Raw genomic sequence first — 57,671 nt, 5'->3', positions numbered from 1 at the left:
CCAATGCCGGACGAATGACCTGTGCCAGGTGCTGGGCGCGCGCAGCGAATACCAGCAGCAGCTCAGTGTCGGCTGCCATGGTTTCATCGCTGGGAGCCAGCAACAGTTCGCGCACTTTTTCGGCCAGCGGCGTACCACCAGGCTCCCGGGTCAATACCACATCCAGGCCCTGCTCGCGCAAGCGCGCGGCCAGGTAGTCACGATTGGTGCTCTTGCCCGCGCCTTCGGGGCCTTCCAGCGTAATAAACAAGCCGCTCACAGGCAGTCCTTAATGTTGTTCGTCAGGCGTCGGCCGTTCGGCCGCTTGCGCGCCACCGGCAGGGGCGTCTTGCACAGGGGGCTCATCCGCCGCAGGCACCTCGGGCTGGGCGTCTTCAGCAGCCGGTTGTGCCTCTTGCTGCGGGGCGGGGCTGGAGCGGTAGTCTGCACGGCGCTTGAGCTGGAACTCGCGCACCGCCGAGTTGTGGTCATCGAGGTCGTCGGAGAACACGTGGCTACCGTCGCCACGGGCGACGAAGTACAGGCTGGTACCGTTCGACGGGTTGAGCGCCGCATGAATCGCTTCGCGACCGACCATGGCAATCGGGGTCGGCGGCAACCCTGTGATGGTATAGGTGTTGTAGGGCGTCGGTTCGCGCAGGTCGGCGCGGGTAATCTTGCCGTTGTAACGCTCACCCATGCCGTAGATCACCGTCGGGTCGGTCTGCAGCATCATGCCCAGGCGCAGGCGCCGCACGAACACGCCGGCTATCTGCCCACGTTCCTGAGGGATACCGGTTTCCTTTTCCACCAGCGAAGCCATGATCAGCGCCTGGTACGGGTCGCGGTATGGCAGGTCGGTGGTGCGCTCGGCCCATTCCTTGGCCAGCACTTCGTCCAGACGCATGTAGGCCTGTTGCAGCAACTCGACATCGCTCATGCCACGCACGAAGCGGTACGTGTCCGGGAAGAAGCGCCCTTCCGGGAACACGCCGGTATGGCCGAGCTTGTCCATCACTTCGGAGTCCGACAGGCCGTCCAGGGTGTGCTTGATCTTTTCATGCTTGGCCACGGCCGAGCGTACCTGGCGGAAGGTCCAGCCTTCGACCAGCGTGAGGTTGTACTGCACCACATCAGCACGTCGCCAGGCATCGAACAGCTGCCCGACGGTCATGCCCGGGGTGAGGCGGTACTCGCCGGTGTGCAGGGGGGTGCCGGCCATGTTGAAGCGCCAGTACAAGCGCAGCCACACGGCGTCTTCGAGCAACCCTTCGCTCTGCATGCGATAGAACATGCGGTTGGGGGTGGTGCCATTGGGTACATCGAGCAGGCGCTCCTGCGTGATGTGCAAGGGCTGCTCCAGGACGGCGTTGACCTTCCAGGCCGACCAGCCAAGCGCCAGGCCGGCAAGGATCAAGGCCATTTCCAGCAACAGCAGGAATTTACGTCTCACGAATTCAGGTTTCCAGTAACGTACGGGCAACGGCCTGCAGTTTACGGGTGAGCGGGCCAGGCGACCAGTTTAGCGCGGCTACGCCACGCACGGGCCAAATGCCGTAAACGCTATTGCAAACAAATACTTCATCTGCGTGCTCCAGCGCCTTGAACGGCAGGTCACAGACCTGCGCCGGGATGCCCAGCAGTACGGCCTGCTCCAGCAACGCCGCACGCATCACCCCGGCTACACCACAGCGGCTGAGGTCGGCGGTAAGCAGCACGCCGTCGCGCACCAGGAACAGATTGCTGTATACCCCTTCGATTACCCTGCCCTGCCCGTCACGCATCAGGCCTTCGGCGTGTTCGCTGTCCTGCCATTCGGCACGTGCCAGCACCTGCTCCAGGCGGTTGAGGTGTTTGAGCCCGGCCAGCAGCGGTTGTTCCCCAAGCCGGGTCTGGCAAGGGAACAACCGCACGCCTTGCTCGGCATGCTCAAGAGGATAACCGGGCAACGGACTGCCCTGCAGGATGCGCCGTGGCGCGGCATCGGCTACCGGGGCATAGCCACGCTGGCTGTCGCCACGGGTGAGGATAAGTTTGGCTACGCCTTCCCCGAGCTGGTTGGCATAGCGAAGCAGTTCGTCGCGCACCAGCGCCAGGTCGGCGTTGATCGCCAGGCGCTGGCAGCCCAGCGCCAGGCGTGCGAGGTGGCCGTCCAGCAAGCTGGGGCGACCGCCGCGCACGGCAATGGTCTCGAACAGGCCATCGCCGTAGGCCAGGCCACGGTTCTGCAGGTTGAGTGCAGCCGCCGGCTGGCCATCGATCCAGCCGTGCATCAACCGGCGAACCGGCGGAACACCAGCGAGCCGTTGGTGCCGCCAAAGCCGAACGAGTTGGACAACACCACGTCGATCGGCATGCTGCGCGCCTGGTGCGGCACGAAGTCAAGGTCACAACCTTCGTCCGGCTCGTCCAGGTTGATGGTGGGCGGTGCCATCTGGCTGTTGATGGCCAATACGCTGAAGATCGCCTCCACCGCGCCGGCAGCACCCAGCAGGTGACCGGTCATCGACTTGGTCGAGCTGACCGCCAGCTTGTAGGCATGCTCACCGAACACGCGCTTGATCGCAGCCACTTCGGCCACGTCGCCCGCAGGGGTCGAAGTGCCGTGGGCGTTGATGTAGCTGACCTCTTCCGGCTTGATACCGGCATCGCGCAGGGCGTTGGCCATGCAACGGGCAGCGCCTTCGCCAGTGTCGGGCGGCGAAGTCATGTGGTAGGCGTCGCCGCTCATGCCAAAGCCAACCAGCTCGGCATAGATGGTCGCACCACGCGCCTGGGCGTGCTCCAGTTCTTCGAGCACCAAGGCACCGGCACCGTCAGACAACACGAAGCCGTCACGGCCCTTGTCCCACGGGCGGCTGGCCCGGCTTGGCTCGTCGTTGCGGGTGGACAGCGCGCGCGAAGCACCGAAACCGCCCATGCCCAGGCCGCAGGCGGCCATTTCGGCGCCACCGGCGATCATCACGTCGGCCTCACCGTAGGCGATATTGCGTGCGGCCATGCCGATGCAATGGGTGCCGGTGGTGCAGGCGGTGGCAATGGCGTAGTTCGGCCCTTGCAGACCCAGGTGGATCGACAGGAACCCGGAGATCATGTTGATGATCGAGCCCGGCACGAAGAACGGCGAAATGCGGCGCGGCCCCGAGTCGTGCAGGGTGCGGCTGGTTTCTTCGATGTTGGTCAGGCCACCGATACCCGAGCCCATGGCCACGCCAATACGCTCGCGATTGGCGTCGGTGACCTCCAGGCCGGCATTACGCACCGCCTGGAAACCGGCCGCCAGGCCGTACTGGATGAACAGGTCGAGCTTGCGGGCCTCTTTGGCCGACAGGTATTGCTCGACTTCGAAGCCTTTCACCGAGCCGCCAAAACGGGTGGAGTAGGCAGACAGGTCCGTGTGTTCGATCGGACCAATGCCACTGCGGCCAGCCAGAATGCCCTGCCAGGTGCTCGGTACATCGGTACCCAGTGGCGACAGCATACCCATACCGGTGACCACGACGCGTCTACGCGACACAGTACTCTCCTTTTCTAATAACAGAGTCTCTTGGCATTGCATTCATACGATGGAATGAAATGACAACAGGCTCTCGGTGCGCGGTGAACAAAGCAGCCCCGCCAGAACGCGGCGTGCTCGCAAAGAAAAAACCGCACGCCGGCGAAGGCAGTGCGGTTTTCCCCGACAAGAAGCGTCGACTAAAGCGTCTTAGCCTTGGTGGGCAATGACGTAGTCTACGGCAGCTTTAACGGTAGTGATCTTCTCGGCTTCTTCGTCAGGGATTTCGGTCTCGAATTCCTCTTCCAGAGCCATCACCAGCTCAACGGTGTCAAGCGAATCGGCACCCAGGTCATCAACGAAGGACTTCTCGAGAGTCACTTCTTCTTCCTTGACGCCCAGTTGCTCGGCGACGATTTTCTTGACGCGTTCTTCGATGTTGCTCATACCTAGGTTTACTCCTAATGGATATATGTCAGGCAGCTGGCCGGTGGCTAATTTTATAGAAAGACGTTCGCTTTTCAAGCGAAACGCGCTTTCACGCCAGTCACCCCACCCGCTGCCTGGAATCTGGTTGCAGCTTTATAACGGATTTTAGGCTCGCAGTATGACTCTTTTTTTACGAAATCCGTCACATTGAGTTGCAGTGTTACATGTACATCCCGCCGTTGACCGGCACGGTAGCGCCGGTCACGTAGCCAGCGCCGTCGGATGCCAGGAACGAAACCACCTTGGCGATTTCGTCGGCCTGGCCCAGGCGGCCCAGCGGAATCTGGGTCTGCAGGGCTTCGCGCTGCGCTTCTGGCAGCTCGCGGGTCATGTCGGTGTCGATGAAGCCCGGGGTCACCGAGTTGACGGTGATGCCACGCGAGCCCACTTCACGCGCCAGGGCGCGACTGAAGCCTTCCAGGCCAGCCTTGGCGGCCGCATAGTTGGCCTGACCGGCGTTACCCATGGCACCCACGACCGAGCCGATGCTGATGATACGACCCCAACGTGCCTTGGTCATGCCACGCAGCACGCCCTTGGACAGACGGTAGAGGCTGTTCAGGTTGGTGTCGATCACGTCGAACCACTCGTCGTCTTTCATGCGCAGCATCAGGTTGTCGCGGGTGATGCCGGCGTTGTTGACCAAAATGGCCGGTGCGCCGAACTGCTCGCCGATGGCGGCCAGTACCGCTTCAACGGACTCGGCGCTGGTCACGTTCAGCTCCATGCCGGTACCGGTGATGCCGTGCTCTTTCAGGGTGGCAGCGATGCGCTCGGCGCCGGACGCCGAAGTGGCGGTGCCGATCACGGTCGCGCCCTGGCGGCCCAGCTCGAGGGCGATGGCCTGGCCAATGCCACGGCTGGCGCCGGTGACCAGTGCAACTTTACCTTGCAGGCTCATGCAAGCTTCTCCAAATCAGGCCAGTGCCGCGCGGGTGGCGGCAACGGCATCAGGGGTGTTGAGGTTGTAAGTGGTCACGCCATCGGCGCAACGCTTGTTCAGGCCAGCCAGGACCTTGCCCGGGCCACACTCGACCAGGTTGACCGCACCGCTGGCAGCCAGGGTCTGCACACACTCCACCCAACGCACAGGCAGGTACAGTTGCGCCAGCAGGTCGTGCTTGAGTGCATCGAGGTCGGCGGCAACAGCAGCCGTGACGTTCTGCACCACTGGAATTTGCGGGGCCTTCCACTCGATGGCGTTGACCGACTCGGCAAAGCGCTCGGCCGCCGGCTTCATCAGGGCACAGTGCGACGGCACGCTGACCGCCAACGGCAGGGCGCGTTTGGCGCCCTTGGCCTTGCACAGCTCCATGGCGCGATCCACGGCAGCTTTATTGCCAGCGATGACCACCTGGCCTGGCGAGTTGAAGTTGACGGCGCTGACCACTTGGTCTTCAGCGGCTTCGGCGCAGATTTCAACGACCACAGCGTCGTCCAGGCCGAGGATGGCAGCCATGGCACCATGACCCGCCGGTACGGCCTCCTGCATCAGCTGACCGCGGCGCTCGACCAGGCGAACAGCGTCTTTCAGGGTGATGCTGCCCGCAGCGACCAGGGCACTGTATTCGCCCAGGCTGTGGCCGGAAACGAAGGCTGGCTGCGCGCCGCCCTCTTCCAGCCACAGGCGCCACAGCGCGATGGACGCGGTGAGGATGGCCGGCTGGGTCTTGTCGGTCTGGTTGAGTTGCTCTTCAGGGCCTTCCTGGACCAGCTTCCACAGGTCGTAACCCAGGGCTTCGGACGCTTCCTTGAAGGTTTCGATGATCACTGGCTTCTCGGCGCCGAGCTCGGCGAGCATGCCCAGCGACTGGGAACCTTGACCGGGAAAGACGAATGCGAGAGATGCAGACATTGAACAAGCCCTTATGATCTTGTCGTCGGATAGGGTGCGCCAGGCCCTGGGCCAGGCGCGGAATCTGAAAACTTGGATGGATACACAGACCAAGCGGTCACATTTAAGCACTTCATGGGCAAAATGCCTAAGGCAACAGGTCTTCGAGGCGCCCATGCAAGCGCTGCGGCAGGTTCTCCTGTATCTCGATCAGCGCCCGCTGGATAGCACTCTGGAAGCCCTGCACGCCCGCCGAGCCATGGCTCTTGATGACAATGCCCTGCAACCCCAGAAAACTGGCACCATTGTGCCGCGCCGGCGCCAGGTCGGCCTGCAGACGCTTGAGCAGCGGCATGGCCACCGCCCCGGCCGCCCGCGACAACACGCCGCCCTTGAACAACTGCTCGATGCGCGCAGCGATCATCGTCGCCAGCCCCTCGCTGGACTTGAGCAGGATATTGCCGACGAACCCATCGCACACCACCACATCGGCCTCACCACGATACAGCCCGTCACCTTCGACAAAACCCACGTAGTTAAGCCCACGGGCATTCTGCAACAGGCTGGCAGCCAGCTTGACCTGCTGATTGCCCTTGATGTCCTCGGTGCCGATGTTCAGCAGCGCCACCCGTGGACGATGCACACCCAGGGCCTGAGCAGCCACCGAGCCCATCACGGCAAACTGGTAGAGGTTTTCGGCACTGCAATCGACATTGGCACCCAGGTCGAGCAACTGGCAGTAACCCGCCTGAGTCGGAATTGCGGCCACCATGGCGGGCCGGTCGATACCCGGCAAGGTCTTGAGCACGAAACGGGACAGCGCCATCAGCGCGCCGGTATTGCCGGCACTGACGCAGGCCTGGGCCTTGCCGTCACGCACCAGTTCCAGGGCGATGCGCATCGACGAATCCGGCTTGCCCCGCAATGCCTGGGAGGGCCGCTCATCCATGCCGACCACCTCACTGGCGGCGACAATCTGCAGACGCGCGCGATCCGCAGCCGCAAGGCCGCTGACAAGATCTTCCAGGAGTGAGGGTTGACCGACGAGGGTCAGGTGCAGCGAGGGAGTAGCAGAAAGGCAGGCAATGCTAGCCTGGACAATGCTGCGGGGACCGAAGTCCCCGCCCATTGCGTCGATCGCGATGATCTGAGCGGACAAGGATTACTCGTCAGCGCCCTTGTCGACCACTTTGCGACCACGGTATACGCCTTCTGGCGAAACGTGGTGGCGCAGGTGAACTTCACCGGTGGTTTTCTCTACCGACAGCGCGTTTTCCGACAGGGCGTCGTGCGAACGGCGCATGTCACGGGCAGAGCGGGATTTTTTGTTCTGCTGAACAGCCATAATTGATTAACTCCTAAACGTTTGGGTCACGCTTTAACTGCGCCAAAACACTGAACGGGTTGGACCGCGATACCTCGTCCTTGCTCGATTCGGGCTCGTCTGCGCCCGCCGGCTGCTGGCATTCTTCCGGATGATGAGCAGGCACGATTGGCAAGGCGAGCAGAAGCTCCTCCTCGATCAATGCCTGCAGATCCAAAGGATCTTCGCCCAGTTCCAGCACGTCATAGCCTTTCGGCAACGACTGGGTATTCGCACCCTCCTTCACCACGGCGTAAGTACATTCGCTGTGAATCGGCAGGGTGACCAGCTCAAGACAACGCTGGCAAACCATCTTGACTTCGACGTCCAGCTCGCTGTGGATAACCACGACGTGCTGTTCATCTCGTTCAAAATCGAACTTCGCCTGCACCGTACCGACATTGTCGGAAAGCGGGTCGCAGAGTCTTTCCAAATCAGCGAGTTGCAGCGAACCGTTAAGGGTTACGCCACGATCGGCTAATTTGCGCGGGTCAACGTGAGGTGGAATCGGGTCATTCAACATAGGCGCAGCATAATAGGGATGCCCCCCGCCCCTGTCAAAGGAAATTAGGCGGCATCGTGCGTGATAGAATTTGTTCAACTGATTCAGGAGTCTACCATGCTTCCTTTGCTACTGGCTTCCAGCTCTGCCTATCGCCGCGAACTGCTCGCACGCCTGCGCCTGCCCTTCACCTGGGCAAGCCCCGATATAGACGAGCAGCGCCTGGCTGATGAACCCGCCGTGGACCTGGTGCGCCGGCTGGCCAGGCAAAAGGCCGAAGCCTTGGCGGGAAGCCACCCCGGACACCTGATCATCGGCTCGGACCAGGTTGCAGTATTGGGCGAACAGGTGCTGGGCAAACCCCACACGTTCGAGCGGGCCTGCGAGCAACTGCTGGAGTGCAGCGGGCAGCAGGTGAGTTTTCTGACCGGGCTGGCACTGCTCAATACTGCGACCGGGCACTGCCAGGTGGACTGCGTGCCGTTTACGGTGACGCTGCGCGAATTGAGCAGGGAGCGGGTGGAGCGCTATGTGACGGCGGAACAGCCACTGAATTGCGCAGGAAGCTTCAAGGCTGAGGGATTGGGGGTGAGCCTGTTCCAGAGCACGCATGGGTGCGATGCAACCAGCCTGATCGGGCTGCCGTTGATTAGACTGGTGGACATGCTGACAAAGGAAGGCGTGGATATCCCTTAGCCCGCCTGGAGATTTGTTGCGCCCGACAGATCGAGCGCCGCGCGGGCGGCGCTCGATTAATCAGGCGCCGCAGACCGCGCGACGAACCTTCAGCGCAACTGTGGCCCCTGGAACCCCATCCACATCGCCAGGTGCTCGGCCACGCTAGCCCCTACACGCTTGGAGAAGCGGTCGAACGGCGACTCCTGAACGGTGAAGTCCACCAACTCTTTCTCACCAACGACCTCACGTGCCACATAACTGGCACTGCCCAGCCCGTCCACCAACCCCAGCGCCTTGGCCTGTTCACCCGACCAGATCAGGCCACTGAACAACTCTGGATGCTCTTTGTCCTTCAGGCGCTCGCCACGGCCCTGCTTGACCATGGCAATGAACTGGTTGTGCGTGGTGTCCAGCACACCCTGCCAGAACCGGGTTTCATCAGGCTTTTCCGGTGAGAACGGGTCGAGAAACGCCTTGTGCTCACCCGACGTGTAAGAACGCCGCTCCACGCCGAGCTTCTCCATGGTGCCGACAAAACCATAGCCGGCCGCCGTCACACCAATGGAGCCGACCAGGCTGGCTTTATCGGCATAGATTTCGTCCGCCGCACTGGCGATGTAATAGGCACCGGAAGCACCAAGGTCCGCAATGACCGCATACAGCTTGATGGCCGGGTATTCGGCCCGCAAACGGCGGATTTCGTCATACACATAACCCGCCTGCACCGGGCTGCCACCCGGGCTGTTGATGCGCATCACCACAGCCTTGGTCTTGCTGTCCTTGAACGCCTCGCGCAGGCTCTTGACGATATTGTCGGCGCTGGCGGCCTCCTGATCGGCAATCACCCCGCGCACCTCGACCAGCGCGGTATGACTGGCACTGCGCGACGCGGCCTTGTCCATGTCCATCAGCGGCGTGAACAACGCCAGGATGCCGAACAGGTAGACGAAGGTCAGCAGCTTGAAGAAGATGCCCCAGCGCCGCGACCGACGCTGCTCCTGCACGCTGGCCAGCAGGGTCTTCTCCAGCAGCTTCCAGCTTTTGCGCTCTTCACGCTCCTCGGGCTCGGCCTCGGGGGCTTTCCATTCATCTGCCATGCTTACCTACCTTGGAAGTGGAATTGCGGAACCAGCCAGCCACTCGCGCAGCTGGGAAAAGTGGTTGATGCACACCTGCGGGCCGAATTCGGCCAGCGCCTGCAGCGACATGGCACCATAGCCCACCGCCACCGAATGCATACCGGCATTGCTGGCCATCTGCAGGTCGAACGCCGAATCTCCGACCATCAGCGCACGCCCGGGTTCGACGCCGCAATGGCCGAGGATTTCCTCAAGCATCAAAGGATGCGGCTTGCCACGGGTTTCGTCGGCGGCGCGGGTGATATCGAAGAACGCCTCCCAACCATTGGCCTTGAGCACCCGATCCAGGCCGCGACGCGCCTTGCCGGTAGCCACCGCCAGGCGGTAACCCTCGGCACGGAAGGCGTCCAGCGACTCGACAACGCCATCGAACAACGGCGAAGGCTGCTGGTCCAGCGCCATGTAGATATCGGCATAGTGCTGACGGAAGGTTTCGACCTGCGCAGGTGCCAGGTGCGGGTACAGGGTATGAATGGCCTCGCCCAGGGCCAGGCCGATGATGCCCTTGACCGCCTCGTCACTGCTTTGCGCCTCACCGGCACGATCGGCAGCGGCGTTCATGGCCTCGACGATGCGCCCGATGGAATCGGCCAGTGTGCCGTCCCAGTCGAAGATCAGTAGCTCATAGCCTTTTTTCATAGATCAGGACGCACTCAGACGCTCAACGGTTTTCGCCCACACTTCATCCACGGGCGCTTCAAGCTTGAGCTCACCACCGTCCGGCAGCGGCACGGTCAGCGCGTAGGCGTGCAGGAACAGGCGCTTGCCACCCAGCTCGCGGATTTCGCGACTGAAGTCTTCGTCACCGTACTTGCTGTCGCCGGCAATCATGTGCCCGGCATGCAAGGTGTGCACGCGGATCTGGTGGGTACGCCCAGTGATCGGACGCGCCTCGACAATGGTGGCGAACTCGCCAAAGCGGCGCAGCACGCGGAACAGGGTCAGCGCTTCCTTGCCCTCCTCGTTCACTTCGACCATGCGCTCGCCGGAGCGCAGGTTGCTCTTGAGCAAGGGCGCATTGACCTGCTTCTTCGAGGTGGGCCAGTGGCCGCGCACCAGCGCCATGTAACGCTTGTCGACACCGTCGCCGCGCAGCGCGGCATGCAGGTGGCGCAGCATGCTGCGCTTCTTGGCGATCATCAGCAGGCCGGAGGTGTCGCGGTCCAGGCGATGCACCAGCTCCAGTTCCTTGGCGTCCGGCCGCAGTTGGCGCAGCGCCTCGATCACGCCAAAGCTCAGGCCGCTGCCGCCGTGCACGGCAATACCAGCCGGCTTGTTCATCACGATCAGCGCCTTGTCTTCGTAGACAATGGCGGCCTCCAGGCGCTGCAGCAGGCCCTGGGCCACCGGCGCGGGCTCGTCGCGCTCCGGCAGGCGGACGGGCGGCACCCGCACGATGTCGCCAGCCTGGATCTTGTACTCCGGCTTGACACGCCCCTTGTTCACCCGCACTTCACCCTTGCGCAGGATGCGGTACACCAAGGTTTTGGGCACGCCCTTGAGGGCCGTGATGAGGAAATTGTCGATGCGTTGGCCGGCAAGCTCCGGCGCGACTTCGATCAGCTGAACGCCGGAAGTCGGAGGGGTATTGGTCGTCATGGCGGGATCATAACAATTTTTTATGGAATTGAAGCACTTAATCATTGCTGCTATAGTCGCGAACGCCGCCAAAAGCGGCAGGCCAGCGGCACCAGGCTCTTTGCCGGCCCTGACCAACGCAATTCTCCAGGACGCGAGGCCGTCCTACGGGGTTTTCGCCAGTTTACCGAATTGCCTGGAATCGCCACCAGCGCTGTGTAGAGAAGACCGAAAAAAAACGACAAGTGCGGTGTTTCACCTGCTTACCCGATTCTTTTCGCTGCACCTCTGCCCGCCCCGTCGCTTCCACGCAACGCACGGCGAATGCTTCGGAAATACCTGCCTTGGACATGAATGGCGCCAGTGCAGTACCTGCAGTGGCGAAAAATGCAACCCGTTGCGGATTCAGCGCGCGGCAGCACCCGAATTATCAGGGATACGTGCAGGGTGGAGATGCACAGCCCTCGGACCGTGTAGCACCGCGTCCGGCCACCAGCCCACTGACGGCTGGCGAGCGGATAAGGTCCTGAACAGATGCCCCCGGGCGTCCACGGCTGACGGTTGATTCCTCCTCCTGACTGAGTGCACAAGGCCCGCTTGGTTGATTCGGATTCCTATTCGAAGCCACCGGGGCCTTGTTGGCACCGCAGCAAACAGGACGCGTCGTCGCGACAACGGCAGGCTGGGCAACCGGCTGGTGCCGAACGTCGCTCGACACGGGGGTGGCCCGGCCACCCTTTGCGCACCTTGGCACCGACCATGAGACGTCGTGTGTGCCGAACGCCGTTTCCGGCAGCCCGGAAACCGACGGTACAACATGAAAAGAATGCTGATTAACGCGACTCAACCCGAAGAGTTGCGTGTAGCCCTGGTGGACGGCCAACGTCTCTACGACCTGGACATCGAGTCCGGTGCGCGCGAGCAGAAAAAGGCCAACATCTACAAAGGCAAGATCACCCGCATCGAACCCAGCCTCGAAGCCGCCTTCGTCGACTTCGGTTCCGAACGTCACGGCTTCCTGCCGCTGAAAGAAATCTCCCGCGAATACTTCAAGAAGGCCCCCGAAGGCCGCGTCAACATCAAGGAAGTGCTCAGCGAAGGCCAGGAAGTCATCGTCCAGGTCGAGAAGGAAGAGCGCGGCAACAAAGGCGCCGCCCTCACCACCTTCATCAGCCTGGCCGGCCGCTACCTGGTACTGATGCCCAACAACCCGCGTGCCGGTGGCATCTCCCGCCGCATCGAAGGCGAAGAGCGTAACGAACTGCGCGAAGCCCTGAACGGCCTGACCGTGCCGGGCGACATGGGCCTGATCGTGCGCACTGCCGGCCTCGGCCGCAGCAGCGAAGAGATGCAGTGGGACCTCGACTACCTGCTGCAACTGTGGACCGCCATCAAGGAAGCGTCCCTGGACCGCGCCGCGCCGTTCCTGATCTACCAGGAAAGCAACGTCATCATCCGCGCCATCCGCGACTACCTGCGCCAGGACATCGGTGAAGTGCTGATCGACAGCATCGACGCCCAGGAAGAAGCCCTGACCTTCATCCGCCAGGTGATGCCGCAGTACGCCAGCAAAGTGAAGCTGTACGAAGACAGCGTGCCGCTGTTCAACCGCTTCCAGATCGAAAGCCAGATCGAAACCGCCTTCCAGCGCGTAGTCGACCTGCCGTCCGGTGGCTCGATCGTGATCGACCCGACCGAAGCCCTGGTGTCCATCGACATCAACTCGGCGCGCGCCACCAAAGGCAGCGACATCGAAGAAACCGCCCTGCAGACCAACCTGGAAGCGGCCGAAGAAATCGCCCGCCAGCTGCGCCTGCGTGACATCGGCGGCCTGATCGTCATCGACTTCATCGACATGACCCCGGCGAAGAACCAGCGCGCAGTGGAAGAGCGCGTTCGCGAATGCCTGGAAGCCGACCGCGCCCGCGTACAGGTTGGCCGCATTTCGCGCTTCGGCCTGCTGGAAATGTCCCGTCAGCGCCTGCGCCCGTCGCTGGGCGAGAGCAGCGGCATCGTCTGCCCGCGCTGCTCAGGCACCGGCATCATCCGTGACGTCGAGTCGCTGTCGCTGGCCATCCTGCGCCTGATCGAAGAAGAAGCCCTGAAGGACCGTACCGCCGAAGTCCGTGCTCAGGTCCCGATTCCGGTAGCCGCGTTCCTGCTCAACGAGAAGCGCAACTCGATCACCAAGATCGAACTGCGCACCCGTGCGCGCATCATCATCCTGCCGAACGACCACCTGGAAACCCCGCACTTCGAAGTCCAGCGCCTGCGCGACGACAACCCGGAAGTGCTGAACAACCAGTCCAGCTACGAAATCGCCGCCTCCGAGGCCGAAGAAGCGCCGCAGCCGACCGCCACCCGCACCCTGGTACGCCAGGAGGCCGCGGTGAAGACCGCTCCGGCCCGCGCCAATGCGCCAGTACCCGCCGCCGCTGAAGAGCAGCAGCCTGCCGCACAGGTCGCCCCTGCCCCGAGCGCTCCGGAGCCAAGCCTGTTCAAGGGCCTGGTGAAGTCGCTGGTCAGCCTGTTCGCCGGCAAGGACGAGCCTGCTGCCGCACCGGTCGTGACTACCGCCGCCGAAAAACCGGCTGCCGAACGCAGCCCGCGCAACGAAGAGCGCCGCAACGGCCGCCAGCAAAGCCGCAACCGCAACGGCCGCCGTGACGAAGAGCGCAAGCCGCGTGAAGAGCGTGCCGAGCGCGCGCCACGCGAAGAACGCCAACCGCGCGAGGAACGCGCTCCGCGCGAAGAGCGTGCGCCACGTGAAGAACGCGCCCCACGCGAAGAGCGTGCACCGCGTGAAGAACGTGCACCACGCCAGCCGCGCGAAGACCGCCGTAACAACCGTGGCGAAGAGCGCGTGCGCGAACTGCGCGAGCCGCTGGATGCCACCCCGCCAGCCGAACGTGAAGAGCGTCAGCCACGCGAAGAACGTGTAGCTCGTGAAGAACGCGCTCCTCGTGAAGAACGCGCACCACGTGAAGAACGTGCTCCGCGTGAAGAGCGCGCCCCACGCGAAGAACGTGCTCCGCGTGAAGAGCGTGCCCCACGCGAAGAACGCGCTCCTCGTGAAGAACGCGCCCCACGCGAAGAGCGTGCTCCACGCCCACCACGCGAAGAGCGTCAACCACGGGTAGCCGAAGAAGCAGCTGAACAGGCTGCCGAACTGGCCGAAGAGCAACTGCCGAACGAAGAGCTGCTGCAAGACGAGCAGGAAGGCACCGATGGCGAGCGCCCGCGCCGCCGCTCCCGTGGCCAGCGTCGTCGCAGCAACCGTCGCGAGCGTCAGCGCAACGCCAATGGCGAGCTGATCGACGGCGAAGAAGAAAGCAGCGAAGAGCAGCCACAACAGCACCAGGCCACCGAGCTGGGTGCCGAACTGGCCGCTGGCCTGGCAGTAACTGCCGCTGTCGCCAGCAGCAACATCAGTGCCGACGCCGAGGCCCAGGCCAACCAGCAGGCCGAGCGTGCTACCGCTGAAGTTGCCGTCGTTGCAGAGACCGACAACAGCAAAGCCACCCAGCCGGTTGAACAGGCTGAAAAAGTGGAGCAGGCCGAAGCGGTCGCCAAGGCCGAGGAAGCCGCCGTGGCCCCAGTGGTCGAGCAGCCTGTCAGCGAGCCGGTGGTCGTGGCCGAAGTCACTGCCGCGCCAGTGGTCGAAGTCGCCCCGCAGCCAGCCGTTGAGGAAGCACCTGCCGCCGAGCCGGTTGTGGTTGCCGAGGCGCCAGTGGAGGCCCAGGTGGTCGAAGCCGGTGAAATCGAACAGGCCCCGGCCGTGGTCGAAGCCGCTCCGGTTGTCGAGCAGCCTGCAGCGGTTGTTGAAGCCCAGCCAGAAGTTGTGGCCGAGCCTGCACCTGTGGCGGTCGAGCCGGCACCGGTCGAAGCCCCGGTAGCGGTAGAGCCTGCTACTGTCATGCTGGCCAACGGCCGTGCGCCGAACGACCCGCGTGAAGTGCGCCGCCGCAAGCGTGAGGCCGAGGCTGCCGCCAAAGCTGCACAGGAAGCTGCTGCTGCCTCCGAGGAGCCAGCCCTGGAAGCCGCCGATGAGCACAAGCCTCATCACGGTTGATAGCCAAAGCTGAATGAAAAAGCCCCGCCAGTGCGAACTGGCGGGGCTTTTTATTGGCCTTGTGTTTTGCCTCTAGCGGCCTCTTCGTGGCTAAAGACGCTCCCACAGGTTCAGTGCTTACCTCAAGGCATGCGCAACTCCTGTGGGCGCGGCTTTAGCCGCGAAAGGGCCAGCACTGGCAATGCATCAATAGAGGTTAGGCTCCATCTCCAGCTCAACCCCGAACCGCTCCAGAATATCGGCCTGAATGCGTTGCGCCAGCGCATGCATCTGCGCCCCACTCGCCTGGCCGTAGTTGACCAGCACCAGCGACTGCAAGCGGTGAACACCGGCGTCACCCTCGCGATGCCCCTTCCAGCCCGCCTGCTCGATCAACCAGCCCGCCGCCAGCTTCACCTGGCCTTCGGCCTGAGGATAAGCCACGACGCCAGGGTAATGCGCACGAATACGCTCGACCTGTGCGGCCGACACCACCGGGTTTTTGAAGAAGCTCCCGGCATTACCCAGCTGCGCAGGGTCTGGCAGCTTCTCGCGGCGAATGCTGCAAATGGCATCACTGATCGCCTGGGCAGTCGGCTCGGTCGCGCCCTGCTCCGTCAGCCGCTGGCGCACCGGGCCGTAATCGAGGCGGGCCTGCAGGGTATGGCTCAAGGCGAAGCGCACACGCAAGATCAACCAGCGGCCAGGGTTGCGCTTGAACACGCTGTCGCGATAACCGAAAGCACAGTCCGCCAAACCAAACTCACGCAGCTCACCTGTCTCGCGGTCCAGCGCCGTCAGGCCGGCAAACACGTCCTTGATCTCTACCCCATAGGCGCCCACGTTCTGCATCGGCGCGGCGCCCACGGTGCCAGGGATCAGGCTGAGGTTTTCCAGCCCGCAATAGCCCTGCGCCAGCGTCCACTGCACGAACGGGTGCCATGGCTCACCCGCCTCGGCCTCGACCACGATATGTTCGCCATCGTCGCTGAGCACACGGCGACCACGGCTGGCCATGTGCAGCACCAGCGCATCGATGTCACGGGTCAGCAGCAGGTTGCTGCCGCCGCCGATCACCAGTACCGGCAGGCCCTGCTGATGCGCCTGGCTCAGCGCCTGACGTACCTGCTGGTCATCCTGCGCCTGGCTGAAATAGCGGGCTTTCACGTCGATGCCGAAGGTGTTGTACGGCTTGAGCGATACCTGCTCCTGCCACTGCACTGTCATAGCCGCCCCTTGATTTCCAGCACCAGCGCCTGGCACGCCGACTCGACCAGGTCCAGCACCTGCTCGAAGCCGTCTGCGCCGCCGTAATACGGGTCTGGCACTTCATCCAGCGCAGCACCATAGCGGCGCAGGAACAAGTCAAGCTCGCCCACTGCGTTGTGCGGGCGCAGGGCGCGCAGGTCGCGCAGGTTGCTCTCGTCCATCGCCAGGACCAGGTCATATTCGGCGAAGTGCGCCGCCTTGACCTGCTGGGCACGCTGCTGCGAAAGGTCGTAACCACGCGCCAGCGCCGCCTTGCTGGTACGGCTGTCAGGCGCCTTGCCCACATGCCAGTCACCCGTGCCGGCAGACGCCACCTGCACCTTGTCGGCCAGTCCGGCGGCCTGCAATTGGTGGCGCAGCACGCCTTCGGCAGTGGGCGAACGGCAAATGTTGCCCAGGCACACGAACAAAACGCGCATCAGGCCTCCAGCAAGCGCCGTACGCGCTCCAGGTCTTCAGGGGTATCCACACCCACGGCGGGCGCCTCGATGGCGTCCTCGACATGAATGCGCACGCCATGCCACAGGGCACGCAGCTGCTCCAGCGCTTCGGTCTGTTCGAGCCAGCATGGCCCCCAGCCAACGAAGTCCTGAAGGAAGCCGACGCGGTAGGCGTACATGCCAATATGGCGGCGATACGGCACGCCCTGCGCCAGCACACTGCGGTCCTTGGCAAAGGCATCGCGAGCCCAGGGCAGCGGTGCACGGCTGAAGGTCAGGGCCAGGCCGTTCTTGTCACTGACCACCTTGACCGCGTTGGGGTTGAACACGGTTTCCGGCTCATGGATCGGCTCGGCCAGGGTGGCGATGCCAGCCTCAGGATGCGCCGCCAGGTTGGCGGCCACCTGGTCAATGATGACCGGCGGAATCAGTGGCTCGTCGCCCTGCACGTTGACCACGATGGCGTTAGCCGGCAGGCCCAACTGAGCGGCCACTTCGGCCAGGCGATCGGTGCCCGACTCGTGGTCGGCGCGGGTCATCAGCACTTCGGCACCGAAGGCCTGGCACGCTTCCAGGATGCTGGTGTCGTCGGTGGCGATGACCACGCGGCTGGCAGCGCTTTTACGCGCCTGCTCCCACACATGCTGCACCATCGGCTTGCCGGCAATCGCCAGCAGCGGCTTGCCCGGCAGGCGCGTGGAGCGCAGCCGGGCGGGAATCACTACCGTGAAGTCCAGGCTCATTTGTCCAGACGCTCGTCGTCGGTCAGGGTGCGCGCCTCGCTTTCCAGCATGACCGGGATGCCGTCGCGGATCGGGTAGGCCAGGCCGGCGCCCTTGCTGATCAGCTCGGTCTTGTCGGCGCTGAGCTTGAGCGGGCCCTTGGTGATCGGGCAGGCCAGGATATCGAGCAGTTTGGTGTCCATTGGAGGCTTCCTTTAGGCCAGGTGGCCGGAAATTGAAAACGGGCTCAGGGCTTGCGCAGCAGGCGCTGCAGCTGGCTGTCGAACCAGGCGCTGAACGCCGGTGTGGGCTGCGCCTCGACGGCCAGGTACCACCAGTCGTCAGCGGCGAAGGCCCGGCATTTCACCGCATCCTTCTCGGTCATGACCAACGGCAGCGGAGGGCTGAACGCCAGGCTCTGGGCGCTGAACTGCGCATGGTCGGCAAAGGAGTGCGGCACCGGCTGCCAGTTTAGCCCCAGCAGGGTATTGAAGAAACGTTGCGGGTTACCGATACCGGCTACCGCGTGCAGACGCTGGCCGGCGGGGAAGTGATCAAGCGCCCGGCGTTCGCCACTGCGCAGATTGACCAGCGCAGACGGTTGCAGGCAAAAGCCAAAACCCTCGGCGCGGTCTGTGCTGGCACCATTGAACAGCACTGCGTCGGCGTCGTTCAGGCGTTCTGCGGGCTCGCGCAAGGGGCCGGCCGGCAGGCAACGGCGATTGCCCAGGCCCCGTGCGGCATCAATCAGTACCAGTTCCAGATCACGGGCAAGGCGGTAGTGCTGCATGCCGTCGTCGCACAGGATCAGGTCGAGTGGTTCACTGGCCAACAGCGCCTGCACGGCACGGGAGCGGTCGGGGTCGATCATCAGCGGCACGCCAGTGCGCTGCACGATCAGCAGCGGCTCATCACCGGCCTGCCCGGCAGCTTGATCGGCCTGCACGCGCCAAGGCAACTGCGGCGGCTTGGCGCCGTAGCCACGGCTGACCACACCCACCTTCAGCCCCTGCTGGCGGCAGTGTTCGATCAGCCAGAGAATCATCGGCGTCTTGCCGGTGCCACCGACGGTGATGTTGCCCACCACGATGACCGGCACCGGCGCCCGGTAGCTGGCACTTTCACCGCTGAGAAAACGCGCCCGTTTACGTGTGACCACGCGGCGGTACAGCGCCTCCAGCGGGCGCAGCACGGCCAGCGCAGGGTGCCCATTGTACCAGGCGGCGAGCAAACGGTCGGCGAAAGCCATCAAGGCGTGCCCTGAGCCGCCTCGACGGTGGTCATGCGCAACTGGCTGAAACCGAGCTTGCCGGCGGCATCCATTGCAGTGACCACAGCCTGATGCGGAGTCTTGCCGTCGGCGCTGATGGCCAGCGGCAGCTTGTTGTCGCCGCCCGACTCACGCTCGATGGCTTCGCTCAAGGTGGCCAGGTCGCTCTTGGGCAACAAGTGGTTGTTCACCGAATACACGCCTTCGGCACTGATGGTGATTTCCACCAGCTTGCCCTGGTCGGCAGGCGCCTGCTCGGCGCTGGCGGCCTCGGGCAGCTCGACACGCAGCTGGGTCTCACGGGTGAAGGTGGTAGTTACCACGAAGAACAGCAGCAGGACGAACACCACGTCGATCAGCGACGCCAGGTTGATGTCGACGTTCTCCCGCTGGCGATTGCGCCGGAACTTCACGCCTTGCCTCCGGCCACTTCCACTTCGCGGTCGCCCTGGATCACTTCCACCAGCTTGATCGCTTCCTGCTCCATGCCCACCACCAGCTCATCGATGCGGCGCAGCAGGAAACGGTGGAAGAATACGGCCGGGATACCGACCATCAGGCCTGCTGCGGTGGTCACCAGGGCCTTGGAGATCCCCCCGGCCAGTACGGCGGCGTTGGCGGTCATCTGCGAGCCCATGAAGGCACTGAAGATGTCGATCATGCCCAGCACAGTGCCCAGCAGGCCCAGCAGCGGGGCCATGGCGGCAATGGTGCCGAGGGTGCTGATGTAGCGCTCCAGCTCGTGGATGACGCGCGAGGCGGCTTCCTCGATGCACTCTTTCATGATTTCGCGGCCATGGCGCGAGTTGGCCAGGCCTGCGGCAAGGATTTCGCCCAGCGGCGAATCGGCACGCAGGGCCTTGAGCTTGTCACTGGTCAGTTGCTTGTCCTTGATCCACATCCACACCTGGCCCAGCAGGTGCGGCGGGGTGACGCGACTGGCGCGCAGGGTCCACAGGCGCTCGACGACGATAGCCATGGCAGCGATGGAACTCAGAATGATCGGCAGCATCATCCAACCACCGGACTTGACCAATTCCCACACAGTAAACGCCCCTTCGGAAAAAGGCCGCCACTCTACCATAGGCGCGGCGAGGGCTCATCTGCCGGAGGTCAGGGAATTGGGGTTGGGGCTGACAGGCGCTGAACATGTATCGGCGTAGACCTGGCCCCCCTAGTCCAGTTGAGCCCGCCAAAACCGCCGCTGCCCCCGAACACCTTCAACCTCCCCCTGCCGCCCCACCACCAACCGCAACGCTCCCTCCACCGCCGTATCATGTATCGCCACCCCATACCGCCGATAGCGCTCGAGCACCTGCACATGCGGGTGCCCAAAGCTGTTGTTGCGCCCACGCGAAATCAGCACCCCGCGCGGCGCCGTGGCACGGATGAAAGCCTCGCTGGACGAGCTGCGGCTGCCATGGTGCGGCGACTGCAACCAGTCGATTCCCGGCGCCTCTGTGGCCGCCAGCCAGGCCCGTTCGGCCCCAGCCTCCATATCCCCCGCCAGCAGCAATCGCTCGCCCTGTGCCTCGACCATCAGCACACAAGAGCGGTCATTGCTGCTCTGTGCGTCGGCCCAACGCCATAGCGAAAACCGCACGCCATCCCAGTCCCATCGCTCGCCGCTGACACAAGGTTGCAACGGAACATCGCCCAGCGCTTCCCCACCGATAATCCGCCGCACCGGCAGACCTCGCTGGATAGCGGCAGCACCGCCCGCATGATCAGCATGGGCGTGGCTGACCAGCATCACGTCAAGGGCCGCCACGCCCAGCTTGCGCAGGGTCGGCAGCACCACCCGTTCGCCCAGGTCACTGTCACCCTTGGCCGGCCCGGCATCGTAAAGCAGGTTGTGATGGCGGGTGCGCAACAGCACTGCCAGCCCTTGGCCGACGTCCAGTTGCCAGACTTCGACCTGCCCAAGCGGCACCGGCTCCCTCGGCACCCACAGGGCCAACAGCATCACGCCCCCCAACCCACGCAACGGCACGCCCCGAGGCAGCAGCAGCAACAGCGCCCCCAGGCAAACCAGCAACCAGGCCCACACTGGCAATGCTGGCGGCATCCAGGCCGGGCGCTGTTGCGCCACCAACGCCAACCCCCGGAACAACAGGTCCAGCAGCCCGCCCGCCAGCCATAAAAACGCCTCCCCTACCCCGGGCAATGGCAGCAGTACCGTGCCCAGCAGCGCCAACGGCAACACCGCCAGGCTGATCCACGGCACCGCTACCAGATTGGCCAACGGCGCACTCAAGCTCACCGGCAGGCCAGTGGCCAACAACACTGGCAGCAAACCGATGGCGATTACCCATTGCGCCCGCGTCCAGGCTCGCCAGGGCCGCCAGCCCCCTAGCCGGGCACTGAAGCAATAGAGAAGCGTGGCGACTGCGGAAAACGACAGCCAGAACCCCGGCAACAATGCCGCCAGCGGTTCGACCAGCAACACCACGACCAGCGCCAGCAACAGCGGCAACAGTGCACCGAGGTGGCGAAAACGCAGACGCCAGAGCAACACCACGGCCAGCATCAGGCAGGCGCGCTGCACTGGCACGCCCGCACCGGCCAGCCAACCGTACGCCAGCGCAGCGGCCATGGCCAGGCCACACGCCCAAGGCAGCCACGGCAGCCGTACAGGCCACAGCCCCCAACGCGCCAGCCCGGCGACCAGGCCATACAGCAAACCGGCCACCAGGCCGATGTGCTGGCCAGAAATCACCAGCAGGTGCACCGTGCCAGTGGCCTGCAACGTCTGCCAGTCCTCCCGGGCCAGGCCCGCCCCATCGCCCAGCACCAGCGCCACCAACGCCGCCCTTCGGCCATTGGCCTCGACTGCGAGCAAGCGCTGACGCAGCGCATCGCGCCAACCACCGGTTACTGGCGCCAGCAGCTGCCCTGCCTTGACCGTGCCCGTGGCACCCACCCGCCGCGCCAGCAGTTGCGCCTCGCGGTCCGGCCCATGCGGGTTCAACAGCCCGGCCGGGCGCTGCAAGGTCACGGCCAGCCGCCACTGCTCGCCCGCCCGCAGAGGCGGCCCACCGAACCAGCTCAGTTGCAGGCGCTGCGGCAGCTCGGCCCGCCGCGAGCGTGCAGCGTCCAGCTCGAAGCGCACGCCTTGTGCCGTTCGGGCCGGCAAGCCGACCACCCGCCCTTCCAGCCACAAGGTGCGGCCATCCAGGCCGGCAGCCAGGCGATCATCAAGGGCCAGCTGAGCAGACCCGCAAGCCCAACACAAACCCAGCAGAAAACAACCCAACGGCCACACGCGGGTGAACAGGCTGGCGACAGCGCAGGCAGCCAGCGCGATCAACCATCCGACCGATGGCAGTACGGGGAGAAAGCCCAGGCACAACAGCCCGAGCGCGAGCGCAAACATCCCTGTGCGCATGAGGTAGAGCTCCAGAAAGCAAATCACCCTCTGAGGCATAGCCCAATTGCCGGAAACCCTTGCTCAACAATTGTCACAAACTCTAAACGAGGCTGAATCCGAATCAGGGCATACTGCCCGGATCAACGCTCCGGGAGCCTACATGCCGCGCCGACTTTTCAAACGCTACATGCCGGACCCGACCAGCATTCGGGAACACAAGTCCTTACGCTTTTTCGGCAAACTGCTGCACGACCCGAACCTTTGGCACCTGAACCGCCATTCGGTGGCACGGGCCATGGGTGTAGGCCTGTTCGCAGCGTTGATCCCGATGCCGGCGCAAATGCTGCTGGCCGCCGCGCTGGCCATTCCGGTGCGCGGCAACCTGCCGATCGCCGTCAGCCTGGTGTGGCTGACCAACCCGCTGACCATGCCGCCGGTGTTCTTCGTTACTTACATGACCGGCGCCTGGCTGATGCAGGTGCCGCCGCGCACCCTGCCCGACGAGCTGACCTTCCAGTGGATCACCGACCAGCTGTCGACGCTGTGGCAACCCTTCCTGCTCGGCTCGGTGGTGTGCGGCGTGGTGCTGGGCATCGCCGGCTACTTCGCCACCATGCTGTACTGGCGCTGGTGGGTGGGCCGGCAATGGCGCCGTCGCCAATGCCGGTGCAAGGCCTCAGGCCCGCATGCCGCGGCCGCTGACCAGCAAGCGAACGCACACCCCATAGAGCACTGCGGTGGCGACCAGCATGAAGGTGATCGCCGTGCCAATGCTGATATCCGACACCCCTAGGATGCCGTAGCGGAACGAGTTGACCATGTGCAGCACCGGGTTGGCCAGCGACACGGTCTGCCAGAACGGCGGCAGCAGGTTGATCGAGTAGAACACCCCGCCCAGGTAAGTCAGCGGCGTCAGCACAAAGGTCGGGATGATCGAGATATCGTCGAAATTGCGCGCAAACACTGCGTTGACGAAGCCCAGCAGCGAAAAGATGGTAGCCGTCAGCAACACCACGACCACGGTCACACCCAGGTGATGCACCTGCAGGTCGGTGAAGAACATCGACAGGATGGTCACGATCACCCCCACCGCCAGCCCGCGCAGCACGCCACCCAGCACATAACCCACGAGGATGGTGTGCGGCGATACCGGCGACACCATCAGCTCTTCGATCGAGCGCTGGAACTTGCTGCCGAAGAAGCTCGACACCACGTTGCCGTAGGAGTTGGTGATCACCGACATCATGATCAGCCCCGGCACGATGTACTGCATGTAGGTGAAGCCGCCCATATCACCGATCTGCCGACCGATCAGGTTGCCGAAGATGACGAAGTACAAGACCATGGTGATCGCCGGGGGCAGCAACGTTTGCGGCCAGATGCGCAGGAAACGCCGCACTTCGCGGTAGACGATGGTGTTCAGGGCGACCCAGTTGGTGCGCAGTTCCACACTCATACGGCCACCTTCGACAGGTTTTTTTCCACCAGGGACACGAACAGCTCCTCAAGCCGGTTGGTTTTGTTGCGCAGACTTTGCACCTCGATGTTCTGCAGCGCCAGCTGGCCGAACAGTGCGGTGATGCCAATGTCCTTTTCCACTTGCACCTCAAGGGTGTGCGGGGTCAGCAGCCGGCACGGGTAGCCTTGCAGCACCGGCGCGCTGGCCAGGTCCTGCTTGAGGTCGAGCACGAAGGTTTCGACATGCAGCTTGCCCAGCAACTGGCGCATGCTGGTGTTCTCGACGATGGTGCCGTGGTCGATGATGCCGATGTTACGGCACAGCTGCTCAGCCTCTTCCAGGTAGTGGGTGGTGAGGATGATGGTGATGCCCTTCTGGTTCAGCTCGGTGAGGAAGCTCCACATCGAGCGGCGCAGCTCGATGTCCACACCTGCAGTCGGCTCGTCGAGGATCAGCAGGCGCGGCTCGTGGATCAACGCGCGGGCGATCATCAAACGGCGCTTCATGCCACCCGACAACGAACGCGACTGCACATCCCGCTTGTCCCACAGGCCCAGCTGGGTCAGGTACTGCTCGGCGCGCTCCTTGGCCACCTTGGGTGGGATACCGTAGTAGCCAGCCTGGGTCACGACGATGTCGAAGGTTTTCTCGAACTGGTTGAAGTTGAATTCCTGCGGCACCACGCCCAGGCAGCGCTTGAGCGCCGAGGGCTCGCGGTCCAGGTCATGGCCGAACACATTGACCGTGCCGCTGGTTTTGTTCACCAGGGTGGACAGGATGCCGATGGTGGTGGATTTGCCGGCGCCGTTAGGGCCGAGCAAGGCGAAGAAGTCGCCTTCGGCAACATCGAGGTCGATGCCTTTGAGGGCCTGAAAGCCGTTGCCGTAGGTCTTGGTGAGCTGTCGGATGGACAGGGCGGAACTCATAGCGGGTCACTTACCGAAGAAAAAGGTGCAGGACACGCCAGGCAAAGTCACTGGCGCAGTGAGTGCGGCCATGGTGCAAGGCCAGGCCGCACAAGTACAGTCACATCTATTGATAATGACTATCGAAGCAGGGTCAGGTGAGCGCGGTCATCACCGCGGCCTGATAGGCCGGGCGCTGTTTCAGGCGCTCATACCAGGCTTCCAGGTGGTACATGGCCGGGCGCTCGATGGGCATTTCGAACCAGGCATAGATGAAGCTGCCCAGTGGGATGTCGCCCATGCCGATCTGGTCACCGGACAGGTAAGGCTGTTGGGCCAGGGTTTCGTCGGCGATGGCCAGCAGCTGGGCGCATTGCTTGTGCGCGGCGTTGATCGCCACCCAGTCGCGCTGGTCTTCCGGGGTGCGCAGCAGGCCCCAGAACAACGGGCGGAACGGTGTGGCGAAGGATGAGGTGGTCCAGTCCATCCACTTGTCGGCCAGGGCACGTTGGCGCGGGTCTTCGAGGTACCAGCCCTGCTCGGCGCCGTATTCGGCGCACAGGTAGCGGACGATGGTGTTGGACTCCCACAGGGTCAGGTCGCCATCTTCCAGCATGGGCACCAGGCCGTTGGGGTTGCGGGCGCGGTAGTGCGGCTCGTTGACCACGCCGAAGGCGCCGCCGGCGTCGATGGATTCGAAGTCCAGACCCAGCTCGTGGGCGATCCACAGCGCCTTGCGCACATTGCTTGAATTCTTGCGGCCCCAGATCTTCAGCATGGCAACGTCCTTAATGAATGCGGAGGTGGTGCAGTCTACTCCAGACATTCGCCGCCTGTACCGGGCTCTTCGCGGGCTTGCCCGCGAAGAGCCCGGTACAGGCAAGAACTGAAACTCCGGCAGCCACACCCTGTCACTGTTCTGAACCTGCCGTTCACAGCGTTGCGTCTAAGCTGTCTGGGACGGCTAAAGCCCCCTGGTTCCAAGGAGGACCGATTATGTTGCTGTTGTGGTTGGTGGTGCTGGTAATCGGCGCGGCATATCTCACGCACCGGCGCCTCGCGCCTTTGCAAATACTGGGCATCATGGCGGCCTATGTGCTGCTGATGGGCATTTTCAGCAGTGCGCCCGGCTGGCTATTGGCCCTGATCTGGGTGGTGCTGGCACTGAAAATCGCCCTGGTGGCACTGCCGGAATGGCGCCGCAAGGTGTTCACCGGCCCGGTATTCAGCTGGTTCCAGCGTACCCTGCCGCCCATGTCGCAAACCGAGCGCGAGGCAATCGACGCCGGTACGGTGTGGTGGGACGGCGAACTGTTCAGCGGCCGCCCCGACTGGCGCACCTTGCTGGCCTACCCGGCACCGAAACTGACTGAAGAAGAACAAGCCTTCATTGACGGCCCGACAGAAGCCCTGTGCGCCATGGTCAGCGACTGGCAGATCGGCCAGGACCTGGACCTGCCGCCCGAAGCCTGGGACCACATCAAGCAGCATGGCTTCTTCGCCCTGATCATCCCCAAGGAATACGGCGGCAAAGGTTTCTCCGCCTACGCCCACTCCCAGGTAGCGATGAAGCTGGCTACCCGCAGCGGCGACCTGGCCTCCACGGTGATGGTGCCCAACTCCCTTGGCCCGGCTGAACTGCTGCTGCATTACGGTACCGACGAACAGCGCAACCACTACTTGCCACGGCTGGCGCGCGGCGACGAAATACCCTGCTTTGCCCTCACGGGCCCGCTGGCTGGCTCCGACGCAGGTGCCATGCCCGACACCGGCATCATCTGCAAAGGCCAGTGGAACGGCGAAGAAGTACTGGGCCTGCGCCTGAATTGGGAAAAGCGCTACATCACCCTCGGGCCTGTCGCCACCCTGCTGGGCCTGGCGTTCAAGGCCTACGACCCCGACCACCTGCTGGGCGATGAAGAGCAGTTGGGCATCAGCCTGGCGCTGATCCCTACCGACACCCCCGGCGTTGACATTGGCAAGCGCCACCTACCGCTGGGCGCCGCGTTCATGAACGGCCCCAACAGCGGCAAGGACGTGTTCGTACCACTGAGCTTCCTGATCGGCGGCCAGGCCATGCTCGGCAAAGGCTGGATGATGCTGATGAACTGCCTGTCGGTGGGCCGTTCGATTTCCCTCCCGGCAGTCGGCACCGGCGCCGCCAAGTACACCAGCCTGGTGACCGGCCAGTACGCGAACATTCGCGAGCAGTTCAACGTGCCGCTTGCCGCCTTCGAAGGCATCCAGGAATCGCTGGCACGCATCGGCGGCAATGCTTGGCTGATGGACAGCGCCCGCCTGCTGACCGCCAAGGCGGTGGACCTTGGCGAAAAGCCTTCTGTGCTGTCCGCAATCCTCAAGTATCACCTGACCGAACGCGGCCGCGAGTGCATCCAGCACGCCATGGACGTCCACGGCGGCAAGGCCATCATCATGGGGCCGAACAACTACCTGGGGCGCAACTGGCAAGGGGCGCCGATCTTCATCACGGTCGAAGGTGCCAACATCCTATCGCGCAACCTGATGATCTTCGGCCAGGGCGCCATCCGTTGCCACCCGTTCGTACTCAATGAGATGGCCTTGGCCGGCCGTGAGGACCGCGACCAGGCACTGAGAGAATTCGACGACCTGCTGATGAAACACGTCATGTTCGCCGCCGGCAACGCGGCCAGCACGCTAGTGTTCAACCTGGGGCTGGGGCGGTTCGAACCCGTACCCGGTGATGCCTTGAGCCAAGGTTACTTCCGCGCCCTCAATCGCCAGGCCGCTGCCTTCGCCTTGCTGGCCGACCTGTCGATGATGCTGCTGGGCGGTGCGCTCAAGCGCCGCGAACGCCTGAGCGCACGCCTGGGCGATGTGCTCAGCTACCTTTACCTGTCCAGTGCCGCGCTCAAGCGCTATCACGACCTAGGCTCCCCCGAGCACATGCAGCCACTGCTGCGCTGGGCCATGGAAGAAAGCCTGGGCCAGGCGGAAAAGGCGCTGGACAAGCTGCTCGACAATTTCCCCAACCGCTTCGTCGGCTGTGCATTGCGAGTGCTTGTGTTCCCCTTCGGCCGCCGTCATACCGGGCCGAGCGATGAACTGGATGCCGAGGTGGCAGCACTGATCGGCCGCAGCAAGGGCGACCCGGCGCTGGAGGAATTGCTTGCCGGATGCTTTAGACCACAAGCCGAGGGCGACCCGGTGGCAGCACTGCAGCGGGCCTGCGATCTTCTGGACGAAGCTGCGCCACTGCACAAAGTGCTGCATCAGGCGATTAAGGAGGGTAACGCTTATCCTGCTCCCGGGCAGTCAGCCATCGATGCCGCCGTCGCGAGCGGGGCACTGCAAGCTGAGGAGGGGTACCGGTTGCATGCGGCGGAACAGGCACGACGGGCGGTGATCGATGTGGATGCATTCGACAAAGAAATGCTGAGGCTGACACAGGGTAGAATCCGCTAAACATCAATTGACTTGGCGCCAATCGGGCCCTGTGCCCGCTTGGCGTCAGCGCTCGCACGCCTGCTTCAGTCATTGAAGAATTTAACGGCTTGGGTCGCTGAATATAGAGGGACAGGAATGACCGTGACCGCCCAGTACAACAATCGGCTACTGCCCAGATCGCGCCCTGCAATGACGCTTACGGTCGAAGGGGCCGAGTTTCCCGGGGTGAAAACCCCGGCGTTGGAAACCGAACCGCCGCCATGGAGGGTAGACCACTCCGTTTCACCAGCAGGCACGGGCATATCCTTGCCTTCGTCCACATCGTAGTACCACAACTGGAGGGTCAAACTACCGTTAACAACAGAGTATTTAATATAGTGCGTTTGCCTGGCGTATAACGTGACAAATGTAGAAAGGGCAGAATTACCATTCACCGTTACTTTGATGACATCGAACACTGCTCGTTCCCTGACCGTCTCCACCTGCGCTGGCTTCTCCAACGTCTTCCGAACATCTTCGTATATTACAGATGGCGCCTGGGAAGGCGGCGGCACATAATAGCAAGCGCTATCGCTTTTCTCCAGCGCTCCATGCTGATCGCCAACAAATACTATCGTGGCGTTTTTCAAATCGGATATTTCCATCAGCTCTTTTTCAAACCCCGCGCCGACTATGCACATCAACGGGCTTACTGATAACGGATCGCCCGCAACGCCTATATCAGCATCTTCCATGGCAGCGCTGCGCTTACGCTTGTATCCAACTTTAAAGAATACTGTTGCCGGTAGATCCTGGGATGGGTCTACCAGGGCCGTTCCTTCCGGCACCATCAAGGACGCCATCCACTCACTGTCAAGGGGGCGCTGCGGAATCGGGATTTCCGGAAAGGCCGTAGCAAAGACGGCAGCAACAAACTCATGAGAGGAGCCCCATGTAAGGTCAGTGGACAACATGTCACTGCCCCTCTCCAACTCTGCGGTTGAGGGCGACACAAGGTCATAAACTATACCCTCCAAGTCTGCAGCGGGCACTAATGCCACATCTTGCAGCCAGGGGTTTTCCGGAGCTGCAAGCAAGTGATAAAGCACTACCTTTTTTTGCTCATTATAGTGCTCGGCCAATAGCCGCTGTTCGCTATCGTTTCCGCTGTAGGTATAGTCCACTGCACCATTCCACACCAGACTCACCGCTCTACCTGCCAGTGTCGAGTAGACGATTCTAAAGCGCTCATCGGAAGCTGCAAAAGCGATGCTGATTATCAATGTCCTGTGACCGGGTAGTTCCATTCTCCGAACATAGCTCATCCAGGGGGCGCTCGCGCCCGCGTCTGTAGTGAGCGTGACTTCCATTTCTCTCAGCGCCCGCTGCTCCAGGTCAAGGAACAAGGTAGCGCCAGAGCTTCTGTATGCCAACTTAGGCAGCCCCATCTGTAACTGTTTGAATTTCTTGGTGCCGGGGCCGGTTTGCCTGCCCAGATTGATCATTTCCCCTGGGGCATCGGACAATGCAGGGTAACGATCATGCCAAAGCGTATTGAGCGTGCGCGTCCCAATATCCATTACCCCAAGATAGTTTGGTGATTGCGATTCAGTACTCATTGCGTGTCTCCTCTGTAATCCCTATCAGATTCCCGATGCCAGCATGACCGGCATTGCCCGCCTCGAATACTGGCAAAAATGTCAGGTCAGCCCCCGCGACTGCTCGATGGATCACAACGCGGTACAATGGCGGCATTGCCTCATGCCTAAGGACACATCCGTGACAAACGCCTTCCAAAACTATCACCTGCAACTGCTCGAGCACGTGCGCAGCATCCTCGTAGCCCTTGAAAACGCCGAGCAGGTGCCTGAAGAAAGCCATGCGCTGTTTTTGGAGCGCTTCGATGAACTGCTTGCCCTGCTGCCCTTAGAACCGTTACAGAGCCAGTACCTTGGCCAAGACCTGATGTGCCAGGTTATCCAGCGTTACCCCCAGTTCGCTCATCTGGTGCCTCGTGATCTGCTCTGGTTCTTTGGCGGTGACTGCCTGCACTTCATGCCTGACGCAGAGCTTGATCTGTATCAGCAACTGGAGGAGCTTCGCTACGAAGCAGAGCAGCGCGGAGCACCGTTCGACTGGAACGTGGAAAAACAGCAACTGCTCGCCTCGCGGCAGGCTGAGTGATCCTGGGAGTGGCAGCCCCGTAAAATCGAATTCCACCCTGCCCTATAGCGAATTGACCTACAGATTTGGTTTCCGCATCGCAGTTAGTCTCTTCTCCGCGATCAGCCGGCGCTCCCCATGGCCTCGGCTGAAGCGCACAAAACTAACAACTAACCTTCAATCTGGAGCGCTCAATGAAACGTATTTTTGCACTGCTGGCTTTCGGCCTTGGCTGCAGCTCAGCCATGGCCAACACGGGTATCATCAACTTCGAAGGTACTGTAAGTGCCGGCGGCACTTGCCAGATCGACGTCGTCACGCCTGGCGGCCCTGGCCTGCCGAAAGTCTATTTGGGCGACTTCAGAACTTCAGACTTCACAGCAGTCGGGCAAAAAACCCGGCTCGAAAAGTTTGCCCTTCGCGTAGACCCTGCGAAGTGCCCCGTCACCGCTGGCGACGTTGCAGCAGTCACATACAGTGCCAACTATGGTGCTGACCCATCCGGCAAACTGTATCAACTGCAGAGTGGCATCGGTTATGCTTCCGGTATGGCCTTGGCGATCTTTGACAAGAGCAACGCTCAGCTCGCCCCTGATGCAGAGTCGGTAGAATATGCACTGAGCGACACTCAAGTTACCGATATGAACTTTACCGCCCAGTTGCACACAACTGCAGCGTCGGTAACTGAAGGGCACATTGCCACCAGCGTCAACTTCCTGGTCGATATTCGATAACTCGCCATGGCACAAGCGCAGCCTGCTGCGCTTGCTCTCTTACTCATTCATGACTTGCCTCAATGCCTAATTCACTCATTTTCCGTTTACTTCTACTCACTGGCCTGTCAAGCGGCATGATTGCCTCAGCCCAAGCAGCGCTTACCATCAGCACTACACGCATCATTCAAGCAAGTGACAAGCAAAGCAGTTCAATCATCGTTGCCAATCCCAGCACTCAAACCTTTGCCGCACAGAGTTGGGTCAACACCGAAGCTGACGACAATATTACCGCCGTTCCACTCATTGCCACCCCCGCGCTATTCCGCCTTGCGCCGGGCAGTGAGCAGACTGTTCAGATCAATCAAATCCCGAATAATCTGCCCAAGGACAAGGAATCCTTGTTTTACTTCAATGTACAGGAAATTCCGCAAACCGATGGTGACCCGTCAAACACACTGACCATTGCCCTGCGCACCCGAATCAAACTACTTTACCGCCCCGCCGAACTGCAAGAACCCCTTGAGGACGGCCTGAAAAAACTGCAATGGTCCTTACAGCGACTTGACGGCAAAACTCAACTGGTTGTGCATAATCCCTCACCCTATCATTACACCTTCAGGCAGGCGCACCTGGAAAACGGCAGCACACGCAAGCGCATTGAAGCCCATAAAATGGTTGCCCCAGGTGGCACTCAGGCATACCCCGTAGAAACGTTTGCAATAACCCCCAAAATGCACGTGACTTTCACAACCATCAACGACTTTGGGGGCACCACTGCCGAAATGAGAGCTCCTGTTTCCGGCCCATGATAACCACGTCAAGACTGCAACTGAGGTCTCATTTCAGGGAATTTTACCCAACTGTACCCCTGATTGAAACTTACATTGACATGTACCGTGAACGGGTTATTAAGCAACAGTGTTGACAGGTACGACTTCAGCACCACCACATCGTTACGTGCGCCAATGCCGTTTTCAACATCGTCCGCCTCAATCGCATAGTTTTTCAAAACTTGGTGCGGCTCCGCCTCTTGGCCATTGCTCAGGGTCCCGGTCACCCAGATATCGACCCATTGCCCTTCCGCCATGAACTTCCAGGTTCCCAATGTCACCCGGTTACGCTCATCCGCATCGGACAACTTGAATATCCCGTTCCTCACGCCAGCCAGTTGAACGACCGGTAGGCCCCGGCTCAACGAACCAACAGTAAGGCCTACTGGCGGCGAAGGGTAATCGTGACGCTTGTCGCCCGAGACGACATAGCTGACCTGGATGGTCGTTGCGCCCTGTGCAGCCACCTTGTCTTCAGGAATTTCGAATTGACGCGAACGTCCCTGGTATTCGGTAGAGGTCGAGTAATACCCTGGGTCTCCGGGCTGGCCCCATTCCACCCGTAATGTTTCATCGGGGTAAACAACTGCTTCAGCCGGTACCTTTATGAGAAGGGGTGGAGCCAGATCATTGAGTGCCAGATGCAGGTTTTCCTGATCCCCCGTGGTTTGCTCGATGCTCAACAATGGCAGCGCTCGCAAGCCAGCCGACACACTCAGTTTAAGAGGCCTGGGGAACACACTGATATTGCCGGCTCGATCCTTGATGGCATAGTACACATAGCGGTCTCCGTCTCCTCGTTCAAGCACCAATGCGCCAGGGAAATCGATGTAGACCGGCCTGATAGTGTCTTCAAATGTCAGTTCATGTTCACCAGCCTCCATTTCCGCAAAGGGCTCGGTATCCCAATAATAGATAACCGTGTCACCTGCTTTGGGCGTGATATATCCAGGCACCTGGGTTCGCAGGCGTTGATCGTGGTTCCTCAGGTAGCGCTCCGTAAGCCCGTCACGTTCGATTTCTTCCGGGTCTTCAACGACCGTCAGAAGGCCCTGGCCTGCGCCCAAAACAGGCGCCTGCAAGTCGATCAATACCTCCAGCGTCTTGGAAAGGCTCGTGTCAAGGTTGGCATTGGTTACTTCGTAACGCAGCACATGGGGGCCGTCAGTCAGCTTGTCCTTGGGAACACTCAGGATCAGATCCCCAGGCTGCACAGGGGCCTCCCAGGACCCTTGATCCACTTCTACCTCATCCCAGAGCAATTTCAGCAGTTCCGGCCTGCCAGGGCGTGGATCACTGACCGGCCACATGGGTACGATCACCTCCAGATCCTTCTCGGTAGCGCTGATGGGGAGCAGGTTGATGTCGCCACCCGGGATGTCGTCAAGCAAGTCAGTCACCGTGACAGCCTCTAGTAGCTCCTTGAACAACAGCTTCGACCACGGCTTTAGTAACCACTTTAACAACTTGTTCAGTAACGACTCATTGTCTGACATTTGGCTCATTTAGTGACTCCCACTAAAAAGGAGGCCCTAGGGCCTCCTGATGAGTACTTACCAGCTATACCGCACGCCAAGGTTCACACCCCAGGGCTGGTCGATATGTTCGCCGCGGCTGTGATCGATATCGGCATGCAGCTGCAGGCTTTGCGCTACGGTAACAGCCACACCGGCGCCCACCTCCAGGCGGGAGCCTGAGAGATCGTTGGAGAAGCGGTTTTCGTTGACCTTTACATCATTGTTGTTGATGAACTCGTGAGCGTAGGCAGCACGCAGGTAGGGTTGAACAATGCCACCCGCTGACATCTCGAAGTTGCGCCCGACTGTCGCACCAGCCTTGCCCAGCACGGACCGGACAGCGTCGCCTTGGGCCTGCAGGTCATTGTCCAGGTGATAGTCTTTTCCTTGAATATAAGCGGTGGACCACTGGGTAAAAGGCTCAACGAAATACCCTTGATCGAGCTCGATGTGACGACCGAACTCGGCCGATACACCAACACCGTTGTTGCCGTAGTGGCCTTTGGTTTGTGCGCCGTCGCTCAAGGCAACCGTGGAATCGTTGTCAAAGCGGTTCAACTTCACTACGCCGTCGAAGTAGTACCCGCTGACGCGGTCAAGCCAGGTGGTGTACATCCCGAGGTAGTAGCTGTCCACCTCACCACTGGTGCCGCCCTCCAGGTTCAGGTCCGAACGGCTGTAACCAGCCAATACACCCAGTAACCATTGACCATCACCAACCGGCAGCGGCGCATCTGCACCGAGGGAAAACCCGTGTTGGGTTTGTTTGTAAGCAACACCGGAACTTGCGGCAACATCAAACTTGTTGCCATAGGTCCGAACCCAGCCACCGGCCTTGCCATCATCCAGACGCAACTCGCCCATGCGGCTGCGCAAAGAGGTCAACTCGCCGTACCATACGGTTGGCGCAGTATTGAACAGCGCCAATACCGAGCGGGTGCCAGGGCTGATGATCTTGCTCGAACCGTCGAGGAACCAGTCGTCACCACGCTGTACCAATTCGTAGGAAAACGCCCCCAGATCCACAGGCCCGTTAACCAACGAGAACGAAGCATCACCCCCGCCCGTATGCACCACCTGAAGCTGGTTTTCTGCTTGCGGCTCTGCACCACTGCTGCCGATCAGCAAGCTATGGCTGCCCGTGGCTGTGCCAGTGATATCAAGGAAATCGGTCTCCCCGGTGGCGAAGTTGGCATCCATTTCAAACGTGCCTTCACCTGACAGGTTGTCCAGCGTCAACCGATGGTATGCATCGGGCTGGCCAAACTGCACGGTCCCGCCAGCGAGCACCAGATCGCCGACCTTGGCGTCGTCGACCATCGTCCAGCGTGACTGATCGCCAATAGACAGTTTGCCGACATTTTCCAACTGGCCCGTGAGCGTAGCTTGCCGATCCAGTGATATGGCTGCACTGGACCCCTCCTCCACTTTTACGTTGCCCACTAGGTTGGCGTTCACTACAGCCAGGTCGGCACTCGACTGGTTGCGCACTTCGAGGAGGTTGCCATTGCTAGCGCTAAGCTGTGCGCCATTGCTGACCGTGATTTTGGCTGTGGCACCCCCTTCGGTCTCCCCATCCACCAGTATGGCCGAACCGTCTTTCCCGACGACTTGCGAACCATCCAGATCGATACGGGCCTCGCCGGCACGGCCATCGGTATTTACCAAAATACCTTCCTGTGCGCCGACGATCGTGCTGCCCTGCGCCTGGAGCCAGCCATTGAGCATGCGCACGCCGGCACTGCCCTGCCCTGTGCCCTGTACCGTACTGCCATTGAGGTGCAGTTCTGAGTCACTGGCAATGAGCGCACCACCCTTCCTGCCGCTGATGTTACTGCCCGTAACCCACGCCTGCGAGCCGACGCCATTACTGCGGCCCAAGACAACACCACGCTCATCGCTGGTGATGGTACTGCCATTGATGTCAGCGCGCGCGCTCCCCTCCATCAACACACCGTCCCTGGCCGATGTCACCGTGCTACCGTTGAGTTCCAGCGCCCCACTTTCACGCAGGAAGATCTGGTCCGTGCTGGCGCCGTTGCCCGTCAGCTTTGCACCGCCCTGAACCTGATAACTATCAGGCAAATTACTGCCATCGATGACCGTGTCACGGTCGACGATGACCTGCGCCACCGCCACATCCCCTACATACAAGCTTAACGGCAGCGCCGCCATGCAACACACCAGCCCATTGCGAACTTTAAATTTCTTGAAGTTACTTTTCATTTCCAAAATCTCATGCAGATCTAGAAGCAGGCACGTTAATGAGTGAATGAAACACATGAGTCGGTGCCGATCGCGATCAAGCTACAGGAAATAAATCAAGCCACTATAGGAAAAGCCTTACAACCTAGCGCGAATAGCCCTACGCTGCGCGACATCCTTTTCGCGCAGCATAAGTTAATTCAGATGCCACCACCTTCAGGATTACAAACACCAGAGGGTGGCATAAAGGAAAGCTCCACCTTGGCTTCAATCGAAGGAATGTCTCCCTTGGCCGTCTTTAGTGTATATTGCACATTTGCGCGAGAACTATTGAACCTTGGGTCCGGGTTCCCTTCATGTGTGGGAAGCACATTGGTCTCGTAGGGGATCCGCCAGGTAAAGCCCGTGATCGGATGCTCACTATCTATAGCGATCGGAATGTCTAATGTGACAGCGTCAATTTCATCGAAACCTAAATCATCACTCTCGCCTCTGTACACCCACCACTTTGCTTGAATCTGCGCAAATGGAGAGAACTGATAATACTCGGTGAGGTCCGGAATCAACACCTCGACAGCGGGCCCGTCAGCATGATCGTTACTGCGTTGTATCGAAGTACAAGTAACCCTGCCATTTACCAGATGTTCGAATGTTGCGGCAACAGGTGTAATAGTGATTGCATCAACGGAGACAGGCGTAACTTTCGAGCGCACAGGGTTATGCACGCCTGGGCGTGAAGCCAAATAATCGACAAGTATAGCCGGGCCATTGCCACCCTTTTCGATAACAGCCCAAGGCACCTCTACCGATACCGTGTCACCTGGGCTGTCGGTGCCTGACACGGTGTAAGTCGCCGCTGGCTCACCTGCCCAATAGAATTCAAGTTCATCATCTTCCTCGGCGAAGCTGTAGAGCTCAATTTCCAGATCGGCAATTAAACCCGCATCATCAGCATTCAATTCATTATCGTCACTCGTGCCTCCCCTGCCCTTGACTACAACTTCTTTTAAACCGGGATGAATGGGCAGTGGCCATTCTGGATCGGGGCCACCTGGGTCCATGGTTTCGAAGTCTACGTTAATATCAGTATCAGCGCCGCCCACCGGATGGGTACCACGCATCAGGACATAGCTGACAGTGGTGGGCAGGGGCCCCTTGTTATTACCGTAAGCGCGCAGCAATACCTCATCGGATACTTTTACCGGGATATTCTCTTTAGTAGCAGACCCAACCGTTTCAGCCGGTAACGCTATGCCACCCCAAGTCACCACCACAGTATCGGTGGCTTTCATATGTTCCTGCCAAGGAACCCATACTTCCACACCCAAATGAGCGTCAGCCTGGTCAATCAAAAAACCGTCAGCCGCTGTGGCCAACGGCACCAGAGGGTCATCAAAGGTAGCAGGCAGTTCGCCCAACGCTACAGGAATACTGGTCCAGACAGACAACGCACTGATGTTGAGGGCCTTGTCGACCAGCAGGTAGAGGGCATACACCCCGCCATCCCCAACGGCGCGGATTTTATCTTCAGGAATCGATAGCTCCTGATCGGCACCTGTCGTAGGTAGCGCCACGATCGGTGGATCAAGGTCTTCAACCTTGTCTGGAAGGCGACTCATCCAGTACACCAAGACCTGATCGCCTTCTGCCCAGCTGGAATAGGCGGGTAGTTTCAACTTGGCACCCACTTTCAACGATTCATCGGTCACAACCGGGATATCAGGGAACTTGGGCGGCGCCGCATGCGAATAGGGCGGGTTTCGGTCGAAAATAAGCGTCAGGGGCCCCGACCAGGAAGCATCCCCATTGATATTCATGACCCAACTTCTGAAATGGTGGGTGCCGTCCACTCGCAGCGCGTCTTGATCTTTAGGGATTACTACGGGATATGGATCAGGCGTACCGGGTTCGCGAAAATCGCCAACCTTTTCGTAAACCGTCGTCCACGTGGCACCATCCCTGGAGTGTTCAATGCGAAGCGTGTCTTCACGTGTCCTCACCCAGAGTGGCACGCTCAATACAAAGGGCAATGCAGGGTCAGCGGGACCGCCGCTTTCTTCAATTGTAAATTTTCTGTAGACCAATCCACTGGGTGGATCGGCCAGCATACTCCCATCAATTACCAAGTCTTCCATACCCGAATGAATTCGGGGATCAAGATGGGGCTTATGGTCTGCAAGCGAACGCAGGTATGCCTTACGCACGCGTTCGGAAGCACTGTACGCCTTGGAGTCACTCATGATGCGCCTCTGGTTTATCAGGTTGACGGGTAGCTGCGCTGCTGAAAGCATTCAAAGCCATCCCGGCATTCTGCACAACTAGCACTATTACCAGGTGACAAACTCATGAGTTTCCAGCCATGAAAAAAGGGCCGCAATGCGGCCCTGTTTTAAAGGTACTCTACCAGGATGACTTAAGGCTGCTCTTGAGAGACCAATCGATCCAGCGGGTCATATCCATAGGCAAAGCCATTGACACTTTCCAGGCGCCCCAAGGCGTCATAGGCTAGTTGACGCCCCTGTTCATCAACCACCATATTTCCGTCATCGTCATACTCCAGCGGCACCTCGATAGGTTGCTCGGACATGCCCCTGACCGTGAAACCAGTGAGTTGTGCAGGATCGGCAAGATTCGCGAAATGGTAGACAACGTCTACTTCGCCTTGAGCATGTGCGGTGAGCACACGTGTGATATTATCGATCGCATCGAACCTGAACGTCTGCCGACGTATACGGTTACCATAAGGATCCACAGGCATATATTCATCGATTCCACTGCATGTATACTCGACCAAACGGCCCCGCTCATCGTAATCGAACACTTCCCTGCGCAGCAGCTCTTTCCCCCGACGCAACACCTTGCCGATAATTCGATCCGCCTTGTCATATCGCTGACTCAAGGTTTGCTTCGCATCCCCGAAATCGAATGTACGCGAGATTTCTCTATCAAAATCGTCAAATTTCAATTGGGTGCCAAGCCGCCGAGCTGGCTCGCCCGGCGTATTGTCAATCGTCTCGAAGAAATCGTTGCGCCCCAGGTCATCGTATTCAAAGTTACTGTGCAGTGTGCCAAGGCTCGTCGATTTCAAGCGAGCAGCCCCGTCGTAGCTGTAGGATTGCTCAGCACCCAGCACATCTATGTAAGACAGCATCTTACCCTGCAGGCTATGCACGTACTTCATTTCGTAAGGCTTGCCACCGTCAAATGAACATGTCTCTGATTTCAGCTCACCCGTGCTGAAATAGTCACGTGTCATGGCAACCCCGTGCTCTGAACACGACAGCAAGCATGCATTCTGTGGGTCATAATCAAAATGCCCTGTAATGCCCGCGTCGACCTGCTTGCGCTCAACAGCCTCTTCACCCAACTGCGGCACGTATTTATATTCGATACGCTTTTTCTTGGGCGTAATCACCGCCTTGGGCTTACGCTGGCCTGGCTCATACTCCAGGCTTCGCAGACGGCCACCCGTTGTCGACTCGACCAGACGATCCAGCCCGTCGAACCGCTGCAAGCCCAGCACGCTCGGTTCGCTACCGCCCCGCCGAGTGACTTGAATCAGTTCCGGCAGGTCTCCAGTACTGTGCAAAGCATAGTCGCGATGAACCAGCGCACGGTCGGCAAGCGTGTGATCTACCAACCGATTGAACGCATCGTAGCTAAACCACGTTTCATTCTGCTCGGCATCTTTTTCCCTGACTGAACGCCCAAGGCCATCGTAGAAGTACTGATGAACGCTGTAAGGCTTTCTGCTTGCTGTCAAACGCTCGACTCTGACTGGTTTTTCGAACAGATTCATGAACGTGATGGTTTGGCCGCTGCCAAGCACTGCGTCCTCGGACTCACTCCATGTACGCCGCACCGGCCCCAGCCGTTCCGGTGTGCCGATGGGGTCGACCCGGTCATGATGCACAACCTTATCGGGGCCCACCGTTTTACAGCGCTGCCCCCAGTTGTCATAACTGAAAGTGGTCTTCAACGGTACATCTTCGTCCCTGTGCCAGTCGAACTCAACTTCCTCGATCAAATCGCCCAGCCCGTCATACATGGCCTTGTAGGTTGGACGATAGTTCGGCTCCTGGCCTTTTTGCACAAAATCACGATCGATGCGCTTGGCCTCGACAACCCGGTTAAGGCCATCGACAGTACTCAAGGTTGAAACCCCTTTGACGTCTATCTGCTCTTGAGTGGCCTTGCCACCCGAGCTGGAAACCAACGCGTAATGATAATGGCGCGATGCGGTGTAAGCCGTTCCCGGTGCGACGGTTTCGCGTATCACTCTGCGCAACAGATCATATTCGTATTCGATCTCTACATCGTTGTCATCACGGTTGAGCAACGGCTCGCCAATCAGCAACGAATGCTGCAAGGTAATTTCCTTGCGGGCATGGTGTTTGGCCCCATGGTCGAAACCGGTGATGACTTGTTGGGTTACCAGAACCGGATGAGTCGTCGGTTTTTCGGGGGTATCCGAGTAGCTATAGTCGATCGTCGTCTGCCGCCCATTCCTTGTCGTTATCTCTTGCTCCAGCCGACCGTGGGTGAGGGGGTCGATTGGCTCATCGTTTACATAAGTGCGTTCGATTTCCTGCAGCACCGTCTGCGAACCATCGCCATGCAATTGGTACTTGTCCTCATGTCGGTTAACCAGCCAACCCGGCCCGTCAACCATTACAGAGGGATGCAGCGCGTAGCGATAATGTGTGCGAAGCGTTTGTGCGCCAGCTTCGTAACCTTCGGCAGGCCTTACGATTTCCTGTTCAAGATGGCGTACGAATTTCTCCGGGTCATCATCTTGGGGATAAAACGTGCGCTCGATGCGCAGACCGCTGGGCTGAACTTCCAGCGTCTGATTGGCAAAATCATCGTATTCGGTAGTCACCGTTTCGCTACGCGGATGCACAGGCGCTTCCGGGCAGTCGAACTCCCATGAGGTGGTCACCGTCTCCGGCATCTGGAAGTACTTGGGCTGGTCCACAAAATCGACGTTGCGCTCATGGTACTTCGTGTTGATACGCCGGGTGCAGGCTTGCTCAACCGTGATTTCCTCAATCATCAAGTGAAAGCGATTGTAAATTTTCTCCACCGTACGCACTGGCTCGCCATCGCGACGCGATGTGGCAGTGGCGCCATACTTGAATGCGCGGTCAGCCACCCGGTAGAGATTGTCTTCGCCATTATCCGCCCAACTGGTCAGCGAGCCATATCCCAGGAAATTGCTTGCAGAATACGTGTAGGTCGTTTCGATGTCTGCCTGCCCGGCGCCGGGCTTGATGACATGGCGATTCACGTAGGAGAGCGCCCGGCCCTTCTCTTCCGTGCTACCCGGGAAAAGATGCCCACGCTCTTGATACTCGATCAGTTCGGTAGCCCCAAGCGGCGTATCCAATTGCGTGATGCACAGTGACTCACCCTTTTGCGCATAATCGATGGTCCACCCCGCGCCGTTCGACGTAGGCAGTGTCACCCCTGTCAATCGATCGCCGGAAATCAGCAATGAATACAACGCGGAAGCGGCTGAGTTTGGCAAGAATGTGAGTTCCACCTTGCTATCACCCACATATTCGATTTTCAACAACGTACGGTCGGCATCGTCGACGATTGACTGCAGGCACCCTTTTTTTGTGGGGTGATAAGCCAGTGTGATGCCATGGCCCGAGAGGGCTTCTACACGTACAGGCAATGCCAGTCGCAGGTCCGATGGCTGCGGTTGCAGCCATTCGACGATGCCGGATTTATGGGCGATCCGGTAGCGATGGGTGTTGCCTTCACTCCTGTTTTCAAAGTGAAAGAGTTCAAGCTTGCGTTCGGGTACAGGAGCAGGCTCACCGGGGCCGTTATCGGAAATTTTGAAACTCTGCCCTGTATGCAGATCAAGTTTGTTGTCGTTCAGGTTGTACTGGCTGAGCTGAAGCGTCCAGCCTTTACCGAAGCCGCTATTGACGTTGTTCAGTGGGCTGAAGCTCAAGCGCAATGGCAGGTTCGGGCCAACCAAGGCATTACTCGGAAGCTCAGGCAGTTCGATACTGAGCGTGTATTGCCCTGTACGCTCATCAACGCCGCCCTGCACAAAGCTCATGAAATTGAATGCGTTGGAATGAATGAATGATTGTGTTGTCATTTTCGAATCTTCGCCATCAAAAAGTCGATTGGAAATTACTGAAGCCCCAGCTCCAGATAGTTTCGACCATCCGTACCGCCCCCAAACAAAATTTTAAGCTTGTGCTTCGTACCGTAATTATCGGTTACGGTAAAGTTCATTGCCCCATCGAGCTTATTTCGATACTTTACCGGAGACCAGTAATTGAAATTCGAAACCCGGTCCAGTGTGATCAACATCGCCCCCTCAGACGGCCTATCCTGCCCTTTGAATTTGGGATCAAGCGCCACCTGAATACCTGGCTCTTGAGAAAGTAATTGCAGCTCGGCCTGATACTGCACGCCTTCTGGCATGAGGGGAGCCTCCTCAGGGCGTCGTGGCTTGAAGGCGATGCCGGTATAAGTGGCGAAACTTTCCGCTAACTGCTCCGACTCCCACTTAATCATCGAGGCGGATTCGAAATTCATCTCCACCAATTGAATGCCGTTTCCAGACAGTGACCAATAGTCTGTGGTGCGATGCCAGTAATTGAACGTATCAGTAGGCGTACTTGATCCATCCTCTTCAAAAACCCGTTTGCCGCCCGACTTTGGCCATACGAACGCGGCAAGGTTAGGCAAGGGAAGCTTGACCCCCTCCAATTCGATCTTACCTTTCTCTTTGTCTGGATTATCATCGCTGTACGAATTTTTCCATGCTCTATCATAAGCCTGAAACTTGGCCGTGAACCTGGCCACTTCCGCCACCTTCGAATGCACATACACAGTGACGTAACGCTTGCCCTCTTCTTCCCCTCGCACCCCGCTCGCCCTATCCGAACTGCCCACGGGGTAATAATCAAAATGGTTACGCTTCTTTTTCGCCGCCCACACTTCCAAACTATCGCCTGGAACACCATGCTGATCGTCAGTCAAATAAGGAATTTCATTGCCAATTTCGTCAAGCAGCACCAATGTAGCCAGCTCAGCATTACTGACCGGGTCCCAAACGTCTTCACCGTTTGAGTCAGTAAAACTGTGAGTACCAATGACAATATCAATGCCTACTTGCTGGTAACCATTTGCAAACACCATATTTCGATTTTTATTGTTCAAGCTGAGGCTAAATTCTTTGAGTGTTTTCCAACGGTCCTGCAATGCCATGGCCTGCGCAGCCAGGCCTGCGTAATGTTCAACAATGGCAACGCCCGCAAAGGGGCCGGAAAACGCGGCGATTACACTGACCTCAGCATCGGGCTGATCAGGCGCTTTATACTCCCCGGTCTCTTTGTCGATGTTTCCAGGCCCAAACACTTCCCAGCGATCTGCCGGGTCGTCATCAAGCGCAAATAGCCGGCCCGCGCCGGGTGCAAGGCGGGGTACATAATGGGGCGTGACCTGCAATCTGGGTTCCGTGCGCAGCATCACGACCGTTGCATGGCCCTTGGCCTCGCCAACACTGACTTCCACACGCTGCAAACGCACCAGCGGCACAGAACCCTCGTCTGGCGTAAACACCGCCCGCCGGGAGTCGTCGGCATCCTTGACCAACTCTCCCATTTTCTCGTCTAGCAGTTTCCACTCGACATTACCGGCAGCGTTGCTGGTAAAGGTGATAGCGCCCTGGCCCGAATACCAGACAACAACCCGCGGCGAGATTGACAGCGGCTCCGAAGATTCGATCAACAACGCTGAACGGGTAGCCGCATCAGCCTCCTCTGAAACCTTCGCTGACACTACCACTACACGCTGAGCGCTCGGCAGCTGGCCCCTTGGCCTGGCAGTGTAGGTACCGTTATTGATCGCACCCGCTGCTCGTGGGCTAATAATGTCATGGGCATGCCAGCCGTAGAGGCCAGTGTCACAACTCACCTCGTAGGATAAGGCTTGTCCAGCACCGATATGGCTGAGTGCGGGCAAAAGCCGGCAGGTGCCTGTACCGGGCCGAATGTCGCCAAACAGGACCTTGTCATGCGGGTCGAACTCTTCATGTTCGAGGAAGCGGACGACATAGCCTTCCGGCATGATCACTTGCGCCAGCAGGCCGGAGGCAAGGTATGTGCTGTACTTTGCCCTTAGCTTGCCCAGCAACAACGTGGCACCGTAGTTGCTCACCTCTGGTGCTTCCTTTCGCGGCAGCAAATACGTAAACGCATCCGGAATGCCACCCGCATCGCTGTCACCCCGTAGTTGCATCAGCAGCAGCACTGCCCCGTCTGTTTGCGGCTGACTGCCCTGCCCGGCGCCTTCGGGGGCCTTTTGTGCAATAGGGTCGACCCTGTCAATCGTCAGTACATCGTTGCCAATAGGGGAAAAATTGATAAAACCGAACAGTGGTTCGAAGGCCGGTTGCTGCTGCAACTGCCCCAAGATGAATTGGCCCATTTTGCGCGCTGCCTGATCGGTAACTGCAAGGTTGCAGATCGGATCGGTGGCCTGGCCAAGATCGATAGCCAGTTGCTGTTGATTGCTCCCTGGCACAGGTACCACCACAAGCTTCGCTGTCATCTGCAGCGTGTAGCCCATGCCCTGGGTCAGTTCATGGCTTCTGCGCAAGCGGCTGGCACTTCCGGGTGATTTCTCCTGCGCGCTGCAACGGCCGGCAATCAGCTCCATGACCACGGTCACCGTGCTGGTGCGGCCCGAAGCCTTTTCGAACGACAGCGCGGGCGGGCCGAGCATCAGCCCATCCAGCACCACAAGCTCGGTGGATTGCGTATCGCCGTAATATTCGCCACTGATGGGTGTGATAAAATCCTGGTTCCTGAAACGCTCAATGAAACGCGCCTCAAGCAGTTGGTTGACCGAATCACGGCCGAGCGCAAGCATCGCCCCCCAACCATACATTGCATCGCCTTTGCTCAGAACATCCAGCAACTCGCGCTTGGAAGAAGTGGCCATGATCAAATCTCCCCTTGCTTATTATGGGTACGAACATGCGCACAGAACGCTTCATATTCTTCGACGTGCGAAAGCGGAATAACCGCGTAGTTCCAGATGGGCGTACGCTCTGCTGGTGTTTCTCTACCGGCAACGATGATGTAAGGGCCTTCGTTCGGCCCTGGCGTGTAGATGCCAGTAGTGGGGTTGATCTGACCGGCGCCTTTGAAAACTTTCCAAAGAGTTTCTGCGGGTGTCAGTTCGTCCTCCTCTCCTGTCTCTTCATTATCGAAGTACAGCGCCAGCTTTAAGCCACCTCCTGCTTGCGCGGTAGTTCTGAGCCCCGCCGTAGTTGTTCTCCAGGGGATGACAATATCGATCACTTCCGTCTGCCCGCCCGCCGATACCTCCACGCCGTCCAGATGAACAAGCGCGTCCACCGTGCCGGCTTCACCGACAGCTTTTTCCGGGGATTCATAGATCCGCACATTTTTGTCTACCGGAATATCCAGATCGGAATCACCGGCTTCCACTTCACGTACGGTGCCTTTGCTTGAACTGGTCATGGCCCATTTCAAGTCACCCTTTATATCGCCACCTGTCAAAACGTAGCGTGGGCGGTTATCGCCGGATTTGAAATTTGCAATTTGGAAATAGGGATAGATAGCAACGCTGTCCGCCACGACCGTTACCAATGCGCTGCTCGAGTTACCATTTGCCGTGGCTGTCACGATGACACGCCTATAGCTGTCGGTTAGCGCCCCGACTTCAGGAGGCGTATAGACCCCATCCACAACAGCGCCTACTTTTTCGGGGTCAGTTGAGCCATCTGGCAAACCTTTGACACTCCAGCTAACCGTCCCGCCAATGCCAGGGTCGAGATGAAACTTAACCGTGTTACCTGGGGCCGCGCTCACTTTTTCTTCAAGCGGCTCTACAGCGAAGGTTGTCAATTTGGGGGCCAGATCCCCTAACAGCGAAAGTTCCCCAGGCGTTACCAATAACCGTGGCGTGGCAACATCATCACTGCGGAACAAAAGGCTGTTAAGGCGTAGAGCATTAAATGGTTTGATCCCTGACGCCATGACAGCAACCTTGTCGGCCATTTGATTCACCAGGGGATCAATATGGGGCTTAATGTAATCATCAAACGACTCCTTAACATAGTCGTTAATATAGCTGTGATCGCCGCCCCAAAACCGGGCATTATAGTTGACCTCCACCTTGCCCGGCACAATTTCTATATCACCACGCTTGTCCCCCTCACCCACCATTTTAATTCGAAGTTCTGTTTGCACCGAAACAGAAACATTGAAATCCGGATCATGACGATAATCCCTAAGCGAGTCGTGAAAGATAACAACCAACTCCTTAGTGGGACATTCCACAGCCCACTCAACGACCAGAACATCATCAGTATGTACAATTTTAAAAGAACCCGAAAAATCAAGATTCGGCCATGTGTATGTGGTGAACGTATAACGCTCATAATCACGAATCGTAGTGTCCCTGCGCCCTTGCACCGTAAATCCGACATCAGCCTTCACAGTAGAAAAAAAGCCACTTTGATCACGATCCATATTAACATTTGTCAACCCAGGGATGTCACGCACCAACTGCCACAATTGATCCTTGAGCCAGACTTCATTAGCAAAAAGAACATTCATTGTAAACGGACCATCGTTTCCATCCACCGGCGACGGCAACAGATAGGGCATATCCTTATCATTCGGTGGAAAGGTTCCTGTCTTGTCCTCAACAAACGACACCCCCACGATAACAGCGCCCTCCTCCTGCTCCTCTTGAGTGGCATTGGTAATCTGTTGTGAACGTGCCAGCGAATGTGTACGAACAGCAAATTCTTGAGGATTGAGCGCCCCCGCTAATGGCTTGATGATATTGAGCTCCCATACCCTGGCCTCCTTCGGCCATTTTTCAAACTCAGCTTTAACTGCCTCACCGAGCTTTTCGTTCATTTCCTTCCAACTGGAAACTTCAAAGGTGTACCCCTGCCCCGTTGAAAGATCCAATGTCACGCGGCCTTCGTCATCAATACTGCCGCTGTTGGTTTCATTCAGGGTTATGTCCATCCGGACCGTCGGCCCACCTAAAGGGTTCAGCACCGTATAGCTCACCAATTCCATCTGGTCACTTCCAGGCAACTGGCGCAACTGGGTGATGACGCCACTGACGACGTTCATGCTCAAGCGCGCCTTGGAACTGGCGATACTGGAATTCACGAACGACAACCGAGGCTTGTCCATCACGAGGTCGCGAACCTCGGTCCAACTACCACTTTCCGTACTTGCCCTGAAATTGACAGGCGGCAGCCATTCACTGTCATCAAAACGCTGAATATGCTCCTGCGCCAACAGCCTGTTAGCCCTGAATCGATCGTAAACCAGTAGCGCCCCCCACCCCAAAGTACGCGGTTCTGCCCGGAGGTATCTCATGTATTTTTCAAACGTAGGCCTGGCCATCACTATCACACTCCAAAATTAATTAACAATACGCAGCCTCAACACAAATAGCACTCACACTGCATTGACAATACGCTAACTAGCACTTCACTCAAGATTCCAGCGTGATACTCATTTCCGGAAACACTCTATATAGCGTCCCGCCATCGAAGCTCAACGCGACATGCAACGTAAACTGCTCGTTCAGCTTTAATTGTTCCAAAAACAGTTTTGGCAACTTAGCCTCAACGCCCATATCCGCTTCCCCTTCAGTCACGGGTATAGATGCAGTCCGCAGGTCTTCAGAAAGATCTCCCTCTTGCCCTACGCCGCTTACCCAAATATGAAGAAGTTGACCAGCCCGGCCAAATCTCCAGGTGCCCAGCGTCAATTTGGCCCCCCCACTTGGCACCCTCGATAGCGACAAGGCTTGCCCAACTACACCTTCACATTGGATTTGCGGATCTCCACTGGGAACGGGCGGGGTAATCCTTAAATGGTAAGGCGCCGAGTCCAGCGGAGAACCACTGCCAATCACGCGATACGCCACTTCAAAGCGCCTGCTCTGGTCCCGCGAGCCGCGCCCGATGTTTGCCGGTACGAATTCTTCTGGTATAAGAAAAACCAGCGGATCAGCCCCTTCGGGGGTATTGGCAACGTACTCACCAAATACCGGCCACCCACGCCAAAGCACTTCAGCACGTTCGCCCGGCAACAGCACATCGGGTACACGAACACGAACACCGCCAACGCCGTTCGCGCCAGGCAGGGTGCCATGATCCTTGCCTTCGTCTGGTGTCGCGCGGTCGATCAGGGGGACGGACAACACCCGCGTGGTAGCGATGGCCACGTTCAGCGGCTGCGATTGCAAACCTGCCCCTTCACGGCTGAAGAGGTAGGACAGGCTGACGTTTAATCCTTGATTCTCCAGCACGAAATCGACAGGCACATGCAGTACGATGGTGCCGACGGATTGCGTGCTGGCATCGACACGAACGTGTGTAAACAGCTCACGTACCGGGCTACGCCAGTACAGGGTGACGTGATCAGAAATCGACATCCCGGGGTAACCGTCTATATGGATTGTCAATCCATCCCGGAAGTTACCAGGATCCAACGGTTTTCCCGGGGTATACCCCACAATACGCGGAGCCGGGAGAGGTGTTGGCAGCGAGGCCTCAGAATCGATGACAAAGTCCTGAACGGGAGAATCCAGGGACCCGCTGTCAGCAAAGTCGACACTGTAAGAAACTTTAGCAGTGCCCGGATCAATGAAGCGAAAAATATTCTTACCCACGGTGAACATTAAGGGTAGATTATCGAAATGCTCTTTTTTAACCGTCAACTTTTCGGTTTCCGGGTCCTCTTCATAACCATCCTCATCAAAGCCCTGGAACGTGAAGTTAATCACGTCCCCGACTTGCATCGCCTGATAGGGCATAACGATGAACATGACGCCAGCACTGTCCAGCTCATCGGGCTTAATGACCAGGTCATGCGACTGAACAGCTTGAATGACCGCTAAACCTTCACCATCACCCTTTTCCCTGATACCCACGAGGCAGAATCTGCGCTGTGACTGGCCAACTGTGGTTACCACGTATGAATAAAAAGCTTGTCCACCTTCGGCGCTTCGAACAACAGCATTTTCTATTTTTACTTCCACGCCTTTCTCAAGATCTTCCGGCCTGACATAATACTTTGACCCTGCATCGTCAAACGCCGTCCCTTCCGCGTCGGCGCCTAACCAGCTAATGACCACCTCATGGTCAGGCTGCATACCCGTATACTTTATATACGTAAGCAGATCACTTGCACCCAATTCATCCAGGTCGATTTCGTTACTGGAAGTCAGCCCTGAAATTAACGGCTGCTCCAGCTCCACTTCATTAGTCTTCATGCAATGTCGGCCTCTACTCTATTGATTGCATCGCTGCGCTCAGCGGGCAACGGCTGCATACCGTTATAGAGTGGGTACCGAACCCAAACAACTAGCAAAAATACTAGGTCCCCGACGCCCCCCCTAAGCACCGCACCCCATCACCTGGGGACCTGGCATTTCTGCTAGGTGCCTGGCACCCCATATCGTCATACCCTGCCTGGACACGCTATACGCTGACGCGTGCATACCTCAATCAACAATCAATTAAGTGGAAGCCAATGACTATGTCACGCCAACATTCACCATCAGCAACTGGCACCATTACTGTTTATGAAAAAGTGGGCAACGAGGGAGGCGGCGACTCCAAAGCATTGATCGTCGAAGGCGCGGGAAGCGACAAAAGGCAAGTGCTTGAAATGGGTGACTTTTCAGCACGCAAAATACACATGATCAATATCCCATCGGCCACCACCATTGAACTGCAATCAAAGGCCATGGAAGGAGGTACACCTAAGTGGTGGATTAAGCTGAAGACAACGCATGCACCCTCTGACCTCGACCAGCACGATATCGACCAATATGTAAACCGCAACGGCAAGGGTAGCTTCATACCTACAGCACTTGGCATCCTCGTTGTCGACAAATCCGAAAACCCGGCAACACGCGACTCGCTGGGGAAAATCATCGTGCAGACATCGGCCGGCCGCCGACCTACCACTGAATAAGGACGCTATTCATGACTATACAGTCCAATGCCTGTAACTTCATGAGTTACACCCAGGGTAGTGTCGACCCCCGCACGGGGCTTTACACATTTTCTATTGAAATCCCCCCCCTGAACGCCAATGACCTTCAGGGCCCGGAACTGCCTTTGAGCCTGAATTTCAACCCCTTGAACGAATCGAACGCAGGCTTCGGTATTGGCTGGTCTTTGAAACTAAGCCGATACGACCTGGACAGTGGCGTACTGGACCTGCACACGGGGGATAGTTTTGCGATCGCTGACAACGGCCCGAACGAACCTGTTGTGGTTCATGAGCGCAAATTTGACAGCTTTCATGTGGCGAATATTAGCAACGATAAAGGCAAACGTTACCGGATTGCCCATAAAGCGGGCCTGGTAGAGCTACTTGAGCCACTGAAAGCCGCCCCCCGGGTTTGCCTGCCAACCCGGGTCATGACGCCATCGGGCCACGGCATCACATTGGCCTACGACGACAGCAAAGGCCGGCTGGCTTCTATCCATGACGACAGTGGGCTAACACTGCTTACGGTAACGTTCAACGGTGACCATGAAGCCGTGCTGGACCTTCATCCTGGCACTGAAGCGCATGTGTCTTTCACCCTGGCGCTCGAGGGTGAAGAACTGCGCACGTTAGTCATGCCCACCACCGACCAGCACAGCTGGACGTTTGACTATACTTCCTACGGTTCCTTGCGTTGCCTGCAGAAACTGGTAAACCCACTGGGGGGTGAAGAGGAGCTGGTTTACAAAGAACAGGGGCACCAACTACCCGGCCTGGAGCTGTATGTCCCCTATGCAACCAGCCTTGTTGTGAAGCCCGATCGGCTTGATGAAACAACCTTTATAAAGACCGAATACGACTTTAGCAAAAATAACTTCCTGGGTTATGGCGCGTCGGGTGTAGTCTGGGATGACAACTACAACCAGGATCACTTGTACAAATTTACCGGCAGTACATTCAACTACACATCAACCGTCAAGCACCACTACGAAGGCAAGGTACTCCGCACCGTCACGCGCACCTTCAACCGCTTCCATTTGTTGGTCGAGCAAGTCACCGAAGAGTCCGGCTGTACCGAGACGATGAAAAACGAGTACCACGAGCGCAGTGGCGGTTTTGCAGAACAGGATGAACGCCTGCAACTACCGAGCAAAATGACCAAGACCTGGACGGTTTCTGGTAATCCCGTCGACCGCCGTGACGAGTTCGTCACCTTCATTTACGACAAGGCAGGCAACCTGGAGGAGGAGCGGACTGCCAGTGGCATACGCATGGTCCGCACCTATTATCCCGCCACCCAAAGTGACGGCTGCCCGGCGGACCAGGAAGGGTTCAAGCGCAACCTTGAAAGTATTACCGTTTACCCGGCTGACGATGCAGCAACCGGGAAGCCCGCTACGATCACTCGCACCCGGTACACCTACAAAGCGATGGACGTGTTGAGCGCAACAGCCTCGCTGCAGCAGGCAAGTTATTGGTTGGTTGCTGACAGCGAGGAGACCCTCGAAGTTACCCTGGAAGATGATGGCAAAGAAACCGAACAACGGTTGCGCCGGGTCGAGATGAGCCACCTGAACATGCCAGACAATGTCTTGCTGCACGGGCGCTCCGATCTGAAGACTGCCACGCTGGGCGCCTGCACGTCGAAAACCCGCTGGCATTATGAAAAAATAAACGACGAGCAGGGAAAACCAACTTACCTGAAGACCACAACCACGTTCTCGCCCCACGGCGGTACGATCGAGAAAACGTCGGCCTCTGTACACTCGTCGCTGCGTAACCGCGCCATCGAAGAGGAAGATGCCAACGGCGTGGTCACCCGTTACCGCTATGATTCACTCAACCGGCTGCTTGAACAGACCGTGGCGCCAGATGACCCGGATCATGCTGCCACAGTTGCTTATGACTATGGCCAGGTCATTGAGGACAAGCGCTCGCTCTGGTATGCCCAGATCACCGACCCCAACAAGGTCATCACCCGCGCCTATCATGACGGGCTCGAACGCTCGGTACGTGTGGAGCGCACACTGAAAGACCTGAATGACCCAGGCAAGACAATTACCCGCATAACGTCCAAAACCCAGTATGACTCCATCGGGCGCGTGGCAAGCGAAACACAGTTCGATTACCTCCCCGCGCCTCCCGACAGCGACACCCCCGCAGAAACCGTGGTCGAGCTGACGTCCAGCTACGCTTACGATGCCTGGGGGCAGCGCTGCGCGGTCACCCGCCCGGACCTTGTGAAAGAAATCACCGAGTTCTCGCCTTTCGGTGAAAAGGGCAACAAAACCACGATGTGGAGCGTGAGCCCCGACAAGCCCGACGACAAACAGCAGCTGCGCGTCGTGGAATACAACACATCCGAAAAACCCGTGTATGAGTACCTGCTGCTGCCGGTGGAAGACGAAGCAACAAAAGGCATCTCGTGGGTTGAGATCGACCGCACCGATTACACCTACGATGGGCTAAGCCGCTGCATCAAAGAAACCTTCAGCCCCGCGCAGACTCGCAAGCAGAAACCCTTGGTCACCGAGTACACCTACGATAACTGGGGGCGCATGTGCGAAACCGTTCGGGCAGACGGCAGCAAACTCCTGCGTACCTTCGCGGCGCACAGCGTCAGCGAGTTGACAACCCTGCTGGAAGTGCTTGATACCCGCGGTGATCCGGCGCAGCCCGTGTGCTCGCGCGAGTATGACGGGCTTGATCGCCTGACCCGCATGGCCGTAGGACCGCGCGTGGAAAAATACCAGTACCGTGGGCTGACACAACTGGTCGAGAAGCGCTCCATCAGTAACAGCAAGGGCACCGACAAACGCACGCACGTCACCCATTACGAGTACAAGCCAAACCTCACCACCCAACCTTCCCAGGTGGCAGCGACGTTCGAGGATGTATCGCAGCCTCATGTGCCCGATGCGTCCAGCTTCGACTACTTCCCAAGCGATGCGCAAATTTCCTCGGCTGCCAACAGCAACGGCAACCGTACTTACAGTTACACCGACCAAGGCTACCTGGCCCATGAGTACTGGAAGGTGAACGATCAAGCGCAGTACGACATCCACAATGCGCACTCGCTGGAAGGCCGCCTTATTTTCCGCAAGCACAGCGACGGTATTGCCTGCCACTATGGCTACGACACACTTGGGCGGCTTCAGACCATTTCCCAGGGCCAACTGGAATGCACACTCGAGTACAACAGCGAAGGGCTGCTGGAACACACGACCACCCGAGATGCCGAGCGTTATGTGCGCACCACCCAGACCTACGACCCGCTGGGCCGACAACATCGGCGTACGCTCGATGCCAACGGCGAAATCAGGGTGCTGGTGCTGAAATGGCGTGATGGCAAGAACCTTGAGTCGCGCACCCTGTACCGTGACAACGATGACGATGAAGACGCTTTCATCCGCAAGGAAGTGTTCGGTTACGACGAACTCGATCGCCTGACCACTCACGACTACGAAGGCGACTGGGACATTGAAGAGGAAGACGGCGAACGCTGGCAGGCACTGCCGCGCAATGCAGCGGGCCGCTCGATCATTGCACAAACGTTCGACTTCGATGCACTGGATAACCTGAGCCGCTGCCGAACTGATTTTGCCGATGGCGAACGTGATACCGCACGCTTCACCTACGCTGAGGACTCCAGCTTCCAGTTGACCAAGGTGACCCATACCTTACTCGCAGATTACCGCGCAGAGCAGACGTTCCATTACGATGCGCGGGGCAACATGCTCAACGACGAACAAGGGCGCAAGCTGGAATATGACAGCCATGGCCGCTTGCAGCGTGTGCTGGATGCCAACGACACCGAGTTGATGAAGTACTTGTACGATGGCCACGACCAGTTGCTCGCCGCCACGCAGGCTGGCAAGGCCCAGGTGCAAAGGCGCTATCTGGGCAATAGCCTGGACAGCACACAAGAAAATGACCTGCTCACCCAGTACCTGTACGGTGATGGCCAGGCAGTGGGTGTGCAACGCGCGAACCAGAACGACAACCAGCTGCTGCTGACCGACACTGCCGGCAGCGTGGTTGCAGAAGTAGACAGTGATGGCACCCGCCATGCCAGCTACAGCGCGTACGGTGAACAGCCCGAAGACAATGGCTTGCGCAACCTGCTGGCGTTCAATGGTGAACTGCGTGAAGCGGGGTTGGGCTGGTACCTGCTTGGCAGCGGCTACCGTGCCTACAACCCCAACCTGATGCGCTTCCACAGCCCGGATTCGCTGCCGCCAGAAGTATCAGGCCCCAATCCTTATGTGTATGCACTGGGCAACCCGGTGAAATGGCGGGACCCTACCGGCCATAGGGTTAGTTCGGTGGCCGGTGGAGATGTACCACCGGATTACGTGGACCCGCCAGAAAAACCCTCGATTCCCTGGTCTGCATGGATAGGCGTAGGCGTTGCGGCGCTTATGCTGGTGCTATCGGCCGGCGCGATGGCAGGGCCTCTGCTAGCGGGTGCGGGCGCGTTGGTGTCGACCGGCGTCCTCGCGAAAGCCTCGATTATGGTTATCGGGCAAGGTGTTGCACTGGGCATGCAGGTTGGTGCGGTACTTACCACCAATGATGACCCAGAACTTTCACAAGCTCTCAATTATGGGGCGTTCGGGGTTCAGGTAGTGACGTCTATCGTGGGTGGGCCAGCAATGTTTACGCTCAAGGCAGCAGGCAAAGCAGCCACGGCAGCTAAAGCGGTAGCTAAAGCGAGCGTTGCTGCCGCGACGAAGGGAGGCGCGCATCTGCAAGGGCTTAATCGGCTGATGTCGGCGCCGACTCAGGCAAGCTTGGACGACATGCAGATAACCTCCACAGGCGGCATGGGCCTACAGTCAAACCCCTCCCGCAGTGTTGTTAATAGTGCTACGCAAACAACGCCTTCAAGTTCGAGTAGCGCTTCTAGCGCCAATCCACCCCTGAGGCAAGTAAATCTAGAGGCCACTGTTTTCAGCAGCGGCAGGGGGCCAAGGATAGTCAGCGAACCCCAAGTAACAATTGTTCAACATGGTGTAAAGCTGGATCCGCCAAAAGCTCCTACACCTACGAAGTACTCCGGAGATGGAAGACCCCTCAACTGGGAATGGCATGCGCTTCAACCAGGAGGAGTGTAATCTGAGTTGATCCTGCGCTGGGGTGTCGCTAGGCACCCCAGCTCAATCGCCCTTATCGAAACCACCGCCTCATTATCAAGACTCTTCCTACAGCCTCTCTATCCCCCCGCCCCTAACCTACCCCTCGCAACACGGCCCGTCAGCCACACGCCTGGCGCACGCCACCCTAAGCTCGCAACCAAGCCTCCCTTGCGCCCCAAACTGCAAGCGCTAACGCCCCAGGACTCCTTCCATGCCTAAGCTCCACTGGCGCAGGCCCGTGTGGTCACGCCCGCGCCCCGCCCGATCCGCGCTGCTTGGCAGCCCGCTAATACTGCTTTTAGTCACGCCCGCGCTCGCCACCCCCTCTTCGCCTCGCTTCCAGGCCGAGTTCATGCGTCAGGCACCCGGCCTGGCCAGCGACGCCGGCGCGCTGGCATTGCAGGCCCTGGCGGAACAGGAACCGTTGGCGGCCGGGCGTTACCGCGTTCAGCTACTGGTCAACCACACACCGCTGGACGCACGCGAAGTGGACATTCGCAACAACGACGGCCAAGGCTTGCAAGCCTGCCTGACGGGTAACCTGCTGCGCGACTTGGGCCTGCGTGAGCAAGCGCTGGAAGCCCCCCTGCCCAGCGACGATCGCTGCCTGGACCTGGCCGCCCTGTTACCCCACGCCTACGCCGACTTCGACCCGTCGAACTTGCGCTTGTCGGTGTCCATCCCACAGATAGCGTTGCACCGACAACCGTCCGACACGATCGCCGAATCGCGATGGGACGCCGGCATCAATGCCGCCTTCATCAACTACCAGGCGTCCACACAACATTACCAAAGCCACAACGGCCGCAACCGCAACAGCCACGACCTGTACCTCAACAGTGGCATCAACATCGCAGGCTGGCGACTGCGCAGCAACCAGGCGCTGCGCGACAATGCCGATGGCCAGACCGACTGGAGCCGCAGCGACACCTATGCGCAGCGTGATATCCCCGGGTTGCGCGCCAACCTCACACTGGGTGAAACCTTCACCGGTGGCGAGGTGTTTCGCAGCGTCCCGTTCATCGGCGCACAGGTGGCATCCGACCTGGACATGCACTCCGATACCGAGCAGCAATATGCCCCGGTCATACGCGGCGTAGCCCAGACGCGCGCCAAGCTCGAAGTGCTGCACAATGGCTACCCCATCTATTCCACCTACGTCGCCCCCGGCCCCTATGTCATCGACGACCTCAATGTCGGCGCTGGCCACGGCGAACTGGAGGTGATCCTGACCGAGGCCGATGGCCAGGTGCGGCGCTTCACCCAACCCTACTCGTCATTGGCCAACCTGCTGCGCGAAGGCGTATGGCGATACAGCGCCACGGTCGGCCGCTACAACGGCGCCGAAGATCTTGAGCGGCCCGTGTTCTGGCAAGCGACCCTGGCCCGTGGGGGGATCTGGGACAGTACGCTGTACGGTGGCGCGTTCGCCAGCGACTACTACCACGCCGGCGCCCTTGGCGTGGCCCGCGACTTTGCCGGCCTGGGCGCGCTGTCACTCGATGCAACACAGGCACGCACCGATCTGGGCGGCCTGGCCGGCCAGGTACAAGGCCACAGTTTTGCCATGCGCTATGGCAAAAGCTTCCAGACCGGCACCAACCTGCGTTTTGCCGGTTACCGCTACTCGACCGAGGGCTACCGTGATTTCGATGAAGCAGTGAAGGATCGCAACCAGTCGGACCGTTACGTGGGTAACCGCCGCAGCCGCCTGGAAGCTTCGATTTACCAGAACGTCGGTAACAGCTCGGTGAGCCTGACGCTTTCACAGGATGATTATTGGAACAGAAGCGGCCAGCGTCGTAATTATCAGGTGCAGTACAACACGCGCTGGGGTGACCTGGGTATCAACCTGTTCGCCTCCCAGGCATTGGCAGAACGTGGCGGGGACAGCCGTTTGATTGGCCTGAGCCTGTCACTGCCACTGGACTTCGGCCACCGGCACAACACCACCTTCGACCTGCAGCACCAGGACGGGCGCAATAACCAGCGGGCCAGCCTGAACGGCGGGCTGATGAACAACCGGCTGGGCTATCAGGTCTCGCTCAGCCATGACGAGCAACAGCGCAGCAGCGGCGCACTGTCACTCGCTTACCAAGGTACCAATGCCAGTTACGGTGCCGGCTACACCGAAGGCGCCGATTACCGCAGCGTATCGCTCAACACCAGCGGCGCACTGCTGGCCCACAGTTCCGGCATAGTGCTGGGCCCTTACCTGAGCGATACCAGTGCATTGGTCCACGTGCCGGATGCTGCCGGTATCACACTGGAGAATGCACCCGCAAGCCAGGCCAACAAGGGCGGCTATCTGTTGGCACCGAACCTGCGGCCCTACCGCCTGAACCCGCTGATACTGCGAACCGACGATTTGCCCCCCGAGTTAATCATCGACAACGCCGTGCAGCGAGTAGCACCGCGCCGAGGGGCCATCGTCATGGCTACGTTCCCGAGCCGACAGGTCATGCGCCTGGTCCTCACCCTTCAGTTGCCCGACGGCCGCCCGCTGCCGTTCGGTACACAACTGACGGATGCGCAAGGGCAGGCGGTGGCCGTGGTCGGGCAAGCCGGTCAGGCACTGGTGGCCACCGAACATCAAGGTGAGCAGCGACTGCAGGCGCGATGGCTGGACCAAGGTACCCGCGAGTGCCAGGTAATGCTGACCCCCGAGAACATCACCGCAGTCAACGGCTATCGCATTCAAACGCTGGCGTGCCACCCCCGCGAGGCCGGCACACCTTCTGAAACAAGCACGAATCAGGAAGCAGCATCATGAGCATATTCGCCCCCACAGCCTTGCGGCCTCTTGCCGTAGTGACTTGCAGCCTGGCCATCTGGCTGTCGAGCAACCCGGCGTACGCTCGGTGCGAATGGGATAGCGGGCTGCCCACCTACATGACGTTCGAGCACGATCTGGGCAGCCTTTGGGTACCTCGTGATGCTGAAATAGGACGAGTCATTGCCGACTTGCCATTGGCGGTGCGTAACCGTGAGGGCAGCAACCTGCAGTGCTTCTACGACGCAACCCCTCCCACCACGGCGAGCATGATACCCAGCACCGCCCTGGTGCCGGGAATACCCGTCCGCGCTCAACGTTCTGCCGATAGCGTG

Annotated in this window: 41 protein-coding genes and 2 pseudogenes (2 of these 43 cut by a window edge); 11 read left to right on the top strand and 32 right to left on the bottom strand. The window is 59.4% G+C overall.

The features are described 5' to 3' along the window. From tmk to FHW75_RS12295, 10 genes and pseudogenes are all read right to left on the bottom strand, one after another. Nucleotides 1-259, bottom strand: a pseudogene (gene tmk, locus FHW75_RS12340) (dTMP kinase); its annotated part reaches 38 nt to the left of the window's first position; the annotation flags it as partial. 9 nt (nucleotides 260-268) lie between these two features. Further along, nucleotides 269-1,432, bottom strand: coding sequence for an endolytic transglycosylase MltG (gene mltG / locus FHW75_RS12335; RefSeq protein ID WP_183673723.1), 1,164 nt, complete (start codon nucleotides 1,430-1,432; stop codon nucleotides 269-271). Between the two features lie 4 nt (nucleotides 1,433-1,436). Beyond that, complete coding sequence (pabC, locus tag FHW75_RS12330; protein WP_019098592.1) at nucleotides 1,437-2,252, bottom strand: aminodeoxychorismate lyase; 816 nt, start codon at nucleotides 2,250-2,252, stop codon at nucleotides 1,437-1,439. Continuing rightward, a complete protein-coding gene (gene fabF / locus FHW75_RS12325; protein ID WP_016715142.1) occupies nucleotides 2,252-3,496 on the bottom strand; it encodes a beta-ketoacyl-ACP synthase II in 1,245 nt (414 codons plus the stop codon). The genes pabC and fabF overlap by 1 nt, the downstream gene beginning before the upstream one ends. Before the next feature lie 189 nt (nucleotides 3,497-3,685). Beyond that, nucleotides 3,686-3,922 carry an acyl carrier protein gene (gene acpP, locus FHW75_RS12320; RefSeq protein WP_025754824.1) on the bottom strand — a complete coding sequence of 79 codons (237 nt, stop codon included), beginning with the start codon at nucleotides 3,920-3,922 and terminating at the stop codon, nucleotides 3,686-3,688. Nucleotides 3,923-4,124: 202 nt separating this feature from the next. Continuing rightward, the gene (gene fabG, locus FHW75_RS12315) at nucleotides 4,125-4,865 is read right to left on the bottom strand and encodes a 3-oxoacyl-ACP reductase FabG (protein ID WP_016715140.1); all 741 of its coding nucleotides are present in this window, start codon (nucleotides 4,863-4,865) and stop codon (nucleotides 4,125-4,127) included. A 15-nt stretch (nucleotides 4,866-4,880) separates the two neighbouring features. Beyond that, complete coding sequence (gene fabD / locus FHW75_RS12310) at nucleotides 4,881-5,819, bottom strand: ACP S-malonyltransferase (protein ID WP_025754825.1); 939 nt, start codon at nucleotides 5,817-5,819, stop codon at nucleotides 4,881-4,883. A 127-nt stretch (nucleotides 5,820-5,946) separates the two neighbouring features. Further along, nucleotides 5,947-6,957, bottom strand: a complete 1,011-nt coding sequence (gene plsX / locus FHW75_RS12305; RefSeq protein ID WP_016715138.1) for a phosphate acyltransferase PlsX — start codon at nucleotides 6,955-6,957, stop codon at nucleotides 5,947-5,949. Nucleotides 6,958-6,960: 3 nt separating this feature from the next. Further along, on the bottom strand, nucleotides 6,961-7,143 hold the full coding sequence (gene rpmF / locus FHW75_RS12300; RefSeq protein ID WP_003247154.1) for a 50S ribosomal protein L32: 183 nt from the start codon (nucleotides 7,141-7,143) through the stop codon (nucleotides 6,961-6,963). Between the two features lie 13 nt (nucleotides 7,144-7,156). Next, nucleotides 7,157-7,684: a YceD family protein gene (locus FHW75_RS12295; RefSeq protein WP_012313431.1), complete on the bottom strand. Its 528-nt coding sequence runs from the start codon at nucleotides 7,682-7,684 to the stop codon at nucleotides 7,157-7,159. A 96-nt stretch (nucleotides 7,685-7,780) separates the two neighbouring features. Here FHW75_RS12295 and FHW75_RS12290 point away from each other — a divergent pair, with 96 nt between their 5' ends. Then, nucleotides 7,781-8,359, top strand: a complete 579-nt coding sequence (locus FHW75_RS12290; RefSeq protein WP_183673721.1) for a nucleoside triphosphate pyrophosphatase — start codon at nucleotides 7,781-7,783, stop codon at nucleotides 8,357-8,359. A gap of 89 nt (nucleotides 8,360-8,448) precedes the next feature. On the opposite strand, the gene FHW75_RS12285 is transcribed toward FHW75_RS12290, so the two are convergent. Genes FHW75_RS12285 through rluC form a run of 3 tightly spaced genes read right to left on the bottom strand, consistent with a single transcriptional unit; the run spans nucleotide 8,449 to nucleotide 11,079 of the window. Next, entirely contained in the window at nucleotides 8,449-9,438 is a 990-nt protein-coding gene (locus tag FHW75_RS12285) for a S49 family peptidase (protein WP_016715135.1), read from the bottom strand. A 6-nt stretch (nucleotides 9,439-9,444) separates the two neighbouring features. Beyond that, complete coding sequence (locus FHW75_RS12280; protein ID WP_016715134.1) at nucleotides 9,445-10,119, bottom strand: HAD family hydrolase; 675 nt, start codon at nucleotides 10,117-10,119, stop codon at nucleotides 9,445-9,447. 3 nt (nucleotides 10,120-10,122) lie between these two features. Next, on the bottom strand, nucleotides 10,123-11,079 hold the full coding sequence (gene rluC, locus FHW75_RS12275) for a 23S rRNA pseudouridine(955/2504/2580) synthase RluC (protein WP_025754829.1): 957 nt from the start codon (nucleotides 11,077-11,079) through the stop codon (nucleotides 10,123-10,125). Nucleotides 11,080-11,875: 796 nt separating this feature from the next. On the opposite strand from rluC, the gene rne reads away from it, so the two are divergent. Further along, entirely contained in the window at nucleotides 11,876-15,130 is a 3,255-nt protein-coding gene (gene rne, locus FHW75_RS12270) for a ribonuclease E (protein WP_183673719.1), read from the top strand. A gap of 186 nt (nucleotides 15,131-15,316) precedes the next feature. Here rne and murB read toward each other — a convergent pair whose 3' ends face one another. From murB to FHW75_RS12230, 8 genes are all read right to left on the bottom strand, one after another. Further along, nucleotides 15,317-16,336 carry a UDP-N-acetylmuramate dehydrogenase gene (gene murB / locus FHW75_RS12265; RefSeq protein WP_019098598.1) on the bottom strand — a complete coding sequence of 340 codons (1,020 nt, stop codon included), beginning with the start codon at nucleotides 16,334-16,336 and terminating at the stop codon, nucleotides 15,317-15,319. Continuing rightward, on the bottom strand, nucleotides 16,333-16,797 hold the full coding sequence (locus tag FHW75_RS12260; protein ID WP_016715130.1) for a low molecular weight protein-tyrosine-phosphatase: 465 nt from the start codon (nucleotides 16,795-16,797) through the stop codon (nucleotides 16,333-16,335). The genes murB and FHW75_RS12260 overlap by 4 nt, the downstream gene beginning before the upstream one ends. Next, nucleotides 16,797-17,561, bottom strand: coding sequence for a 3-deoxy-manno-octulosonate cytidylyltransferase (gene kdsB / locus FHW75_RS12255; protein WP_019098599.1), 765 nt, complete (start codon nucleotides 17,559-17,561; stop codon nucleotides 16,797-16,799). The genes FHW75_RS12260 and kdsB overlap by 1 nt, the downstream gene beginning before the upstream one ends. Then, entirely contained in the window at nucleotides 17,558-17,743 is a 186-nt protein-coding gene (locus FHW75_RS12250; protein ID WP_003247142.1) for a Trm112 family protein, read from the bottom strand. The genes kdsB and FHW75_RS12250 overlap by 4 nt, the downstream gene beginning before the upstream one ends. 44 nt (nucleotides 17,744-17,787) lie before the next feature. Next, on the bottom strand, nucleotides 17,788-18,789 hold the full coding sequence (gene lpxK / locus FHW75_RS12245) for a tetraacyldisaccharide 4'-kinase (RefSeq protein WP_019098600.1): 1,002 nt from the start codon (nucleotides 18,787-18,789) through the stop codon (nucleotides 17,788-17,790). Beyond that, complete coding sequence (locus FHW75_RS12240) at nucleotides 18,789-19,223, bottom strand: biopolymer transporter ExbD (RefSeq protein ID WP_012271149.1); 435 nt, start codon at nucleotides 19,221-19,223, stop codon at nucleotides 18,789-18,791. Before FHW75_RS12240 ends, lpxK begins: the two co-directional genes overlap by 1 nt. Beyond that, the gene (locus FHW75_RS12235) at nucleotides 19,220-19,855 is read right to left on the bottom strand and encodes a MotA/TolQ/ExbB proton channel family protein (RefSeq protein WP_016391244.1); all 636 of its coding nucleotides are present in this window, start codon (nucleotides 19,853-19,855) and stop codon (nucleotides 19,220-19,222) included. Before FHW75_RS12235 ends, FHW75_RS12240 begins: the two co-directional genes overlap by 4 nt. A gap of 129 nt (nucleotides 19,856-19,984) precedes the next feature. Further along, nucleotides 19,985-22,198, bottom strand: a complete 2,214-nt coding sequence (locus tag FHW75_RS12230; RefSeq protein WP_183673717.1) for a DNA internalization-related competence protein ComEC/Rec2 — start codon at nucleotides 22,196-22,198, stop codon at nucleotides 19,985-19,987. A 142-nt stretch (nucleotides 22,199-22,340) separates the two neighbouring features. Here FHW75_RS12230 and FHW75_RS12225 point away from each other — a divergent pair. After that, nucleotides 22,341-22,847: pseudogene (locus tag FHW75_RS12225) on the top strand (DUF2062 domain-containing protein); the annotation flags it as partial. A 9-nt stretch (nucleotides 22,848-22,856) separates the two neighbouring features. On the opposite strand, the gene FHW75_RS12220 reads toward FHW75_RS12225, so the two are convergent. From FHW75_RS12220 to FHW75_RS12210, 3 genes are all read right to left on the bottom strand, one after another. Beyond that, on the bottom strand, nucleotides 22,857-23,636 hold the full coding sequence (locus FHW75_RS12220) for an ABC transporter permease (protein WP_019098550.1): 780 nt from the start codon (nucleotides 23,634-23,636) through the stop codon (nucleotides 22,857-22,859). Continuing rightward, complete coding sequence (locus tag FHW75_RS12215) at nucleotides 23,633-24,565, bottom strand: ABC transporter ATP-binding protein (RefSeq protein ID WP_016715124.1); 933 nt, start codon at nucleotides 24,563-24,565, stop codon at nucleotides 23,633-23,635. The genes FHW75_RS12220 and FHW75_RS12215 overlap by 4 nt, the downstream gene beginning before the upstream one ends. Nucleotides 24,566-24,698: 133 nt before the next feature. Then, on the bottom strand, nucleotides 24,699-25,322 hold the full coding sequence (locus FHW75_RS12210; protein WP_019098551.1) for a glutathione S-transferase: 624 nt from the start codon (nucleotides 25,320-25,322) through the stop codon (nucleotides 24,699-24,701). A 218-nt stretch (nucleotides 25,323-25,540) separates the two neighbouring features. Here FHW75_RS12210 and FHW75_RS12205 point away from each other — a divergent pair, with 218 nt between their 5' ends. Then, nucleotides 25,541-27,988: an acyl-CoA dehydrogenase gene (locus FHW75_RS12205; protein WP_084296883.1), complete on the top strand. Its 2,448-nt coding sequence runs from the start codon at nucleotides 25,541-25,543 to the stop codon at nucleotides 27,986-27,988. A gap of 65 nt (nucleotides 27,989-28,053) precedes the next feature. Here the strand turns inward: FHW75_RS12205 and FHW75_RS12200 are convergent, their stop codons facing one another. Further along, nucleotides 28,054-29,568, bottom strand: coding sequence for a hypothetical protein (locus tag FHW75_RS12200; RefSeq protein ID WP_141099586.1), 1,515 nt, complete (start codon nucleotides 29,566-29,568; stop codon nucleotides 28,054-28,056). 142 nt (nucleotides 29,569-29,710) lie between these two features. Here FHW75_RS12200 and FHW75_RS12195 point away from each other — a divergent pair, with 142 nt between their 5' ends. From FHW75_RS12195 to FHW75_RS12185, 3 genes are all read left to right on the top strand, one after another. Next, nucleotides 29,711-30,133 carry a PA2817 family protein gene (locus FHW75_RS12195; protein WP_080587391.1) on the top strand — a complete coding sequence of 141 codons (423 nt, stop codon included), beginning with the start codon at nucleotides 29,711-29,713 and terminating at the stop codon, nucleotides 30,131-30,133. A gap of 173 nt (nucleotides 30,134-30,306) precedes the next feature. Further along, complete coding sequence (locus FHW75_RS12190) at nucleotides 30,307-30,846, top strand: fimbrial protein (protein ID WP_019099422.1); 540 nt, start codon at nucleotides 30,307-30,309, stop codon at nucleotides 30,844-30,846. 62 nt (nucleotides 30,847-30,908) lie between these two features. Next, nucleotides 30,909-31,637 carry a molecular chaperone gene (locus FHW75_RS12185; RefSeq protein ID WP_019099423.1) on the top strand — a complete coding sequence of 243 codons (729 nt, stop codon included), beginning with the start codon at nucleotides 30,909-30,911 and terminating at the stop codon, nucleotides 31,635-31,637. An 8-nt stretch (nucleotides 31,638-31,645) separates the two neighbouring features. Here FHW75_RS12185 and FHW75_RS12180 read toward each other — a convergent pair whose 3' ends face one another. The 7 genes from FHW75_RS12180 to FHW75_RS12150 form a co-directional block, all read right to left on the bottom strand. Then, entirely contained in the window at nucleotides 31,646-33,163 is a 1,518-nt protein-coding gene (locus FHW75_RS12180) for a hypothetical protein (RefSeq protein WP_183673715.1), read from the bottom strand. A gap of 48 nt (nucleotides 33,164-33,211) precedes the next feature. Then, nucleotides 33,212-35,401, bottom strand: a complete 2,190-nt coding sequence (locus FHW75_RS12175) for an autotransporter outer membrane beta-barrel domain-containing protein (RefSeq protein WP_019099425.1) — start codon at nucleotides 35,399-35,401, stop codon at nucleotides 33,212-33,214. Nucleotides 35,402-35,580: 179 nt separating this feature from the next. Beyond that, a complete protein-coding gene (locus FHW75_RS12170) occupies nucleotides 35,581-37,620 on the bottom strand; it encodes a hypothetical protein (RefSeq protein ID WP_141099587.1) in 2,040 nt (679 codons plus the stop codon). Between the two features lie 173 nt (nucleotides 37,621-37,793). After that, nucleotides 37,794-41,501 (bottom strand): RHS repeat domain-containing protein, encoded by a 3,708-nt coding sequence (locus FHW75_RS12165; protein ID WP_183673713.1) that lies wholly within the window; start codon nucleotides 41,499-41,501, stop codon nucleotides 37,794-37,796. A gap of 35 nt (nucleotides 41,502-41,536) precedes the next feature. Continuing rightward, nucleotides 41,537-44,359 carry a hypothetical protein gene (locus FHW75_RS12160; RefSeq protein WP_183673711.1) on the bottom strand — a complete coding sequence of 941 codons (2,823 nt, stop codon included), beginning with the start codon at nucleotides 44,357-44,359 and terminating at the stop codon, nucleotides 41,537-41,539. A gap of 2 nt (nucleotides 44,360-44,361) precedes the next feature. Next, nucleotides 44,362-46,818 (bottom strand): hypothetical protein, encoded by a 2,457-nt coding sequence (locus tag FHW75_RS12155; protein ID WP_183673709.1) that lies wholly within the window; start codon nucleotides 46,816-46,818, stop codon nucleotides 44,362-44,364. 91 nt (nucleotides 46,819-46,909) lie between these two features. Further along, on the bottom strand, nucleotides 46,910-48,697 hold the full coding sequence (locus FHW75_RS12150) for a hypothetical protein (protein ID WP_020424256.1): 1,788 nt from the start codon (nucleotides 48,695-48,697) through the stop codon (nucleotides 46,910-46,912). Nucleotides 48,698-48,957: 260 nt separating this feature from the next. Here FHW75_RS12150 and FHW75_RS12145 point away from each other — a divergent pair, with 260 nt between their 5' ends. From FHW75_RS12145 to FHW75_RS12130, 4 genes are all read left to right on the top strand, one after another. Next, nucleotides 48,958-49,404: a hypothetical protein gene (locus FHW75_RS12145; RefSeq protein WP_141099588.1), complete on the top strand. Its 447-nt coding sequence runs from the start codon at nucleotides 48,958-48,960 to the stop codon at nucleotides 49,402-49,404. A gap of 11 nt (nucleotides 49,405-49,415) precedes the next feature. Then, nucleotides 49,416-54,542, top strand: coding sequence for an RHS repeat domain-containing protein (locus tag FHW75_RS12140; RefSeq protein ID WP_183673707.1), 5,127 nt, complete (start codon nucleotides 49,416-49,418; stop codon nucleotides 54,540-54,542). A gap of 232 nt (nucleotides 54,543-54,774) precedes the next feature. Beyond that, nucleotides 54,775-57,336 carry a fimbria/pilus outer membrane usher protein gene (locus FHW75_RS12135; RefSeq protein WP_025754843.1) on the top strand — a complete coding sequence of 854 codons (2,562 nt, stop codon included), beginning with the start codon at nucleotides 54,775-54,777 and terminating at the stop codon, nucleotides 57,334-57,336. Beyond that, nucleotides 57,333-57,671, top strand: partial view of a fimbrial protein gene (locus tag FHW75_RS12130; RefSeq protein ID WP_183673704.1) — the beginning only. The gene runs 735 nt beyond the window's last position; only the first 339 of its 1,074 coding nucleotides appear in the window; its start codon is at nucleotides 57,333-57,335; its stop codon lies beyond the right edge, outside the window. Before FHW75_RS12135 ends, FHW75_RS12130 begins: the two co-directional genes overlap by 4 nt.

The organism is Pseudomonas sp. OG7 (genome assembly GCF_014192825.1).
In the GTDB taxonomy this organism is placed as follows: Bacteria; Pseudomonadota; Gammaproteobacteria; order Pseudomonadales; family Pseudomonadaceae; genus Aquipseudomonas; species Aquipseudomonas monteilii.
Note: the sequence above shows the minus strand (reverse complement) of the source record. Positions and strands in the feature narration are given on the sequence as shown.

Coding starts and splice junctions, on each gene's coding strand:
- pabC (WP_019098592.1), bottom strand. CDS start 2,252: ATGCACGGCTGGATCGATGGCCAGCCGGCGGCTGCACTCAACCTGCAG.
- acpP (WP_025754824.1), bottom strand. CDS start 3,922: ATGAGCAACATCGAAGAACGCGTCAAGAAAATCGTCGCCGAGCAACTG.
- fabG (WP_016715140.1), bottom strand. CDS start 4,865: ATGAGCCTGCAAGGTAAAGTTGCACTGGTCACCGGCGCCAGCCGTGGC.
- fabD (WP_025754825.1), bottom strand. CDS start 5,819: ATGTCTGCATCTCTCGCATTCGTCTTTCCCGGTCAAGGTTCCCAGTCG.
- rpmF (WP_003247154.1), bottom strand. CDS start 7,143: ATGGCTGTTCAGCAGAACAAAAAATCCCGCTCTGCCCGTGACATGCGC.
- FHW75_RS12295 (WP_012313431.1), bottom strand. CDS start 7,684: ATGTTGAATGACCCGATTCCACCTCACGTTGACCCGCGCAAATTAGCC.
- FHW75_RS12290 (WP_183673721.1), top strand. CDS start 7,781: ATGCTTCCTTTGCTACTGGCTTCCAGCTCTGCCTATCGCCGCGAACTG.
- FHW75_RS12285 (WP_016715135.1), bottom strand. CDS start 9,438: ATGGCAGATGAATGGAAAGCCCCCGAGGCCGAGCCCGAGGAGCGTGAA.
- FHW75_RS12280 (WP_016715134.1), bottom strand. CDS start 10,119: ATGAAAAAAGGCTATGAGCTACTGATCTTCGACTGGGACGGCACACTG.
- rluC (WP_025754829.1), bottom strand. CDS start 11,079: ATGACGACCAATACCCCTCCGACTTCCGGCGTTCAGCTGATCGAAGTC.
- rne (WP_183673719.1), top strand. CDS start 11,876: ATGAAAAGAATGCTGATTAACGCGACTCAACCCGAAGAGTTGCGTGTA.
- murB (WP_019098598.1), bottom strand. CDS start 16,336: ATGACAGTGCAGTGGCAGGAGCAGGTATCGCTCAAGCCGTACAACACC.
- FHW75_RS12260 (WP_016715130.1), bottom strand. CDS start 16,797: ATGCGCGTTTTGTTCGTGTGCCTGGGCAACATTTGCCGTTCGCCCACT.
- kdsB (WP_019098599.1), bottom strand. CDS start 17,561: ATGAGCCTGGACTTCACGGTAGTGATTCCCGCCCGGCTGCGCTCCACG.
- FHW75_RS12250 (WP_003247142.1), bottom strand. CDS start 17,743: ATGGACACCAAACTGCTCGATATCCTGGCCTGCCCGATCACCAAGGGC.
- lpxK (WP_019098600.1), bottom strand. CDS start 18,789: ATGGCTTTCGCCGACCGTTTGCTCGCCGCCTGGTACAATGGGCACCCT.
- FHW75_RS12230 (WP_183673717.1), bottom strand. CDS start 22,198: ATGCGCACAGGGATGTTTGCGCTCGCGCTCGGGCTGTTGTGCCTGGGC.
- FHW75_RS12220 (WP_019098550.1), bottom strand. CDS start 23,636: ATGAGTGTGGAACTGCGCACCAACTGGGTCGCCCTGAACACCATCGTC.
- FHW75_RS12215 (WP_016715124.1), bottom strand. CDS start 24,565: ATGAGTTCCGCCCTGTCCATCCGACAGCTCACCAAGACCTACGGCAAC.
- FHW75_RS12210 (WP_019098551.1), bottom strand. CDS start 25,322: ATGCTGAAGATCTGGGGCCGCAAGAATTCAAGCAATGTGCGCAAGGCG.
- FHW75_RS12205 (WP_084296883.1), top strand. CDS start 25,541: ATGTTGCTGTTGTGGTTGGTGGTGCTGGTAATCGGCGCGGCATATCTC.
- FHW75_RS12200 (WP_141099586.1), bottom strand. CDS start 29,568: ATGAGTACTGAATCGCAATCACCAAACTATCTTGGGGTAATGGATATT.
- FHW75_RS12195 (WP_080587391.1), top strand. CDS start 29,711: ATGCCTAAGGACACATCCGTGACAAACGCCTTCCAAAACTATCACCTG.
- FHW75_RS12190 (WP_019099422.1), top strand. CDS start 30,307: ATGAAACGTATTTTTGCACTGCTGGCTTTCGGCCTTGGCTGCAGCTCA.
- FHW75_RS12185 (WP_019099423.1), top strand. CDS start 30,909: ATGCCTAATTCACTCATTTTCCGTTTACTTCTACTCACTGGCCTGTCA.
- FHW75_RS12180 (WP_183673715.1), bottom strand. CDS start 33,163: ATGAGCCAAATGTCAGACAATGAGTCGTTACTGAACAAGTTGTTAAAG.
- FHW75_RS12175 (WP_019099425.1), bottom strand. CDS start 35,401: ATGAAAAGTAACTTCAAGAAATTTAAAGTTCGCAATGGGCTGGTGTGT.
- FHW75_RS12170 (WP_141099587.1), bottom strand. CDS start 37,620: ATGAGTGACTCCAAGGCGTACAGTGCTTCCGAACGCGTGCGTAAGGCA.
- FHW75_RS12165 (WP_183673713.1), bottom strand. CDS start 41,501: ATGACAACACAATCATTCATTCATTCCAACGCATTCAATTTCATGAGC.
- FHW75_RS12160 (WP_183673711.1), bottom strand. CDS start 44,359: ATGGCCACTTCTTCCAAGCGCGAGTTGCTGGATGTTCTGAGCAAAGGC.
- FHW75_RS12155 (WP_183673709.1), bottom strand. CDS start 46,818: ATGGCCAGGCCTACGTTTGAAAAATACATGAGATACCTCCGGGCAGAA.
- FHW75_RS12150 (WP_020424256.1), bottom strand. CDS start 48,697: ATGAAGACTAATGAAGTGGAGCTGGAGCAGCCGTTAATTTCAGGGCTG.
- FHW75_RS12145 (WP_141099588.1), top strand. CDS start 48,958: ATGACTATGTCACGCCAACATTCACCATCAGCAACTGGCACCATTACT.
- FHW75_RS12140 (WP_183673707.1), top strand. CDS start 49,416: ATGACTATACAGTCCAATGCCTGTAACTTCATGAGTTACACCCAGGGT.
- FHW75_RS12135 (WP_025754843.1), top strand. CDS start 54,775: ATGCCTAAGCTCCACTGGCGCAGGCCCGTGTGGTCACGCCCGCGCCCC.